Source organism: Streptomyces sp. A3M-1-3 (genome assembly GCF_024213665.1).
Taxonomy (GTDB): Bacteria; Actinomycetota; Actinomycetes; order Streptomycetales; family Streptomycetaceae; genus Streptomyces.
The window spans coordinates 1-54,206 of record NZ_JANAVP010000041.1 but is presented as its reverse complement, the minus strand read 5'-3'; the positions used below and the strand labels follow the sequence as shown (position 1 = coordinate 54,206).

The window sequence follows — 54,206 nt, the reverse complement described above, 5'->3', positions numbered from 1 at the left end:
CGAGCCGTGATCCGCTCCAGCTCCCGCATCCCCGCGTCCTCCCCGTACTCTCCCGGCGCACCGGCCCGGCCACGGATGTCTGCATGTCCTTGACCGAGGCGGGCCCGAAGGCGGCCAGATAGCGCAGTACGGTCTCGTCGGGCGCCGGGGCGGGCGCGGACGGGCGGCCGAGCCAGTGCTCCGCGGTGGTGAGCGTGACCTGCCCGCTTCGCCCCCACATGCCGCGCGGGGTGACCTGTACGAGGGGAAGCAGGCACCGGGCGGCGACGCCCAGGGACTGCGGGTCGGCGTCCGGCCATTCCTTCAGCAGCGCCTCGCGGATCTGCTGCATCGTGCGGGGCCGCTCCTCCACCATGCCGCGGCGTGGCCAGCCGGTCCAGGTCCACCCCGGCCAGGCCCTTGCGGAACATCTTCAGCTCGCGGTCCCGCGCGGCCTGCACCAGCGGGCGCAGGGTGAGGGCGTCCTCGGCGGTGTGGGTATGGATGGTGGAGCGGATGGAGACGATACGGACGACCGCGCGCGAGCTCATCAGGCCGGACAGCTCTTCGGGGTCGAAGCCCGCCAGCCGGGACCAGAGCTGGTAGTACGGCGGCTTGACGTTCTGCGCCTGGAGGCCGAGGAGGTGCGCGACGGCGTCCTCGGCCGTCATCGCGGCGCGGCCGAGCAGGAGCTGGCGCGCCAGGGTGGCGCGGTTCAGGGCGCGAGTACCGAGTACGGGATTCGTCTTCGAGGCCATGCTCCGCACGCTACTCGTCCTTGCGGACGACTTCTGTCCTCAATGGCGGACCCCGCCGCCCTGCCGCCCTGCCCCTGCCACTTGATCCGGATATCCTGCTCCGTGGCCCTACACAGCAGCCGCCCCATACGACGCACGTTCGACCCGGGAGGTGACCTGCGATGCCGGAGCGACGAGCCCGTCCCCCGCTGTCCCCGAAGAAGCACGCATGGCGCCGTCCGGCGGCACCTCCGGCCGGTCCCCCGGCCTCCGCCGCAGCGCCCGAGGCGCCGGCCGCGCCCGCCGAGGTCCAGGCGGCCGAACACCGCAGTGTCGTACAGGCCGCGCTCTACCGGGACGGCCGGCGCGTCTCCACGCCCGTCACGCTCGCCGAGACCTTCCGGCAGCTGCGCGAGCAGCGCGACGGTATGGCGTGGATCGGCCTGCACCGCCCGACCGAGGCCGAACTCTTCTCGCTGGCCGACGAGTTCGACCTGCATCCGCTCTCCATCGAAGACGCGCTCGAAGCCCACCAGCGCCCCAAGCTGGAGCGCTACGGCGACACCCTGTTCGTGGTGCTGCGCGCCGCGCGTTACCTCGACGCGGCGGAGGAGGTCGACTTCGGCGAGCTGCACGTCTTCGTCGGCCCCGACTTCCTGATCACGGTCCGGCACGGCGCCGCCCCGGACCTCTCCGGCGTCCGCCGCCGTATGGAGGAGGCGCCGGAGCTGCTGGCGCTGGGCCCGGAGGCGGTGCTGTACGCGATCCTGGACGCGGTCGTCGACGGCTACCTCCCGGTCGTGCAGGGCGTACAGGTCGACATCGACGAGATCGAGACCGAGGTCTTCCGCGGCGACCCGGAAGTGTCCCGCCGCATCTACGAACTCTCCCGCGAAATGGTCGAGTTCCAGCGCGCCACCCGCCCGCTGGTGGGGATGCTGCACGGCCTGATGGCCGGCTTCGCGAAGTACGGCACGGACGAGGAGCTGCAGCGCTACCTCCGCGACGTCGCCGACCATGTCACGCACACGAGCGAACGCGTCGACGGCTTCCGCCAGGCCCTGACCGAGATCCTGACGGTGAACGCGACGCTGGTGACGCAGCAGCAGAACGCGGAGATGCGGGCACTGGCGGAGGCGGGCTTCGAGCAGAACGAGGAGATCAAGAAGATCTCCTCGTGGGCGGCCATCCTCTTCGCCCCGACCCTGGTCGGCACGATCTACGGCATGAACTTCGACACGATGCCGGAGCTCACGTGGGCCTTCGGCTATCCCTTCGCGATCGTGCTGATGGCGGTCGTCTGCGTCAGCCTGTACGTCATCTTCAAGCGCCGCGACTGGCTCTGAGCAATCCTCGGCAGCGCCCGCACTCGCCGGTGACCGGCGAGTGCGGGCCCAAGAAACAAACCTGCCTACGGCTTCCACCAGGCGGCGGTGGCATCGCGCAGCGTGTTCGTGCCGCAGTGCACTTCGCCCTGACCGAGGTGGTACGTGTACCAGTCGTCGAGGTACGACACCTTCATGCCCGCACCGGTGTACGCGGCGGTCACCGCGGCGGTGAAGATGTCCGTGCCGCCGATGACCGGTCCCCACTGCCGCGGGGCCAGGTAGCGATTCCTGCCGAGCACGATCCCGTTCACCGCGCCCGGGACGTACGCGCTGGTCATGACGGTTTCCGGGGCCGCCGCGCCTCGGCCGTCGTCCCTGGCGAGTTCCTGCTGCCCGTACTCACGGACCACGTCCGGTACTTCGCCGGCGCCCATCCGCGTGAGCCGCGGCATGCGATCGCCCCGCTCGCCCTCTTCCGTACCCCGCGTGTACAGGGCGGGCACCCGCACGACCTCGGCCTCGGTCACGCCCGTCTCGCGCATGAGTACCGCCAGGTTCGCCTTGATCCGCTGCGCGGCCACGGTGTTGTCGGCCACCAGCCACTTGGAGGCGAGCGCCTGGTCGATGGTCTCCTTGGGGGCGGGCATGTCCCTGCTTCCCGGCACCGAGAACATCCGCGTCCCGCCGTGGCCGGCCTGTTGCGCCTCGCGCAGCAGCCGCAGTCCGGCTTCGGGATCGGCGAGGCCGATCTTCCAGCCCCGCGGGGTGTCCGCGGGAAGGAACTGGACGAACTCGTCCACGTGGCCCACATGCAGCCACGAGGTGTCCAGGAGCAGCGGGTCCTGGAAGCCCTGGGACTTCAGCAGCGTCCGCATCGCCTTCGCGGGCTTGGAGCCGTTGTCCTTGCGCTCGCCCATGATGATGCGCCCGGCCGGGAAGGACCGGCCGCCGTGCGTGTACGGAGGGATGGTCTCCAGGTTCCCCATCGAGTTGAGGGTCGACTCCTCCGAGTCGCGCACCCCCGCCACCTGGACCACACCCACGCCCTTGCCGCGCAGCTTCTCGAAGAGTTCCCGGCCGGCCTCGCGGTCCGGCTGCGCCGACCGCAGCATCACGCGCATCACCTGCCGCCCCCCGCCGGGACCGGCCATGCTCACGTAGCCGGGCTCGACGAAGTCCTGCGCCCAGATGTCGTCGTACTTGTCGAAGGTCAGCAGCGGCTTGGTTATCCCGGCCGACTTGACCCCTGCTGCGAGGCCCTTGACGAACTCCTGCTGCCGACGCGCGTAGTCGTCCCTCCCCGCCACCTTGGTGACCATCAACTGCTGTGCCTTCTGCAGGTGGTGGTGGGTGAGCAGCGGGGCGACCCGCAGGGTGACGTCGTCCGAGGTGATCTCTCCCCCTGAGGTCACGGTCAGGCGGATCACGGCGCGACCGCCCCAGACCGCGCTGTCGCGGATCACGTCGGTGCCCTCGACCCCGAACTCCACTCCGGAGCGGAGCTCGGCGGCGGACAGGCGGGTCTTGGCCGTCATCAAGGTCCAGCCGGAGGAGCGTTTGGCGAAGACGCGCGTCTTCTTGCCGGCGGCCACGACCTTCAGCGTCCCCGTCGCTGAGGCGGGCAGGTTCTTCATCGGTACGGAACGCACGCGGGCCAGGTCGGCCGCGTCGCCGGAGCCGTTCACCTTGGTGTCGGCGGCGTCGTTGCAGGCGGCCAGCTTGGCGTCGGGCAGCGGCCTGCCGTTCGCGCCCTTGACGGCGCACCGCTTGGTGTCGTCATCGATGTTGGGGAGGAAGACCGCTCCCCTCCCCGCCGACCAGCTGTCCTCACCGGCGGTGTCGGTCGCGCCGGTGACGTCCACCCCGCCGTCCCGGTTCACGTCCGCCCGGAGGTCCGCCCGGAGGTCCGCCCGGGGCGGATCCGCGGCGAACGCCGGTGCCACGGGGGCCAGTACGGCCCCCACCACGGTGAGCGCCACTGCCGTGTTTCTCGCATGCCTCGTACCCAAGATGCGTCCCTTCCCAAGGCTCGGTTGTCGAGTCCGAAGAGGCCTGGGACGGGGAATCAGTTGCCTGCGAGCGCCGGATTCATCCCGTGGGCGATGCGACGCACGCATCCCGTCATGCCCCGGACGGGGCGATTGCGGTTACTGTCGAGCTGACGACGATGATCGGCGTATCGAATAGAGTCCGTTCGGTAAACTGAACGATGCTGGCGAAGGTGAACGGTGTGAGCAACGACGGCGGCTCGATCCAGGAGATGCTGGCGACCAATCTCAAGCGGGCCAGGACCCTGCGCGGGCTGTCCATCTCCGAGCTGTCACGGCGCTCCAGGATCGGCAAGGCGACGCTGTCGCAGCTGGAGTCCGGGAGCGGGAACCCGACCATCGAGACGGTGTTCAGCCTGTCCCGCGCGTTGGAGATACCGGTCTCGGATCTGCTGGACACCCGGCCCCCCGGCGGCCTGACCGTGGTGCGGGCCGAAGACGTCGAGGTGCTCGCCGGTGAGGGGGTCGATCTGCGGCCGCTGCAGCGGATCGAGACGCGCGACACCATTCTCGAGGTCTACGACCAGCAGTTTCGAGCGGGTTGCCGGCAGGAGTCGCTCGGCCACGTCGGGACCGAGCACACCGTCGTGCAGTCCGGCAGACTGAGCGTCCAGGTGGACGGGCGCGAGGTGGAGTTGGGCCCGGGCGACTATGTGGGCTTCGACGCATCCCGTCCACACGGATACCTGGCGGTGGGGGGACCGGTGCGCTCCGTGTTGCTGCTGCACTACCGAGCGGACCGGGGCGTGCACCCCGGCACGCCCCACTCGGCGCCCAGTCCTGACCATTGACACACATCCCGGCACCGCCCTAGCTTCTCCTCGTTCGGTAAAGCGAACGAGAGGGTGCGATGAACAGAACGCACGTGGCAGTGCTGGGCGCCGGGATCATCGGTGCCGCCTGCGCTCGCGAACTGGCGTTGGCCGGCTTCGCCGTCACCATCGTCGACCGCGGCGGTCCCGCCGCGGCGACCACCTCGCACGGCGAGGGCAACGTACTCGTCTCCGACAAGGGCCCCGGCCCGGAGTTACGGCTGGCCCAGCTGTCCCGTCGGCTCTGGCCCGAGGTGCTCGCCGGTATCGCCGAGCGTTCGGCGCGCGGCGCCAAGGCGGTTCAGGCCGTCGAGTGGGAGCCCAAGGGCGGCATCGTCGTCGCGACCACCGAGACCGGAGCCCGGCGACTGGCACGCTTCGGCGCCGCCCAGCGCGAGGCGGGGGTGCTGGCCGAAGTCCTGGACACCGTCGCGCTCGACTTCGCCGAGCCCTTCGTCACCCGTGACCGCACGGCCGCCCTCCACTACCCCGAGGACGCCCAGGTGCAGCCGGCCGGAGCGGCCGTCGCCCTGCTCGCGGACGCGCTAGCGGCCGGCGCGGCACTGCGGACCGGATGCGAGGTACGGGGGGCGATCACCCGCGGCGGTCGGCTCACTGGTGTACGCACCTCGGCCGGCCTCCTCGAGGCCGACCTGTTCGTCAACGCCGCCGGCCCCTGGTCCGGCGAGCTGGCCGCCCGGCTCGGGGCACCCGTGGACGTCCGGCCCCGCCGCGGCGACGTACTCGTGACCACTCCCCTGCCGCCCATCGTCTTCCACAAGGTCTACGACGCCGACTACGTCGGCGCCGTCGGCAGCAGCGCCGAGGAGCTGCAGACCTCGGCTGTGGTGGAGTCCACCCGGGCCGGCAGCGTACTGCTGGGCTCATCACGCCGCCGGGCCGGCTTCGACGACCGGCTGCGCCCCGAGGTTCTGTCGGCGATCGCCGCCAAGGCGCTGCGGCTGTTCCCCGGCCTGGCAGGCGTCCCGGTGATGCGCGCGTACGGCGGATTCCGCCCCTACGTTCCCGACCATCTGCCGGTCATCGGCGCCGACCCCCGCCTCCCCGGCCTCTGGCACAGCACCGGCCACGAGGGGGCCGGTATCGGCCTTTCGCTGGGCACCGCACTGCTGTTGCGGGACCTGATGCTCAATCAGCCGACGGAGATGGACGTGAGCGCGTTCCGTGTGGACCGCCCGGCAGTGCTGGGCGGCGCCACCGCACACCCCGTCAGACACACCACGAGACACCCCCCGAGTGAGGACACGGCATGACCCCCAGGCTGGTGCGCGCCGAGTCCGACGCCTCCGGGCGGCGTGACCGGCCGCTGCGGATCGTCGTCGACGGCGAGCCCGTCGACGCAATCGCGGGTCAGAGCATCGCGGGAGCGATGCTCGCGGCCGACCGCGTGGCCTGGCGCCGGGGACCCTCCGGCGCCGCCCGCGGCGTGTTCTGCGGCATCGGCGTCTGTTTCGACTGTCTGGTGACGGTCAACGCCGTGCGGGACGTACGCGCCTGCCGCCGCCGGGCCCGGGACGGCGATGTGGTGACCACTCAGTCTCGAGTCCCGGACCGCGCGAAGTCGCCGCGAACGGAGGAGCGATGACGTCCCGTCGTCCCGCCGTCGCCGTCGCTGTCGTGGGCGCCGGCCCCGCGGGCCTGGCCGCGGCGGAGGCCGCGCTGAGCGCCGGAGCCACGGTGACGCTGATCGACACGTCGGAACAGCCAGGCGGCCAGTACCACCGCATGCTGCCCGACGCCTACGCCGCGGCCCGCCCGGAGCGGCTCCAGCACGGCCGGCGCGCCTTCGACCGGCGCCGCCGGCGTGTGCTGACGCACTCGCGCTGTACCTGGTGGCCCGAGACGGCGGTGTGGGCGCTGGAGAGCCCGGATCCCGCGGCGCCCGGTCCGCCACAGGTGCACGTGCTGCGCGGCCCCGCCGATGGCGCCGGCCGGCGCCGCCACGTGCTCGCCCCGGACGCACTGGTGCTCGCCACCGGCGCCCACGACCGGGTACTGCCGTTCCCCGGCTGGGACCTGCCCGGGGTGTTCACCGCAGGCGCCGCGCAGGCGCTGGCCAAGGGCGAGCGGGTGGTGGTCGGAGACCGCGTGGTGATCGCCGGTACCGGACCGTTTCTGCTCCCGGTGGCCGCATCACTGCTGGAGGCCGGCTCCCAGGTACTGGAGGTACTGGAGGCCAACGCGCTCACCACCGTAGCTCGGGGATGGTCGCGGCGGCTGTGGCAGCTCGCCGCGCAGGCGGGGAAGTCCGGCGAACTCCTCGCATACACAGCGACCCTGGTGCGCCATCAGGTGCCTTACCGGATTGGCCGGGCCGTCGTCGAAGCGCGCGGCGAGGGCCGGGTGGAGGAGGTCGTCACCGCGCGGCTGCGCCGCGACTGGTCGGTGGTGCCGGGCAGCGAGCGGACCACGGCGGTGGACGCATTGTGCGTCACGCACGGATTCAGCCCGCAGCTGGAGCTGCCGTTCGCCGCCGGGTGCGCACTGCGCGGCTCCGCGTACGACTCCCCGTACGCCGCCCGACCCGGCCCCCTGTACGGCGAGTTCGTGGACGTGGACGAGGAACAGCGCACCAGCGTCCCCGAGGTGTACGCCGCCGGGGAGATCACCGGGATCGCAGGCGCCCCGGCCGCGCGGGCGGAGGGTGCGATCGCCGGGTGGATCGCCGGCGGCGGTGACCCGGCCGCCCCCGCCCTGCGGCACCTGCGCCGCAGCCGGGACCAGGGCCGGGCCTTCGCCGAGCGGCTGGTCCGGGCACACCCGATCGGCGCGGCCTGGTCCGGGTGGCTGCGGCCGGAAACCGTCGTCTGCCGCTGCGAGGAGACCGACTACGCCGCGCTCTGCCGGGCGGCCGCCAACCAGGTCGGCGCGGGCCCGCGGGTCGCCAGGCTGGAGACACGGGCCGGACTCGGCCCGTGCCAGGCCCGGATCTGCGGCCCCACCGTCGCCGAACTCAGCGCGCGCCCGCGCGGCGTCGCCCCGCACGTCCCCATCGACGGGTCGGCGCCGGCATCCCCACACCGTCGGCCGATCGCCCAGCCCATCCGGCTCGGCGAACTGGCCGCCGCTGCCGAGCCGGCCTCCAAGCCCCGTAAACCCGAGGAGAGCAACCCATGAGTGACGCCCAGAGCGACGCCCGGAGCGACACTCAACGGGACCAGCGGCAGCGGCACGGTCTCGGCGGAGTGGTCGTGGCCACCGCCCTGCCGTACTACGAGAAGGCGTCCGCGCCGGCCGGACTCGCCGTGGACTACGACCGCTACGCCGAGCACTGCCAGTGGCTCGTGGACCAGGGCTGCCACGGCGTCGGCCCGAACGGGTCACTGGGCGAGTACGCGGCACTGACCGAAACCGAGCGCCGCACGGTGGCCCGTACCGCGATCGAAGCGGTGGGCGGCTCCGGCACGGTCGTCGTCGGAGTGCACGGCGCCGGCTCGCACCAGGCCAGGTACTGGGCCGAGGCCGCGGCCCAGGACGGTGCCGACGGGCTGCTGTGCCTGCCTCCGACGATGTACCGCGCGAACCGGGGCGAGGTCCTGGCGCACTACGAGGCCGTGGCGTCCGTCGGCCTGCCGGTGATGGTCTACAACAACCCCGTCGACACCAAGGTCGACCTGACCCCGGACCTGCTCGCCGAGATCGCGCAGATCGACAACGTCGTCGCGGTGAAGGAGTTCTCCGGCGACGTGCGACGGGTGCTGGAGATCAGGGAGCGGGCGCCCGGCCTGGAGGTGATCAGCGGCGCGGACGACGTCGTACTGGAGAGTCTGCTGATGGGCGCGACCGGCTGGTTCGCGGGCTTCCCGAATGTCTTCCCCGCGGAGTCGGCGCTGCTGTTCGAACTGGCCACCTCCGGCAAGCCGGCGGAAGCGCGAGCGCTGTACGAACCGCTGGTCGCGGCCTTCCGCTGGGACTCCCGCACCGAGTTCGTCCAGGCCATCAAGCTCGGCATGGAGCAGGTCGGCCGGTTCGGCGGCGCCTGCCGTCCGCCCCGCGGCCCGCTGACACCGGCCCAGCGTGAGCAGGTCGAGGCCGACATGTCCCGCGCCGTAGCAGCCCTCCAGCAGCGGACGCTCTGATGCACTCGATCCGGACCATCAGCGCTGTCGACTCCCACACCGAGGGCATGCCCACCCGGGTGGTCACCGGCGGTGTGGGGCCGGTCCCCGGCGACACCATGGCCGAGCGCCGCCGCTACGCTGTGGACCACCTCGACCCGCTGCGCCGGTACCTGGTCGACGAACCGCGCGGGCACGCGGCGATGAGCGGCGCGATCCTCCAGCCGCCGACCCGGCCGGACGCCGACTGGGGCGTGCTCTACATCGAGGTCAGCGGGTTCCTGCCGATGTGCGGACACGGCACCATCGGGGTGGCCACGGTGCTGGTGGAGACCGGGATGGTCGCGGTGACCGAGCCGGAGACCGTGGTGCGTCTCGACACTCCCGCCGGGCTGGTCGAGGCGCGGGTCACCGTTCGTGGCGGCTCGGCCGAGCGGGTCACTCTGCGCAATGTGGACGCGTTTGTCACCGAGCTGGATGCGGCGGTGGAGGTCCCGGGCTTCGGGACCGTCCGCTACGACATGGCGTACGGCGGGAACTTCTACGCCATCGTCGAACTGGAGCAGCTCGGGCTGCCGTTCGACCGGCAGCGCAAGGACGCGATTCTCGCCGCCGGCCTGGCGGTCATGCGGGCGGTGAACCAGCTGAAACGGCCGGTTCATCCGGCGGATCCGCTGATCGGCGGCTGCAAGCATGTGCAGTTCCTGGCGCCCGGCTCGAATGCCAAGCACTCCCGCAACGCCATGGCCATCCACCCCGGCTGGTTCGACCGCTCACCCTGCGGCACGGGGACCTCGGCGAGGATGGCGCAGCTGCACGCGCGCGGCGAACTGCCGCTGGACACCGAGTTCGTCAACGAGTCCTTCATCGGCACCAGGTTCACCGGACGCCTGGTCGGTACGACCGAGGTGGCCGGCCTGCCCGCCGTCGTGCCCGAGTTCGCCGGCCGGGCGTGGATCACGGGCACGGCGAACTATCTCCTCGACCCGAGCGATCCCTTCCCCCACGGCTTCGTGCTGTAGCGAAGTGGAGGCGACGACCGGTTGACGAACAGCGCCCCGTTGTCGTCGTCCTCGACCAGCAGCACCCGCACGGGCCCACAACAGCGACCCCGGCCGGGCGCCTTCGTTTCACTGGCACCCGGCCCGGATCACTGGAGTTGGCGGCGGACCAGGTCGTGGAACAGGCCGCCTGTGTACGCGAGCAGTTCCGCCGGTGGGCCCTGCTGGACGATGCGGCCGTCCGCCATGGCGATCACCCGGTCGGCGTCCATGATCGTGGAGAGCCGGTGGGCGATCACGACGCGGGTGGAGCGCAAGGTGCGGGTCGACTCGATGACCACGCGCTGCGCTTCGTTGTCCAGCGCGCTGGTCGCCTCGTCGAAGAAGAGGATGCGCGGCTTGCGGATCAGCGCCTGGGCGATCATCAGCCGCTGGCGCTGGCCGCCCGAGACGGTGCCGCCGCCGTCGGACAGCATGGTGTGCATGCCCATCGGCATGGCCTTGATGTCCTCGGCCAGGCCCGCCATCGCGGCGGCCTCCCACGCCTCCTCCAGCGTGAACGCCTCCGCGCCGCAGATGCAGTCGAGGATCGAGCCGGTGAAGGGCTGGGCGTTCTGCAGGACGACGCCGCACTGGCGCCGTACGGCAGCCTGGTCGAGGGCCGCCAGATCCTGGCCGTCGTACAGCACGCTGCCGGAAACGGGCTTGTCGAAGCCGATGAGCAGCCGCAGCAGCGTCGACTTGCCGCAGCCGCTGGCCCCGACAACCGCGACGAACTCCCCTTGCCGGATATGGACGTTGACGTCGTCGAGTACCAGGGGGCCGTCGTCCGTGTAGCGGTACGACAGGCCGCGGGCCTCGATGGCGCCGCTCAGCACGCCCGGTTGGGTGCTGGAGCCCCGTACCTCGGGAGTCTCCTCGAAGACCGGCTTGACCTGCTCGAACATCGGCAGCACAGCGGCGGCCGAGATCAGCGCACCGGTCAGCTGTGTGACCGAGGACAGCATCATCGTCACGGCGGTGCTGAAGGTGAGGAACTCACTGGCTGACATGCTGCCGCGGGCCGGTCCGGCCAGCAGCATGAACATCACGAGGGTGCACAGCGGCAGGTAGACCGCGTTGAGCACGGTGATGACGTTCTTGATCCGGCCGACGCGCTGCTGCAGCTCGCGGGTACGGGCGAACTCCCGCGCCCACGCGGCGTACGCGAAGCTCTCGGCCGCGGCGACGCGCAGCTTGGGCAGTCCGCGCAGGGTCTGGTACGCCTGGTTGTTGAGCTTGTTGCCGATCTTGATCAGCTGCCGCTGGTAGCGCAGCTGCCACAGCCCCAGGCCGAGGAAGACGCCGGCGATCACGAGCAGCATGGCGACCGCCGCCATCGCCAGCGGCACGCTGTAGACGAGCAGCAGTACGAGGTTCATCGTGCCGACGGTGCTCGCCTGTACGGACACCGAGCCGATGCCGGACAGCACGCGGCGGATGGAGCTGATGCTCATGGCCGCGCCGGCCAGTTCACCCGTGGAGCGGCCCGCGAAGAACTTCGTCGGCAGCCGCAGTAGCCGGTCCCACACCGCCGGCTGCAATGTGGCCTCGATGCGGCCCTCCATACGCAGGATGGAGACGTTCTGCAGCAGCATGAAGGCGGCCGAGACGACGCTGGTCGCGATGAGCGCCAGGGCGGTCTGCACGATGAGGCTGTTCTCCGCGTTGGGTACGTACTCGCCGAGCACCTTGCCGGTGGCGATGGGCACCAGCGCGCCGAGGCCGACCGCGACCAGCCCGCCCAGGACGATGCTGCGCAGCTCCGCGCGGGTGCCGCGCAGGCAGAATCGCACCAGCGCCGGCAGGCCCAGCCGCCCGTCGGGCAGCGGGCGGTAGAGCATGACGGCACGCTGGTCGAACGCGCCCTCGTTGGCCTTGCCGATGCGTTCGCGCGCGCCGGTGGCGGGGTCGGACGCCTCGTATCCGCCGCGCCGCCACAGCAGCGCCACCGGCGTCCCGTCCCTTTCGCGCCGGCCCACCAGGGGCCCGCTGTTCTCCTGCCACCAGCGCCCGCCGAGTCTGACGACGCGGGTACGGATCCGGGAGGCGAGCGCGATGCGTTCGACCGGGTCCGTCCGCCCGGAGGCGGCGCCCGCCTCGCGCGGTTCGGCCAGGGTGATACGGGCCTCGTCGGCGACCAGGCGGCACACGGCGAAGGTCGCGTCGTCGCTCGCGCGGCGGTGGGCATCCCCGCCGGAGCGGCCGATGGAGGCCAGCAGCGCCTGGTCCGCCTGGGTACGGGCGGCCTCGCCGGCCTCGATACCGGCCGCCGTACGGTCCTCGTGGGCGCGTTCGAGCTGGTCGATCCAGTCGTCCAGGGCGTACAGCAGCCGGTACTGCTGGTCGGTCATGCCCTGCCACATCGCCGCGTCGACGAGGAGGGTGCCGGCTCTGTCCTCCTCGTACCCCTCGTACGCGGCGCCGTACTGCACGCTGCCGGGGGCTATCTGCATCCACAGGATGTCGTCGTCGGCCCCGCCCTGCCCGGTGGTGGCGCGGCCGTCCAGCGGTGCCTGGTAGAGCACGCGCAGGCCGCGGCCGATGCCTCGCGCGAAGGCGTCCTCCAGGGGGCTCAGCGTCGCGCCGGCGGCGCCGTACTGGCCGTACTGCCCGTACTGGCCGTACTGGCCCTGGTCGGCGTACCACTGGCCGGCGTAGAACTGGCCGGTGTCCCACTGCCCGGTGTGCCACTGGTCGCCGGGCTCGGGGCGGTACAGCTCGCGCAGTTCGATGCGGCGCAGCGTGCAGCCCTGCAGGGGCCGGCCGACCAGGGTGTGCTCGGGGCCGTCGACCGGGCCCAGCAGCAGCGTGCCCGCCGTCAGCCGGCCGAGGAAGTGCCAGTGCCCCAACTGCGCGGCGTCGACGGCGAACAGGTCCAGCTCGCCGTCGACGACGAGCCACAGTACGAGCGGCCCCTCCAGGGACAGACTGCGCATGCCCGAGCAGTCGACCGCCGAGCCCAGCGCGCCCATGGCCGCGACGACCGGGTCGGGCGCCGCCCAGCCCGGCTGTCCGCCAGGGACGGTGGCGTGCTGCGAAGCATGGTGCGGGGCGTGGTGCGGGGATGTCACCTCAGTGCTCCCTGACCAGTTCGGCGTACGGGCCCTGGGCAGCGGCCAGGTACTCGTGCCGCCCGCGTTCCACGACCGTGCCCCGGTCGAGTACGACGATCTCGTCGCTGTCCCGCACCGTGCTCAGCCGGTGGGCGATGACCACGCAGGCGCAGCCGCGGCGCCGCAGGTTGTCGATGATCACCTGTTCGGTCACGGCGTCCAGGGCGCTGGTCACTTCGTCGAGGACCATGACGCTGGGGCGGCGCACCAGCGCGCGGGCGATCTCCAGGCGCTGGCGCTGGCCGCCCGAGAAGTTGCGGCCGTCCTGCTCGACGCGGCTGTGGATGCCGCCGGGGCGGCGGGCGACCACGTCGTACACGGCGGCGTCCTCGAGGGCGGCGGTGACGGCCTCGTCGGTGATGGAGGGGTCCCACAGCGCGACGTTGTCGCGGACGGTGCCCTCGAAGAGGAAGACATCCTGGTCGACGAAGGAGACGGAGGCCGCCAGCGCGCCGCGCGGGATGTCCTCCAGCCGCATCCCGTCGATGCGGATGGCGCCCTCCCAGGGCGCGTAGAGGCCGGAGATCAGCCTGGAGACGGTGGACTTGCCGCTGCCGGAGCCACCGACGAGCGCGACCTGCTGCCCGGGTCCGACCGACAGCGAGAAGTCCTTCAGCAGCGGGGCATCGAGTGGGCTGTAGCCGAAGGTGATGCTGTCCAGCTCCACATGGCCCTTGAGGCGGCGGGTGCTGGCGGCGGGTTCGGGCCGCGAGTAGAGCGGGTCGACGGGGAAGCTCTCGACATCCTTGAGGCGGGCTACATCGGCCGCGAAGTCCTGGATCCGTCCCGCGACGCCGTTGAGGCGGGTGATCGGCGCGGTGAAACTGACCACCAGGGCCTGGAAGGCGACGAGCAGACCGACGGAGAGATGCCCCTCCACCGCCCGCAGGCCGCCGATCATCAGGATCAGCGCGCTGTTGAGCGCGGCCAGCGTGGGCGCGACGATCGCCAGCCACGCGCTGGGCACGCCGAGCCGCTGCTGCACGTCGAGGGTGGTCGCGTGCTGTCCGGCCCAGCGGCGGAAGAAGGCGTTCTCGCCGCCGGTGGCCTTCATCGTCTCGATGAGCTGGAGACCGCTGTAGGAGGTGTTGGTCAGCCGGGCGCTGTCGGCGCGCAGTTTCTGGGTGCCGGTGGCCCTGACGTGGATGACGATCCGCATGGCCGCCACGTTGAGCAGCGCGATCATCACACCGACGACGGTGAGCTGCGGGTCGTACGTCCACAGCAGCACCGCGTAGAGCACGACGACCACGGCGTCCACGCCCGCCGCGGCCAGGTCCCGGGCGAGGGTCTCGGCGACCGCGTCGTTGGACTGCAGCCGCTGGACGAGGTCGGCCGGGTTGCGCTGGGAGAAGAAGGTGACCGGGAGTCTGAGCAGATGCCGCAGGAAGCGGGCGCTGCCCAGGGTGGAGGAGATGATGCGCCCGCGCAGCAGATTCGCCTGCTGGAGAGCGGTGAGGGTCGCGCTGAGCACCAGGGCGGCCGCCATCGACGCGAAGAGCACGCCCAGCAGGGACGTCTGGTTCCCGATGAGGAACATGTCGATGTACGTGCGGCTCAGCGCGGGCACCGACGCGCCGACGACCACCAGCAGGAGGCTGGAGATCACTGCGGCGAGCATCGTGCCCGAAGTGCCGTGCAGGCGGGCCGGCATGGCGCCCAGGACGCCCGGCTTGCGGCCACTGCGGCGGAAGCCCTCGTCGGGTTCGAAGGTGAGCACGACACCGGTGAAACCGGTGTCGAAGTCGTCCAGCGCGACGAACCGCCGCCCCTTGTCCGGGTCGTTGATGTACACGCCCCGGCGGCCGAAGCGGCGGCCCATGCCGTCGTAGACGACGTAGTGGTTGAACTCCCAGAAGAGGACGGCCGGGGCGGGCACCTCGGCGAGCGCGGCCAGGTCCATCTGCATGCCCTTGGCCTTCAGCCCGTAACTGCGGGCGGCCTTGAGGACGTTGCTGGCGCGGGAGCCGTCGCGGGAGACGCCGCAGGCGATGCGCAGCTCCTCCAGGGGGACGAAGCGTCGGTAGTGGCCGAGCACCATGGCCAGCGCGGCGGCGCCGCACTCCACCGCCTCCATCTGCAGCACGGTGGGGGTGCGTACGGTCCGGGGCGTCCTGCCCTTGGGGGCCCGCACGGGCCTGCCGCGCGAGGAGCGGCGCCCGGTGTTCCTGCCCGCCGGCTTCGGACTGCGCCGGCGCGCGCCGCCCCGGGGCTCGGGGCGGTGGCGTCGGCGACCGGCGGGCGGGAGTCCGGGGGCGGAAGGCTGTGACTGGGCCCGGGACTCGGCCGCGGCCGGGGCCTGGGCCGGGGTCTGGGCCTGGCCGTGGGCGGCTTCCTGGGGGGCGGTCACGGAAGCAGCCAGTCGACGGGGCGCTGCGCGGAGAGGCGGACGGCGCCGGTGACCGGCGTCGTGGAGTCGACGGCGTACGGGGGTCCGTCCGTGGAGGACCACACGTAACCGGACTTGGTGCCGGCGGAGCGCTCCAGCTGTACGAGCACCGCGACGGGGTTGCCCTGCTGGGAGAACTGTGCGGCGAGCTGCTTGTCGCCGAGGAAGCTGCTGATCTGCGCCCCCGTCCGGGGCGTGCGGCTGACCGCCTTGACGCGGCCGCGCAGTACGCCGTACTGCTGCTGGGGGACGGACTGGACGGTCAGGTCGACGGAGGCGCCCACGGCGATCGTCGAGCCGCTGCCGCCGGGTACGTACAGCATGGCCACCAGCGGGGCGTCCGGGTTCTTCACACGCTCCACGGTCGCCACGTCCGCGCCGGTCGTGACGACCGAACCGATCTTGGCGACCAGTGTCGTCACGCGGCCCCCGGCCACCGCGCGCACGGGCCGGTCGCCCTGGTCCGTACGGACCGTCAGCAGGGGCTCGCCCGAGGACAGCAGCCGGCCCTCCTCGGCGAGGACTGCGGTGACCTGGCCGGCGACCGGACTCTGCAGCAGGTAACTGCCTTCGGCGCGGGTAAGGATGCCGGGTGCGCTCAGCTTGGAGGAAACGGAGCCGGTAAATGCCCAGTAGCTCGCGACGGCCATGACGATGACCGTGACGGCCAGTACGAGCCGGCCCTGCGGGCGCGCGAAACGTACCGGCAGGTGGAGTTCTTCGGGCGATTGCAGCTTGGAAAGCGCCTTTTGACGGAACTGCACGGAACTATTCCTTCAACTGCATTCGGCGATGAACCGCAGGCCGTGGGCAACCATGAACCCCGGAAGGGGGGGAGCTCCGGGGTTCATGGCCAACCGTACGGGCGCGATCAGAGACCGGCGATACCGGTGACAGCGGAGGTGTTGGCGTAAACACCGGTGACACCCGAAGCCTGACCGACGGCCTGGCCCGCGATGCCCTGCAGGGCGTGGGTGGTCTGGAGGGAGTTCAGAGCGGTGGAGACGTCGCTCACCGCGGCGCCGGCCAGGCCACCGGAAAGGCTGACGATACCGCCGGAAACAGCGTCCAGCTCGGTGTCGGCGATCTCACGGGTCTCGAGGTCGTTACGCATTACGCGCAATCCCTTCATTTGTTGGAGTATTTCTCAATGACGTGGAGCGGTCCGCAGCAAAGCCGGTCCGGCCACTCCTGCGGCGGCCCGACGCCCGAAACTCGGTCCTCACAACTGCCGCAGTGCGCAGATGAAAGCACGCGAACAGGGCTTCCAGCCAATCCCGTTGACGTCCCCCGACGGACGGGACGGCACTTCAAACGACGGGCGTGCAGCTTCGTTCACCGAATGGTGACAACCTATTCGCAAGATCGAGTAACAGATACGCGCGGCCCACCACCCGCGCGGAACCAAATTGGATATACCCCCACCAAGCACGTGAGGCAAATCCGACATATCGAGGTCGGGTGAAAGCAACGTGCCCCAGTCGCACACACGATGTGCAGGTTTCCCGAAAGCGGCACTCGGTGACGGCCCCACCACACCGGGTACCGCCCGGGACCGCCTACCCGGCCGTGTACTCCGAGGCAGCGTCGAGGAGCCAGTCGGCCAGGTACCCGGCGAAGGACGAGCGCACCAGGACCCAGAATCCGGGCTTGTGTTCGTCCCGTGGGACCAGCACGACCTGCGCGCGGGCCAGCGTGGTCTGCGCGCACCGGCCCGCCCCGAAGGAGTGCGGGTGCAGGTCGAGGGAGCAGCCGTGGGCCAGCAGGTCACGGGCCGAAGGCCCGGCGACGAGCAGTGTGGTGCGCTGGGCCGAGACGTCGACGACAGCGGCCTCCTCACCCTCCATCGCCGCGCGCAGCCGCGCCTCGAGTTCGTGCTGTGTGCCGGCCGGGCCGACGATGAGCCACTCGTCGGGACCCAGCCACAGCGCGGCCAGCTCGCCGCCTCGCACGCAGGTGTTGGCCTCGATCGGCAGCGGGATCCCGAGTGCGAGCTCGACGGCGTCCGCCGCCGGGCCCTTGGCGTCCAGGCGTACGTTGAGCTGGGCGAGGAACGGAAGTTCCGCCAGGCGCACGGCTCCGCCCGAGGCGCGGGTGGCGGCGGCGAACCGGCCGACGGCGTGGGACAGTGGGCTCAGCGGGTGGCGGCGGGTTGCGGCTTCAGCCATCGCGGCGTGCCCCCTCGGGGTCGTAGGGAACAGGGTTTGCGACCGTCACAGGGACCAGCGTGTCTCCCACCGGCGCGTACAGGCGCTCGCCGATGCGGTCCCGGCCGCCACGGATCAGGGCGAGCGCGAAGGTCCGCCCGAGGGCGGCACTGCGGTAACTGGAGGTGACGTGTCCGAGCGTCGGCACCGGTGGCGCGGGATGCGGGAACCTCCCAGCGGTATCCGGCGGACTGTCGGTGGCGACGAGGTGGGTGCCTTCGGGCAGCAGGGTGGCGGGGTCTTCGGGAAGCAGGGCGACGAGGTGTTTGCGGTCGGGCCGACTGGTGTCGGCCCGGGCGTACGAGCGCTTGCCGATGAAGTCGGGCTTCTTCTTCGACACCACCCAGCTCATGCCGAGGTCCTGCGGTGTCACCGTGCCGTCGGTGTCCTGGCCGACGATCGGGTAGCCCTTCTCGGCCCGCAGGACGTGCATCGTCTCGGTGCCGTACGGCGTGATGCCGAGGTCGCGGCCTGCCTCGTACAGCGCGTCCCACAGCGCGGGGGCCTCCCAGGGCAGGACGTTGATCTCGTACGCCAGTTCACCGGAGAAGCTGATCCGGCAGACCCGCGCCGGGATCCCGGCGACGGCCGTGTCCCGCCAGGCCATGAACGGGAAGCTGTCCGCGTCCACGGCGAGCTGCGGGGCAAGGCCGCCCAGCACGTCGCGGGAGCGGGGCCCGACCAGGGCGACGGTGGCCCACTGCTCGGTGACCGAGGTGCAGTGCACGCGCAGGTCGGGCCATTCCGTCTGGAGCCACTCCTCCATCCAGTCGAGTACGGCGGCGGCGTTGCCCGTCGTGGTCGTGACGAGGAAGCGCCTCGCGGCGAGGCGGATGACGGTGCCGTCGTCGAAGACCATGCCGTCCGGGCGGCACATCACGCCGTAGCGGATCATGCCGACCTTCAGCGTGCTCATCATGTTGGTGTAGAGCCGGTCGAGGAAGACGCCGGCGTCCGGCCCCTGGACGTCGATCTTGCCGAGGGTGGAGGCGTCCATGAACGCGACACCCTCGCGGGCAGCGCGGCACTCGCGGAGCACCGCCGCCTCCATGGCCTCGCCGTCCTGCGGGTAGTACCACGGCCGTTTCCACTGGCCGACGTTCTCGAAGAGGGCGCCGTGGGCGATGTGCCACTCGTGGAGCGCGGTCACGCGCACCGGGTCGTGCAGCTCACCGCGGTCGCGGCCGGCGAGCGTGGCGAAGCCGACAGGTGCGTACGGGGCCCGGAAGGTCGTCGTGCCCAGGTCGCCGACGTCGACGCCGAGCAAGTGCGCAACGACGCCGCTCGCGAGCAGGCCCGAGGTCTTGCCCTGGTCGTTCGCCGTGCCCGCTGTGGTGTAGCGCTTGAGGTGCTCCACCGAACGCAGGCCCGCCCCGGTCGCGCGCGCCAGGTCATCGACGGTGACATCGCGTTGGAGGTCGACGAAGTGGGTGGGGTGGCCTTCGGCGGGCGGGCCGGGCACGACGAACAGGTGCATGGCGGGTGACCGGGGCTCTTCGACAGCCGCCGGGAGCGGGAGCGGACCGGCGACGGCGAATCCCTCGGCCTCGATCGACCGGGCTCCGGCCGCCGCGCCGTCGGCGAGGCAGCCGGGCAGGTCGAACACACCCTGGGCGGAGCCGGCGACTTCAACCGCCTGACGGCAGCTGTCCGGGACGAACGAGCCGAGCCCCTCGTCGTGGCGCAGCCGTCCTCCCGCCTGGCTGAACAGGTGCACGACGGGGTTCCAGCCGCCCGAGACCAGGAGCAGGTCGGCGGCGATCTCACGGTGCGCCAGGCCCTCGCCGAAGGGATCTGCGAGCACCGACGAGACCCGTGCCTCGCCGGTGGTGCCGGTCACGGCGTGCCCGACGAGCACCTCGATCCCGACCCGCTCGGCGCGGCGCGCCCACTCCCCCGGCTTGGGCCGGGTGTCGACGATCGCCGCGATGTTCAGGCCCGCCGCTGTGAGGTCGAGCGCGGTGGCGTAGGCGCTGTCGTTCGTGGTGAACACGACCGCGTGGCGGCCCGGGGCGACCCCGTAGCGGTTGACGTACGTACGGGCGGCGCCGGCCAGCATGACGCCGGGGCGGTCGTTGTCGGCGAAGGCGAGCGAGCGCTCGTGTGCGCCGGTTGCCAGGACGACCCTGCGTGCCCGGATCCGCCAGACTCGCTCGCGCGAGACATGGGCGGGGGCATCGGCGCCGAGGTGGTTGGTACGGCGCTCGACAGCCAGTAGATGGTTGTCGTCGTAGTAGCCGAAGACGGTGGTGCGCAGGAGCACCCGTACCTCGGGCGCCGCGTCGAGCTCGTGGCCGACGGCGGCGGCCCACTCGGTGGCCGGTGAACCGTCGAGCGTCTCACGTGTGCCGAGCAGGCTTCCGCCGAGCTCGGGTTGGTCGTCCGCGAGGATCACCCGCGCCCCGCTCCGGGCGGCCGCGGCCGCCGCGGCGAGTCCGGCCGGTCCGCCACCGACGACCAGCAGGTCGCAGTGGGCGTGCACGGCGTCGTAGCGGGCGGGGTCGGGGGCGGTGGCGAGGCGCCCCTGACCGGGCAGGCTGCTCGCGGCGAGCCCGTCGTACAGCTCGACGGTCGTCGCCGGAAGCATCGGCTCCGGGAACGGCGCCTCGATCTGGACGACGGCGTTCGGCTCCTCGATTCCGGCGGAGAAGATACCGCGCGGGCGGCCGAGTCTGACGCTGGTGCCGGTCTGGTGGACACCGCCCGCGAGCAGCGCGGCGGCGAGCGTGTCGCCCCGGTGGCCCGTGTACTCCACGCCGTCGAAGCTGAAACTCAGCGGCTCGTCACGCGAGATCCGTCCCCCGTGGGGCAGTCGGAACGCTTGCGAGGTCATGCGATCACCGGCCTTGGTTCGCCGGCCCGGTAGACGGCGAGGATCTCGTTGGTCGCCGTGTCCCGGACGGCGTTGAACCAGCGGCGGCAGCCGTCCGCGTGGTTCCATCTCTCGGGGAAGGGCCCCTTGGGGTTGTCGCGGAAGAAGAGGTAGCGCGCCCATTCCTCGTCGGTCAGGGCCGCGGGGTCCTCGGGGTACGGCACGTGCGCCTGGCCGCCGTAGTGGAACTCGGCCTCGTCGCGAGGACCGCACCAGGGGCATGGGATGAGCAGCATGGGCAAGAGCTCCTCAGTGGGCCACCGCGGCCGCGCCGTGCTCGTCGACGAGCGCGCCGGTGGTGAAGCGTTCGAGCGTGAAGGGGGCGTTGAGCGGGTGCGGCTGGTCGTGGGCGATGGTGTGCGCGAAGGTCCAGCCGACTCCCGGTGTGGCCTTGAAGCCGCCGGTGCCCCAGCCGCAGTTGAGGTACAGCTGGTCCACGGGGGTGAGTCCGACGATCGGGGAGGCGTCGGGGCTGACGTCGACGATTCCACCCCAGGTGCGCAGGACGTGGGCGCGGGCGAAGACCGGGAACAGCTCGAGTGCGGCTGCCATCTGGCGTTCGATGATGTGGAACGCGCCGCGCTGGGTGTAGGAGTTGTACGCGTCGATGCCGGCACCCATGACGAGTTCGCCCTTGTGTGCCTGGCTGACGTACACGTGCACCGCGTTCGACATGACGACGGTGGGATGCACCGGTTCGAGCAGCTCGGAGACCAGGGCCTGCAGCGGGTGGCTCTGGACCGGTACGTCGAATCCGGCCATCGCGGCGAGTACCGACGAGTGGCCGGCGGCGCACAGGGCCACCTTGCCCGTGGCGATCGGGCCCAGCGAGGTGCGGACCCCGGTGACCCGGCCGTCCTGTATGTCGATGCCGGTGACCTCGCAGTTCTGGATGAGGTCGATGCCGGCGGCGTCGGCGGCGCGGGCGAGGCCCCAGGCGACATGGTCGTGCTTGGCGATGCCCGCACGCGGCTGGTACGTCGCCCCCAGGACCGGGTAGCGCACCTCCTGCGAGATGTTGACGATCGGGCAGACCTCCTTGACCTGCTGGGGGTCGAGCCACTCGGCGTCCACGCCGCCCAGCCGGTTGGCCTCCACCCGGCGCACGCTGTCACGTACGTCCTGGAGGCTGTGGGCGAGGTTCAGCACGCCGCGCTGGGAGAAGAGGATCGGGTAGTTGAGATCGTCCTCCAGCCCCTCCCACAGCTTGAGCGCGTGCTCGTAGATCCCGGCGCTCTCCTCCCACAGGTAGTTGGACCGGATGATGGTGGTGTTGCGGGCCATGTTGCCGCCCGCGAGCCAGCCCTTCTCGAGCACGGCGACGTTGGTGATGCCGTGGTTCTTGGCCAGGTAGTGGGCCGTGGCGAGGCCGTGTCCGCCGCCGCCCACGATCACGACGTCGTAACTGCGCTTGGGCTCGGGCGTGCGCCACAGCCATTCGGGGTGCTCGGGGAGGTCGGCACCAGGGGTGCGGGGGCTCATCGCGCGTCTCCTGACAGGTGCGGGTAGAGCGGGTGCTTGGCGGCGAGGATGCGGATACGGGCGCGCAGTGCGGGGACGTCGGGGGCGGGTTGCAGGGCGAGCGCGATGACGTCGGCGACCTCGGCGAAGTCCTCGTCGCCGAAGCCCCGGGTGGCCGTCGCGGGTGTGCCGATGCGCAGGCCCGAGGTGACCATGGGCGGGCGGGGGTCGAACGGCACCGCGTTGCGGTTGACCGTGATGCCGATCCGGTGAAGCAGGTCCTCGGCCTGCTTGCCGTCCAGCTCCGACGACCGCAGATCGACCAGGACCAGGTGTACGTCGGTGCCTTCGGTGAGTACCTTCACTCCGGCCGCCGCCGCGTCGGGACGGGCGAGCCGCTCGGCCAGGATCCGCGCGCCGGCGAGCGTACGGACCTGGCGCTCGGCGAAGGCCTGCGATGCGGCCAGCTTGAAGGCCACGGCCTTTGCCGCGATGACATGTTCGAGCGGGCCGCCCTGCATGCCGGGGAACACCGCTGAGTTGATCTTCTTGGCGAGGCCGGCGTCATCGGTGAGGATGACGCCACCGCGCGGTCCGCCGAGCGTCTTGTGCGTCGTCGTGGTGGTCACATGGGCGTGTGGAACCGGGTTCGGGTGCAGCCCGGCCGCTACGAGTCCGGCGAAGTGCGCCATGTCGACCATCAGATGCGAACCGACCTCGTCCGCGATCCGGCGGAAGGCGGCGAAGTCCAGCTGCCGCGGGTACGCCGACCAGCCCGCAATGATCATCTTGGGCCGGTGCTCCTTGGCCAGCCGCTCCACCTCGTCCATGTCGACCAGACCGTCCGTCTCACTGACGTGGTAGGGAACGACGTTCATCATCCGGCCCGAGTAGTTGATACGCATGCCGTGCGTCAGGTGCCCGCCGTGCGCGAGGTCGAGGCCGAGGATCGTGTCGCCGGGTTCCAGCAGCGCGAAGAACACAGCGATGTTGGCCTGCGCCCCGGAGTGCGGCTGGACGTTGGCGAATCCCGCGCCGAACAGCGTCTTGACCCGCTCGATCGCCAGCCGTTCGGTCACATCGACGTGTTCGCATCCGCCGTAGTAACGGCGTCCCGGGTAGCCCTCGGCGTACTTGTTGGTGAGGACCGAGCCCTGGGCCTCCATCACCGCGGCCGGGGCGAAGTTCTCCGACGCGATCATCTCCAGCGTGGTCTGCTGGCGGGCGAGTTCCGCGCGGACCGCCGCGTGGACCTCCGGGTCCAGCTCCGCGAGCGGCGTGTCGAGCAGGGCTGCGGCTTGGGGCTGGTGGGCGTTCATACGGCCTGCCTCGAACGTGGGGTCATGGAGGAATCAGCGGAGGCGGCGGCACGCTCGGCCGCCTCGACGACATTGGCCAGCAGCATCGCCCGGGTCATGGGGCCCACTCCGCCGGGCATGGGCGCGAGCCATCCCGCGACGTCGGCGACGTCCGGATGCACATCGCCGAGCAGCCCTTCTTCGGTGCGGGTGATGCCGACGTCGAGCACGGCCGCCCCGGGCCGGACCATCTCCCGTGTGATGAGCCCGGGTGAGCCGGCCGCCGCGACGACGACGTCCGCTTCACGAACATGCCACGAGATGCCTTTCGTACCCGTGTGGCACAACGTGACCGTCGCGTTCTCCGACTTACGGGTGAGCAGCAGGCCGATCGGGCGGCCGACGGTGATGCCGCGGCCGATCACGCAGACCCGGGCCCCGGCGAGCGGGATGTCGTGGCGGCGCAGCAGTTCGACGATTCCGCGCGGGGTGCAGGGCAGCGGGGCGTCGACGCCGAGCACCAGCCGGCCGAGGTTGGCGGGGTGCAGGCCGTCGGCGTCCTTCGCCGGGTCCATCCGCTCCAGCACGGCCTTGGCGTCGAGCCCGCGCGGCAGGGGCAGTTGGACGATGTAGCCGGTGCACGCGGGGTCGGCGTTGAGTTCGTCGACGACGCGTTCCACCTGTTCCTGCGTGGCGTCGGCGGGGAGCTCGCGCCGGATCGAGGTGATCCCGGCCTCCGCGCAGTCGCGGTGCTTGCCTCCCACATAGGCGCGGCTGCCGGGGTCGTCGCCGACCAGCACGGTGCCGAGTCCCGGTGTGACGCCGCGCTCGGCCAACGCCGCCACGCGCACGGCGAGTTCGGCACGGACGGCAGCCGCGGTCCGCTTGCCGTCGAGGATCTTTGCGCTCACATTCATCCCTTCGTGGGCGGGGATTGCCCGGGGTCTAGCCACGCAGGCGCTGCATCGACGGATCGAACAGCGGCTCCTCGGCGACGACCGCCGGGACGCGCCGGTCGAAGTAACCGATGCCCAGCGAGCGGCCCGGGGTGGACAGCTCCGCGGGCAGCCAGGCGTAGGCGATGCCCTTGCCGATCGTGTAGCCGTAGGCCGCGCTGGTGACGTATCCGACGCAGGTCTCGCCGTCGTACACGGGCTCCTTGCCCATGACCACGGCGCGTGAGTCGTCGATGGTCAGGCATGTGAGGCGGCGGCGGACCTGCGTCCCGCGTCGCTCCAGTGCGGTGCGGCCGATGAAGTCGCCCTTGTCCATCTTCACGGCGAAGCCGACACCCGCCTCGTACGGGTCGTGTTCGTACGTCATGTCCGTGCCGAACGAGCGGTAGCCCTTCTCCAGGCGCAGGCTGTTGAACGCGCCCCGGCCGGCCGCGATGCCGCCGTGAGGCCGGGCCGCCTCCCAGAGCGTGTCCCACAGCTTCAGCCCCATGTCGGCGCCTGTGTACAGCTCCCAGCCGAGCTCGCCGACGTAACTCAGGCGCATCGCGGTGACGGGGACGGAACCGATGTGCGCGCGCTTGGCGCGAAAGTACTTCAGGCCGGCATTCGAGAAGTCCTGGTCGGCCAGCGGCTGGAGCACGTCGCGCGCCTTCGGCCCCCACAGGCCGATGCAGCAGGTGCCCGCCGTAACGTCGCGTACGACGACGGACCCTCCCCCGGCTGCCGCCGGGAGGTGCCTCCAGTCGGCCAGGTTCCGGTGGAACCAGTCGAGGTCCGGATTGCCGTTCGCGCCGACCTGGAAGTGGTCCCGGCCCAGCCGCGCGACCGTGACGTCGCTGCGGATCCCGCCGTCCTCGGCCAGCATCAGGGTGTAGGTCACCGAGCCGACGGACTTGTCGACGTTGGCCGTGGTCAGGTACTGGAGGAACGCGGCGGCTCCGCGGCCGGTGACCTCCAGGCGCTTGAGGGCCGTCATGTCGTACATCGCGACGGTCTCGCGAGTGACCTGGGCCTCGGCGCCGACGATCGGCGACCAATAGCGGGCGGCCCAGTCGTTGGGGACCGGGATGTCCCGCCCGGCCAGGAGGGGTTCGTTGGCGGCGTACCACTGGGGCCGTTCCCAGCCGGACGCCTCCAGGAAGAAGGCGCCCAGCTCCTGCTCGCGGGCGTGGAACGGGCTGGTGCGCAGCGGCCGCGGAGCTCCCGCCGGCTGGAGTGGGTGGAGGATGTCGTAGACCTCGACGAAGTTCTGGCAGTCGCGCGCCAGTACGTAGTCGGGGGCGAGCTGGTGCGGCTCGAAGCGGTTGACGTCGCACTCGTGCAGGTCGAAGGAGGAGCAGTAGCCGTCGACGAGCCATTCCGCCATGGCGCGGCCCACCCCGGCGGAGTGGGTGACCCATACCGCCTCGGCGACCCAGAAGCCCTTCACCTCGGGTGACTCCCCCATCAACGGCATACCGTCGGTGGTGAAGGAGAAGAGCCCGTTGATGCCCTCCTCGATCTTCGCTTCCCTCGTCGCGGGCAGGAGCGCCTGGGTCTCGGCCCATGCCTCGGCGAAGTCGTCCTCGGTGAACCGCAGGACTGAGGGCATCTGCCCCGCGGAGCCCACCGAGGCGATGTCGTCCGCCGAGACCGGCATGGGGCGGTGGCCGTAGTACCCGATGCCGAGCCGGTCGAAGCGGTCGCGGTAGTACAGGTCCGCGTCCTGGTGCCGCAGGATCGGGCGGACGGCCTCGTCCGTCTGCCCCGCCAGTGCCGGTACCGGGCCGGTCCACGCCAGCTGATGCGCCAGTGGAGTCAGCGGCAGGTTCATCCCGACCATGCGGGCGACCTTGGGGCCCCAGATGCCGGCGCAGCACACGACGATGTCCGCGGGAATCTCGCCCTGGTCCGTGACGACGGCGGCGACGCGCTCGTCCTCCGTACGGATGTCGAGGACCTCGTGGCGGGCGAGGAAGCGCACGCCCCGGGCCGTGGCCAGCCGGATCTGCGCCTCGACCGCGAGCACCGCCTTGGCCAGACCGTCGGTGGGGACCAGCAGACCGCCGAGCACGCGGCCCCGGTCCACCAGCGGGTGCAGCTCGACGCACTCGTCGGGGCCGAGCAGCCGGGCCTCGATGCCCCAGGCGGTGATCCAGCCGTGCCGGCGCCGGAGTTCGGTGAGGCGTTCCGGGGTCGTGGCGACCTCGAGCCCCCCGGTCTGCAGAAAGCACGGCTGCCCGTCGACGTCGAGGGAGCAGAACTTCTCCACGGTGTAGCGGGCCATCTCCGTCATGGTCTTCGAAGGGTTCGTCTGGAACACCAGGCCCGGCGCATGGGACGACGACCCGCCGGTGGCGGGCAGCGGCCCCTGGTCGACGACCGTCACATCGGTCCAGCCTGCGGAGGACAGTTCGTCTGCCAGCGCCGCTCCCACGACGCCCGCCCCGATGATGACCACACGTGGTCCCGCCATCGCCGCACCTCCATTTCAGAAGCAGTCTGGTTGCTGTCAGCGCAACATGCTTCAGGTTGCGCAACTCACATTGCCGGTCGTCGAGGGTGGTGTCAAGAGGTGCGTCCGGCCGTCGGGGAGCGGTCCGGGAGCGCGCGAAAACAACGGTGCCCGGCGGGCTGTTTGACAGCTTGCCGGGCACCGCTCCTGCTGGTAATCGCTGCGTCGCCGCTCCGGCTCAGCCCTTCCCGAGCCAGGCGTCGACCTTGTCGCGATGGTCCTCGACCCACTTCGCCGCAGCGTCTTCGGGCGACATCTTGTCCTGCGCGATGTACTTCGCCACGAGGTTCTGGTCCTCGTTCGTCCAGGTGAAGTTCTTCACGAGTGTGTAGGCGGGGCTGCCGGAGTCGGCGAACTTCTTGCTGACGATCTTGTCCAGGGGGTATTCCGGATAGTCACAGGCGATCTTCTCCGTGTCGGCGTCGCAGCCGTCCTTGTACGGCGGCAGGTTCACCTTGACGAGCTTGATCTCCGACAGGAGCCACTGCGGTTCGTAGAAGTACCCGATGACCGGTGTCTTGTTGGCCTCGGCCTGCCGGAAGGCCTGGATGAGCGCCGTCTCGCTGCCCCCGTACACCACCTTGTAATCGAGGTTGAGATTCTTCACCAGGGCGCCGTCGTTGGTGACGAACGACGGGTCGCCGTCCAGGAGCTGGCCCTTGCCGCCGGACTCGGACGTCTTGAACAGGGCCGCGTACTTGTTCAGGTTCTTCCAGTCGGTGATGTCCGGGTACTTCTTCGCCATCCACGGCGGCACGTACCAGCCGATGACGCCCTGGTTGCCCGTCTCGCCGGCCACGACGGCCGTCTTCTGCTGGTCGATGTACTTCTTCTTGAGGTCCGGGTGGCCCCAGTTCTCGACCACCGCGTCCACCTCGCCGGTGCCGAAGCCCTGCCAGGCGACCTCCTCCTTGAGGTCCTTCTTCGTCACCGAGCACCCGAGGTCCTTCTCGGCGACGTACGCGATGACGGCCGCGTTCGCCTCGTAGCCCACCCAGGGGTTGATGGCGAGGTTGAACGAACCGCATTTCCCGGCGCTTGCGTCCGCCGAGCCGGCGCCCGACTCACCGATCTTCGCGCCGCCGCAGCCGCTGAGTGCGAGCGCCAGCGCCGCCAGAGAAGCCACGCCGGCGCGCCTCCGCGCGGACGAATGCCTTGTAATGATCTTGCCTGTCACGTGTCCTGCCCTTCTGCCTCAGCGCCCACTGGGCGCCCTTGCGGCCCGGTGTGCCGCCGCTTGAGTGATCCGGTCGAACATCACGCCCAGCAGCACGATGGCCAGGCCGGCGGCCAGGCCCTTGCCGTACAGCTGGCCCTGCGAGAAGCCGGCGACGACGTCGTAGCCGAGGGCTCCCGCCCCGACCAGCCCGCCCACCACGACCATCGACAGCACGTAGATGAGGCCCTGATTGGTGGCAAGGCTGAGGGCGCTGCGCGACATCGGCAGTTGCACCTTGGCGATGATCTGCCAGGTGCTCGAGCCGGCCGCCGTCGCCGCCTCCACCGTGGTCGGCGGCACCGCGCGCACCCCGTCCGCGATGATCTTTATCGTCACCGGGGCCGCATAGACGATCGCGGCGACGATGGCCGTGAAGCGGCTCGCGCCGAACAGCGCCAGGAAAGGCACCAGGTACACGAAGGACGGCATCGTCTGCGCGGCGTCGAGAACGGGCCTGACCAGCCGGTCGGCCATGGCGCTGCGCCCCATCCACACTCCCACGGCCACACCGACAGCCATCACGATCACCGTGGCCACCATGGTCGAGGCCAGTGTCGTCATGCTGTCCTGCCACAAGCCGGTCGCGACGATCAGCGCCGTACACACCGCCGCCGTGACGCCGGCCCGCCACCCTCCCAGCACAGCCCCGAGCCCGACCACGACCGCGCCGACCAGCCACCACGGGGAGCCGGTCAGCAGCTCCTCGAAGGGGTTCAGCAGCAGCGTGGTGAGCAGATCGCGCACCCCGTTCGTCACGCCCGACAGGCTGCTCTGCGACCACTCGGTCGCCGAGTCCGCCGTACTGGCGATCGCGCTGCCCACACCGATGCCGTCGGGGAACTGGGCCGCCCACACATAGGTGTGGGACAGCCATACGCAGACGGCGGTGAGCGCGCCGCCCGCGAAGAGCAGCGGCCGACGCCATCGTGAGGAACGACCGCGTGCCCGCCGGGCGTTCTCCACCCTCACGCTCGCCGCGGTCGTCACCCGGTCGAGCACGATGGCCATGACGACGATGGCGAGACCGGCGTTGAACGCCACGCCCACGTCGAGCGTCTGGAGCGCCTTGACGACGGTCTTGCCGAGGCCGGGTGCGTCGATGAGCGCGGCAATCGTGACCATGGACAGTGCTGCCATGATCGTCTGGTTCACGCCCAGCACAATCGTGCGCTTCGACATCGGCAGCAGCACCTTGGTGAGCGTCTGCCGCCGGGTCGACCCCAGTGACTCGGCCGCCTCGACCGTGGTTCCGGGCACCGACCGGATGGCGTGCGCGGTGAGGCGTACCGCCGGAGGCGTCGCGAAGATCAGTGTGGCGATCGTCGCGGACGCCGGGCCGATGAGGAAGAACAGCGTCAGCGGCGCCAGATACACGAACGTCGGCATGGTCTGCATGAAATCGAGCACGGGAGTGGCCAGCCGGTTCACCCGGTCCGACAGCCCTGCCCACACCCCGAGCGGGATGCCGATGAGCAGGGCCACGAGGACCGCCGCCACGGTGAGCGCGAGGGTGTCCATGCTCTCTTCCCACAGCCCCTGAAGGCCGAAGAAGACGAAACCCGCGACGGCCGGCGCCGCCACCCGCACATTGCCGAACGCCCACGAGGCGTAGCCCACGACCGCGACGACGCCCAGCCAGCCGACCGCGGGCACCGGGCGGCCGAACGACGGCTGGGAGATCAGCGCCTGGATGAACGTGACCAGGTTGTCGATGACCAGCCGGATCTCGTTGAAGAAGTAGAGGAAGACCGGGTTGGTGTTACGGCTTGCGCCGATGGCGTCGTTGATCTCGTTGAACCGGCGGTGCAGCGGCGTCAGGTCGGCCGTACCGAGGGGAAGCGTGTGGGTGCCGCGCAGGATCAGCCACAGGGCGAGCCAGCCCGCGATGATCGCGGCCGCGACGACCCGGCGGCCGACTCGCGCGGGCGCCGGGCGCGCGGCCGCCTCTGCGAGGACGGCCATCACGCACCGTCCCGTGTACCGGCGACGACCGAGAGGATCTCCTCGTGGCCGACGACGCCCAGCAGCCGCCCGTCGTCAACGACCTTCACGGGCCTGTCCGCGGCGAGGACCGCACGCACCGCGTCGCGGACCACCACGTCCGGGCCGGACTCCGGCCCGTCCAGGGCGTCGTCCGGCTGCGCGGGCCGCATGATCCACCGCAGGGTCAGGACCTCCGAGCGCGGTACGTCCGCGACGAAGTCCCGTACGTAGTCGTCGGCGGGCGCGCCCACCAGCTCGTCGCCCGTGCCGCACTGCACCATGCGGCCGTCGCGCATGATGAGGATGCGGTCACCGAGCTTGAGCGCCTCGGACAGGTCGTGGGTGATGAACACCATGGTCTTGCCGACCTCGTGGTGCAGCCGGATGACCTCGTTCTGCATGTCCCGGCGGATCAGCGGGTCGAGCGCGGAGAACGGCTCGTCGAAGAAGAGGACGTCCGGATCGCCGGCGAGGGCACGCGCGAGGCCGACGCGCTGCTGCATTCCGCCGGACAGCTGGTCGGGGTAGGAGTGCTCGTATCCGGCGAGACCGACCAGTTCGACGACTTCTTGGGCCCGCCGGGTCCGCTCGGCCCTGCCCATGCCCCGGATCTCCAGTCCGTACGAGACGTTGTCCAGGGCCCGGCGGTGCGGCAGCAGCCCGAAGTGCTGGAAGACCATCGAGAACTTGTGGCGACGCAGCTCCCGCAGCCTCTTGTCGTCCGCGGCGCGGATGTCCTCGCCCTCGAAGACCAGCTCGCCGGAGGTCGGCTCGATCAGCCGGGTGAGACATCGCACCAGTGTCGACTTGCCCGAGCCGGACAGGCCCATGACGACGAAGACCTCACCGGGCGACACGTCGAAACTCACGTCCCGCACGGCCGCGGTGCAACCGGTCCGCTCCATCAGCTCGCGGCGCGAGAGATCGCACAGCTCCGTCGAACCCGGCACCTGCGCGGACTTCGGCCCGAAGACCTTCCACAGCCCGCGCACGGAGATGACCGGAGCCCGGTCTTCGGACATGCCCCGCCGCGGCGGGAGTTCTGTCTCTGTTGCGGTCACTCTCGACCTCTCTTCGGATGGCACGGCCGCGCTCGACGTAGGTGACTTCTCGCTCAGCCGCGGAACCAGTGCTGCGGCCGAGGTTGGATGTTCTGCCAGATGTGCTTGGGTTCGCGGTACTCCTCCAGGCCGGTCGGCCCCAGTTCCCGGCCGGTGCCCGAGTGCCCGAAGCCGCCCCACTCCGCCTGCGGCACGTAGGGGTGGTAGTCGTTGATCCATACGGTGCCGTGCCGCAGCCGCCGGGCGACCCGCTGGGCCTTGCCCGCGTCCTCGGTCCACACCGCTCCCGCGAGCCCGTAGTCCGTGTCGTTGGCGATCCGCACGGCGTCGTGCTCGTCGCTGAACCGCTCGACGGTCAGGACCGGGCCGAACGACTCCTCGTGCACGACGCGCATGTCCTGGCGGCACTCGTCGAGGACGGTGGGCAGGAAGTAGAAGCCGTCTGCGAGCGCTTGGTCGTCGGGCCGGCGCCCGCCGCAGCGCAGCACGGCGCCCTCGGCGAGACCCGCCGCCACGTACTCCTCGACCTTCGCGCGGTGCTGTGCGGAGATCAGCGGCCCGGTCTCGGCCTCGGGGTCGAACGGACCACCCAGCCGGATCAGTCCGGCGCGCCGCACCACCTCGTCCACGAAGGTGTCGTGCAACGAGTCCTCGACGATCAGGCGGGTGCCGGCCGAGCAGACCTGGCCGGAGTGGAGGAAGACGGCCGTGAGGGCGAAGTCAACGGCTGCCTCGACATCCGCGTCGGCGAAGACGACGTTGGGGTTCTTGCCGCCCAGTTCCAGGGCGACCTTCTTCACCGTGGCGGCGGCCGTGGCCATGAGGCGCCGGCCCGTGCCGAACCCGCCCGTGAACGAGACCATGTCGACACCGGGGTGCTCCGCGAGCGGCGCGCCGACCTCGGGTCCCGCTCCCAGGACGAGGTTCGCGGCGCCGGCCGGCAGCCCGGCCTCCTCCAGTGCGCGCATCAGCAGGACCGACGTCGACGGGGTGAGTTCGCTGGGCTTGAGGATCACCGTGTTGCCGACCAGCAGGGCGGGCGCGACCTTCCACGACGCCTGCAGCAGCGGGTAGTTCCACGGTGTGATGAGCCCGCAGACCCCGGCCGGTTCGTAGACCACCCGGCTGATGGCGTCGTCGCGTCCGGTGTCGATGACGCGGCCGGCGCTGGTGCCCGCGATCCCGCCGTAGTACCGGAAGCAGGCCACGATGTCGGCGATGTCGTACTCGCTCTCCACCAGGCGTTTGCCGGTGTCGAGCGATTCGGCGCGGGCGAACTCCTTGGCGTCGCGCTCGATGATGTGGGCCGTGCGCAGCAGCAGTGCGCCGCGCTCCCGCTCCGGGGTCCGCGGCCACGGTCCTTCGTCGAAGGCGCGGCGCGCGGCATCGATCGCGGCCTCGGTATCGTCTCGCGTCCCCTCGGACACGGCCCGGACAACAGTGCCGTCGGCGGGGCAGCGGACTTCCCGGTGGCCGCCTGCCACCGCTTCGCGCCACTTACCGTCGATATACAGGTCTGCCACGAGCGGAGCCCTTCAGACGGGGGACAGTCGTTGCGTATCACGCATCGAATTCCTCGAGAGGGAACACGATCGTCCACACCGATGGCGTACGTCAAGGGTTCGGACGGCCGGATTCGACTGTGCGCGGGAGTTGGTCGCCGGCACTTGACCCGACGCGACAGCGCGCTGGACGATGTTGCGTATCACTCACCCTGTTGTGCAATACGCATCAACGGAGGATGCACATGTCACCTCGACCGCAACCCGGCCGCGAGTTCGTCCTCACTCTCTCCTGCCCTGATCGCGCCGGGCTCGTCCACGCCGTGACCGGCTTCCTGGTCGAGCACTCCGGCAACATCCTGGAGAGCCAGCAGTTCGACGACCGGCTGCAGGACCGCTTCTTCATGAGGGTGCACTTCGATGTGTCCGCTCCGGACGCAGAGTTGGAAAACCTGCGCTACGGCTTCGGACCGGTGGCCGAGGCGTACCAGATCTCCTGGCAGCTGCACGACGCGTCGACTCCGACCCGCACGCTGATCATGGTGTCGAAGTTCGGCCACTGCCTGAACGACCTGCTCTTCCGCCGGCGTACCGGCGCGCTCAACATCGAGATCCCGGCGATCGTCTCCAACCACCGCGACTTCGAGCCGCTGGCGGAGAGCTACGGCATCCCGTTCCACCACATTCCGGTGACCCGGCAGACGAAGGCCGACGCCGAGGCGCGCCTGCTGCAACTGGTCGAGGAACTCGACATCGACCTCGTGGTCCTCGCCCGCTACATGCAGATCCTCTCCGACGACCTGTGCAAGCGGCTCGAAGGCCGTGCCATCAACATCCACCACTCCTTCCTGCCGAGCTTCAAGGGCGCACGGCCGTACGTCCAGGCGCACGAGCGCGGTGTGAAGCTGGTCGGGGCCACCGCGCACTACGTCACCCCGGACCTGGACGAGGGCCAGATCATCGAGCAGGACGTCGTGCGCGTGGACCATTCACGCGACCCCGACGAGCTGGTCACGGTCGGCCGCGACGTCGAAGCGCAGGTACTCGCACGCGCCGTCGAGTGGCACAGCGAGAGCCGGGTCATGGTGCACGGCAATCGGACCGTCGTCTTCCGCTGAGCGGTGCCGTACGGTTGCGCGACCTTCGGTCTCGCTCGTCCTCAATCGTCGGACGGGCTGGAAATTCCAGCCCGTCCGACGATTGAGGACAAACCGGCTGCCGGGCGGCCCCGGGCAACCTTTCCGGTCACCGCACTAGCCGCCGAGGCGTTCGAGCATCCTGCGGCGCCAGCTCTCGGTCTCGGCGATCTGGTTGAAGGTGAACAGATGCAGACCCGCCACGGACGCCGAAGGGGCGGTGAGCGCGACAGCGCTCCTGCTCAGCAGCCGGTCGGGTGAGTAGCCGCCCGGTGCCGCGAAGCGCAGGAACCAGAAGGGGTGCCGGGTCAGGAACCGCGCCGACTCCCCCACACCGATCTTCGTCGCCATGGACAGCAGCTTCGCCCGTTCGACGGGCCCGGCCACGCCCACATGGACGGGAAGCATGATGTGCCTGCGGCGCAGCCGCCGGACCCACCCGCCCAGCACCGCCGGGTCGAAGCACAGATTGCTGACGATGCAGGTCGCGTGGGCCTGCTTGTCCCACATCGCCTGGACAGTGACGTCGTCCTCGATGAGCGGATGGCTCTCGGGATAGCCGGTGATACCGACGTGCGCGAACGGGCTGCCCATCTCGCTCAGCCGTCGCAGTACGGGAAGTGCCGCGTCGTACGCTCCGGCCGGAGGATCCGCGTCGCCGGCCGGCACGAACACCTCGTCGATACCGGCCGCCAGGAGCCGGTCGACGACATCGCTCAGGTGTGCGTCGTCCACGAGCAGCCGGGCGGGCACGTGCGGCACGACGCGGTACCCGTGCGCCGCCAGGCGGGTCGCGAGGTCCAGGGTCGGGGCGAGGCCCTTGGCGGGCGACGCGGTGACCGTGACCGCGACATCCGGGGGGACCCACTCCAGGACCTTGGCCTCGGTGGCCTTCGCCGGCAGGACCTCGTAGCGGACTCTGCGCAGCAGTTCCGGCAAGCCCCCCGCGAGGGGGGCCGGCACGGCTGCTTCGGGGTACGTCGTACGCCGCATGACCGGGCCCCGCCCTATCGGGTGGGACCGGGGCGCTGCCCCTGCTCGGGGCGGCTGTGCCGGTAGAACTCCGCCTTCGACGGCGGCAGCGGGTCGTTGCCCAGGATGAGGTCGGCCGCCTTCTCCGCGACCATCATGACCGGCGCGTAGATGTTGCCGTTGGTGACGTACGGCATCACCGACGCGTCCACGACCCGCAGCCCCTCCAGCCCGTGCACCCGCATGGACGCCGGGTCGACCACCGACATCTCGCCGGTGCCCATCTTGCAGGTGCAGGAGGGATGCAGGGCGGTCTCGCCCTCCTTGGCCACCCAGTCGAGGATCTCCTCGTCACTCTGCACGTCCGGTCCCGGCGAAGTCTCCCCCGCGTTGAACGGGTCCATGGCGGACTGGCCGAGGATCTGGCGCGCTGTGCGGACCGCCTCGACCCACTCGCGGCGATCCTGCTCGGTGGACAGGTAGTTGAACCGCAGCGCCGGGCGCTCGCGCGGGTCCTTGCTCTTGATCTTCACCGAGCCGATGGCATCGGAGTACATCGGCCCGACATGCACCTGGTACCCGTGTCCGCCGGAGGGCGCGGAACCGTCATAGCGCACCGCGATCGGCAGGAAGTGGAACATCAGGTTGGGGTATTCGACGTCCTCGTTGCTGCGCGCGAACCCGCCGGCCTCGAAATGGTTGGTCGCCCCCGGGCCCTTGCGGAACAGCCACTGGAGCCCGATCCACGGGCGGTGCCGCCACTTCAGGTACGGCTGCATCGAGACGGGCTGCTTGCAGGCGTACTGGATGTACACCTCCAAGTGGTCCTGCAGGTTCTCCCCGACACCCGGCAGATCGTGCACGACGTCGATGTCCAGCGCCCGCAGCTCCTCGGCGTTGCCGACGCCCGACAGCTGCAGCAACTGCGGCGAGTTGATCGCACCGCCGCACAGGATGACCTCGCGGGCGCGCACCTGCTGCGCCGCGCCGCGGCCGCGCCGGTACTCGACACCGACGGCGCGCTTGCCCTCGAACAGGACGCGGGTGACCAGCGCCCGGGTCTTCACCGTCAGGTTCGGCCGCTTCCTCGCCGGGTGCAGATAGGCCCGCGCGGCGGACAGCCGCCGCCCGCGGTGGACATTGCGGTCGAAGGAGGCGAAGCCCTCCTGCCGGTAGCCGTTGACGTCGTCGGTCAGCGGGTACCCCGCCTGCTGCACCGCCTTCATGAAGGCGGGGAACAGCGGGCTGGACGCCGGGCCGCGTTCGAGCACGAGCGGTCCCGAGTGGCCGCGGAACTCGTCCTCGGGATCGGATGCGAGGCAGTTCTCCATCCGGTTGAAGTACGGCAGGCAGTGCGCGTAGTCCCAGGTCTGCATGCCGGGGTCGGCCGCCCAGCGCTCGTAGTCCATGGGGTTGCCACGCTGGAAGATCATGCCGTTGATACTGCTCGAGCCGCCCAGCACCTTGCCGCGGGCGTGGTAGATGCGCCGCCCGCCCATGTGGGGCTCCGGCTCGGATTCGTACTTCCAGTCGTAGAAGCGGCTGCCGATGGGGAACGCCAGCGCCGCGGGCATGTGGATGAAGACGTCCCACAGGTAGTCGGGCCGGCCGGCTTCCAGCACCAGCACACGGTTGGCCGGATCCGCGGAGAGCCGGTTCGCGAGTGCGCTGCCGGCCGAGCCGCCGCCGACGATGACGAAGTCGTACTGCTCTGGCTCCATTGCTGCCTCGTCTCTCCCCCAGCCTTCCGGCCGGGGGGCCCTCAGCCGTCGATACGCGGGCATGCTAATACTTGTACCGCCATACGCACCAGGTTGCGAGCAACGCAACCTTGAATACTTTCGCCACTTGACCCAAGCATCGTCGCCCCGTTGTTTACTGCACGTATAGTTTCGCTATGAGCAACTACAGCACGGCAGCGGAAACCACAGGCCCCGGGGCCGGAGGGGTGCAGTCCGTCGATCGCGCCGTCAGCGTCCTGGAGATCCTGGCCCAGCGCGGCGAGGCGGGCGTCAGTGAGGTGGCCGCTGAGATCGATGTCCACAAGTCCACCGCGTTCCGACTGCTCGGCGCCCTCGAGGCGCGCGGTCTGGTCGAGCAGGCCGGCGAGCGCGGCAAGTACCGCCTCGGCTTCGGCATCGTGCGCCTGGCCGGTGCGGTCACCGGTCGCCTCGACATCGCCCAGCAGAGCCGTCCGGTCTGCGAGCGGCTCGCCGAAGAGCTCGGTGAGACCGTGAATGTCGCCGTCCTGGAGTCCCACTACATGATCAACGTCTACCAGGTACGAGGCCCCGGCGCGGTCACGGCGCACAACTGGGTCGGCCAGCTGACACCGCTGCACGCCACCTCCAGCGGCAAGATCCTGCTGGCCCAGCTGCCTCCGAAGCGCCGGGCGGAACTCCTGGCGGAAGCGGGCCTGGAAAAACTGACGCCGCAGACCCTGACCTCGAAGGCCCGGCTGGCGAAGAGTCTCGACGAGGCCAAGGAGCGCGGGTACGCCATCACCCTGGAGGAGTTCGAGATCGGGCTGCATGCCATGGCGGCGCCGATCCGCTCCCGTGACGGCGAGGTCGTCGCCGCCGTCAGCGCTTCGGGGCCGGCATACCGGTTCACCGAAGAGCGCATGCACGAGCTCGCACCAGTGCTCATCCAGGGCGCGCAGCAGATCAGTCACCACCTCGGCTACCTGGGCTGAGCTGCCCCTGCCAGGGCTGGGTGCCGCGGGTCAGGGCTGCCGCGCGCCCAGGCGTGCGTGAACCCAGTCGTGGAACACGCCAATGTGGTGCTCGCTGGGCACGAGGACGCCGCCCTTGGCGTACAGGCGCGAGCTCATCGCCGGCTGGCAGCGCTCACAGGCGTCGAAGTCCTGCCTGTTGACGCGGTCGAACAGCTCGACGGAGCGGCTGACGTCCTTTCCGCTGTCCACCACGTCCTTGAGGTAGAGCCAGTCGCACTCGACGATCGTGCGGTCGGCTGCGACGGGGAACATCCGGTGGAAGATCACATGGTCCGGCACGAGGTTGATGAAGACCTGCGGCTTGACGGTGATCGCGTAGTAGCGGCGGTCCTGGTCCTCGGAGACGGTGGGGATACGGTCCAGGCCCTCGGAACCGTCGACGGTGAACCCCTTGACGTCCGCACCGAACTCGGCGCCGTGGCCGACGAAGTACTGGGCTGCGTATCCGTCGGCGAACTCCGGCAGTACCTCGGTGAGTTCGGGATGAATCGTGGCGCAGTGGTAGCACTCCATAAAGTTCTCGACGATCAGTTTCCAGTTCGCCTTGACGTCGTAGACGATCCGCTTGCCGACCTCCAGGTCGGCGATGTTGTACCGGTCGACAGCCGCCACCTCGCCCAGGCGCGCCACGACCTCGCCGATGACCTGCTCCTCGAAGGAGGGCGGGTCGTCCGCGAGGCAGATCCACACGTAGCCGAGCCACTCGCGTACGTGCACGTTCACCAGGCCGTACTCGGTACGGCCGACATCCGTCATCCTGGAGAGGTTCGGCGCGGCGATGAGCTTGCCCTGGAGGTCGTACGTCCACGCGTGGTACGGGCACTGGAACGCCCGCTTGACCTCCCCGGACTCCTCCGTGCACAGCTTCGCGCCCCGGTGCCGGCACACGTTGAAGAAGGCGCGGATCGCGTGGTCGCGCGACCGGGTCACCAGGATGCTCTCGCGGCCCACGTCCACCGTCCTGAAGGCCCCCGGCTTGTCCAGCTCGCGGGAGCGCGCCACGCAGAACCACATCGTCTCGAAGATGTGCTCCTGCTCCAGGCGGAAGATGTCCGCGTCCGTGTAGTAGTGGCCGGGGAGGGTGGCAATCAGGCTCTCCGGAAGGCCGGTCGTTGTCACAGTCACAGTGCACTCCTCGCTGGAGACGTCGTCATCGGGTGGTGAGCGCGCCGGTCAGAAGAGCAGCCCCGGGCGGGACGTGGTCGGGCCGCGCTGCTCACGGGGAGCCGTCCGTGCGGGCCACGGCGGCGGTGGCCAACTCCCGGCGCCGGCGGGTGAAGAGCCGCGCCTGGTTCATACCGAGCACGGCGACCGGACGGCCGGCGCGCCGGTAGACCGCGAGGAAGCTGCGGTCGGCCGTGGCGCCTTCCTCCACCGTGACACTGTCCGCCCCTGCGGCATGCCCGGCGAACTGGATCCGGATGCCGTACTGGTCCGACCAGAAGTAGGGCGGGCGGGGCGGCTCCGGCGCGGCCGTGCCACCGGAGAGCAGCGCGGTCACGGCAGTGGCCGGACGCTCCAGGGCGCCGGTCCAGTGCTCGACCCGGTTATGCGCCCCCGCTACGGGGTCGTACCAGGATGCGCAGTCACCGACCGCGACGACGCCCGGGAGGCTGGTGGCGCCGGCGGCATCGCACTGCACGCCGTTCCCCAGCGCAATGCCGGAGCCCTCCAGCCACTCGACGCAGGGCCGCGCGCCCACGCCGACGACGACGGTGTCGGCCGGGAGGCGGCGGCCGTCCTCGAGCACGACCGCGTCCACGCTCGCCTTGCCGGCGCGGGGAGATGTCCCCGGCTTTCCGCTGATGCCCCGCACGCCGACGCCGCACAGCAGCCGGACGCCGTGGTCCGCGTGGAGCGAGGAGACGATGCCGCCCATCTCCGCCCCGAGCGGCCCGGTGAGCGGCGTGGGCGCCGCTTCGACCACCGTCACATCGAGACCGAGACCGTACGCGGTCGAGGCGACCTCGGCGCCGATGAATCCGCCGCCGATGACGACCAGCCGGCCGCCACGCGCCAGGTCCGCGCGCAGGGCGCGGGCATCGTCGACGGTGCGCAGCACGTGTACGCCGGCCAGGCCGCCACTCCCCGGGAGGGACCGCGCGGCGGCTCCGGTGGCGATCACGACCCCCTCCGCTCTCACCGAGCGGCCGTTCGCGAGCCGGACCGAGCGGCCGCTCCGGTCGAGCCCGACGGCTCGGTCACCGAGCACCCACTCCGCATCGAGGTCCTCGCCGTCCGCTTCGAGCCCGAGTGCGGACTCGTCGATCGCGCCGGCGAGGAATTCCTTCGACAAGGGCGGCCTGTCGTAGGGGCGGTGGGGCTCGTCACCGATGAGCACGAGACGGCCGTCGTAGCCCTGCCTGCGCAGGGCGCGAGCGGCCGACAGCCCGGCGAGCGACGCGCCGACCACGGCCACACTCTTCATGCCCGGCCTCCGGTCAGGCGTGCCACGGCACAGGACGGCGGGAGGTTCGGCGCGGCCTCGGACGGCAGCACGTAGACCATGCCGTCCTCGATGAGGACCTGGTGGGTGCGCACAGGGAGCCTGGCCGGCGGTGAGTCGACGCTGCCGGTGCGCAGGTCGAACTTCGAAGCGTGCAGGGGGCACTCGACCTCGCACCCTTCCAGCCAGCCGTCGGAGAGCGAGGCGTCCTGGTGGGTGCACGTGTCGTCGATGGCGAAAACTTCGCCGTCCTCGGTGTGGAACACGGCGACAGGGGGGTCTACTTCGAGCCGGTAGGCCTCGCCTCGCGGCAGATCTGCGAGACGGCACACGGGAATCATCATGACACCTCGGTGCGTATAGCGAAACGGAGTGCGATTGACGCAACATCAGTCTGGAGGCGCCCCCAGGCCTTGTCAAGGCGTCGATCCGGACAGCGCAGGGGCACCCGGAGCGGTCGGCCACGGGGCACCGGAGCCATTGATTCCACTGGATGTCTTGTGCATGCCATGGCCGGTGATTACGTTCCGGTTTGCTTGTCCGACCGGGCAGCGCCCGGCTCCTCGGCCGTCCACAAGACGCGAGGATTCCCGGGGCAGAGGTTCGCTTGACAGGAGTTCATGTGACCGCATCGTGGCCGCCGGGGCTGCCGAGGGTTCGGGGTGTCGACGGTCACCAGCGGCACCACCGAGGACTGGTCGTACAACGCGACCGGCGGCGGACGGCTCGCAGGTTGCGGCGAGCGAGACGGTTGTCGCGGGCGGCGCGTACGCCTTCCCCGACCTCGGCACGGACCCCGAAGGCGTCGGCGACCGGCCGGAAACGCGGCGGGTGCAGGTGTCCGTCGACGACGAGTCGTTCGGCTCGCCGCGGTCGGCGAAGCTCGACGAGTCCACCGGGACCTGGCAGGCCGAGGTCGGCAGGCTCAGCGTGGGCGAGCATGTGCTGTACGCCCGCGCGGTACGGGACGGTACGCCCTCGGAGGTCGTACGGACCGCGTTCCGGGTCACCCCGGACGCGCGGGTCGAATGGCAGGTCGTGGACCGGAACTCCCCTGTGGACCCGGCGGCGTGGCGGCCGGCCACGGGCCTGGACGACTGGTCGTTCGGCCTCTCGACGTCGGCGTACGGGACCGGGCACAAGACGGTCGTCGCGCGCCTCGTGGAGCGCGGCACGGAAACGGCACGCGATGTGGTGTGGGTGCGGTTCCGTTGACGCCGTCGGGCTGATGCGGCTCATGCGGCCGGGCCGCGGCAGGTCTTTCCTGCCGCGGCCCGGCCGTGGCCGCACCTGGGTCGCCGTGGCCCGGCCCATGGCCGGGGCCGCTCAGCTGCCGCGGGCGATCCACTCCTGCAGATGCGGCGCTTCCGCGGCGATGCTGGTCGTCTCACCGTGACCGGTGTGTACGACCGTGTCGCCCGGAAGCGTCAGCAGCCGGCCGCCGATCGACGCGATGATCGTGTCGAAGTCGCTGAACGACCGCCCGGTCGCGCCGGGCCCTCCCGCGAAGAGCGTGTCGCCGCTGAAGAGAGCGCCCAGGTCTGGCGCGTACAGGCACACCGCCCCGGGAGCGTGCCCGGGAGTGTGCAGGACGCGCAGGCCGGTGCCCGCCGCCTCGATCAGGTCGCCCTCCGCCAGCGCGTGGTCCGGCCGCCGGTACGGGTGCACCATCTTCCAGAGCACCTGGTCGTCGGGGTGGAGCACGATGGGCGCACCCGTCCTGTCCGCGACGCCGTCGGCTGCGTTCACATGGTCGTTGTGCGCGTGGGTGCATACGACGGCGGCGAGACGGCGGTCGCCGACCGCGGCCAGAATCGCATCGGCGTCGTGTGCGGCGTCGACCAACAGGACCTCGTCGTCGTCACCGACCAGCCATACGTTGTTCTCCACATCCCACGTACCGCCGTCGAGGCTGAACGTCCCCCTGGTGACGAGGTGCTCGATGCGCAGCTCGCCGGCCATCACAGCACCACCACCGAGCGGAGCACATCGCCGCGGTGCATCTTCTCGAACGCCTTCTCCACGTCGCCCAGGCCGATCGTCTCGGAGACGAAGGCATCGAGGTCGAAGCGCCCCTGCAGGTAAAGGTCGACGAGCGCCGGGAAGTCCCGCGACGGCAGGCAGTCGCCGTACCAGCTGGACTTCAGCGAGCCGCCACGTCCGAAGACGTCCAGCAGCGGCAGCTCCAAGCTCATCTCGGGGGTGGGGACGCCGACCAGCACGACCGTTCCCGCCAGGTCGCGGGCGTAGAACGCCTGACGGTACGTTTCCGGGCGGCCCACGGCGTCGACAACCACGTCCGCGCCGAACCCTCCGGTCAGCTCACGCACCGCGTCGACGACATCCGCCTTGGTCCCGTCGACGGTGTGAGTGGCCCCCATACCCCTGGCCCGCTCCAGCTTCCGCTCGTCGACATCGACCGCGACGACGGTCGTCGCACCCGCGAGCCTCGCACCGGCCACCGCTGCCATTCCGACCCCGCCGCACCCGATGACCGCGACGGAGTCGCCGCGTCCGACGGCGCCCGTGTTCACCGCCGCGCCGAAGCCCGCCATGACACCGCAGCCGAGCAGGCCCGCAGCGGCGGCCGGAGCCGCGGGGTCGACTTTCGTACACTGCCCGGCGGCGACCAACGTCTTCTCCGCGAAGGCGCCGATGCCGAGCGCGGGGGCGAGCGCTGTGCCATCGAGCAGCGTCATGGGCTGCGTCGCGTTGTGCGTCGAGAAGCAGTACCACGGCTTGCCCTTGCGGCAGGCCCGGCACTGGCCGCAGACCGCACGCCAGTTAAGGATGACGAAGTCGTCGGGCGCGACCTCGGTGACACCCGCGCCGACGGCCTCCACGCGCCCCGCCGCCTCGTGTCCGAGGAGGAAGGGGAAGTCGTCGTTGATGCCGCCCTCGCGGTAGTGCAGATCCGTGTGGCAGACACCGCAAGCCTCGACCTTGACGAGCACCTCGCCCGGGCCGGGGTCGGGTACCACGATGGTCTCGAGGGAGACGGGGGCGCTCTTCCCCCGGGCGACGACAGCGCGGACCTGGTGAGTCATGGATGCTCCTCGTCCGGAACGAATGCCAGTTATGTTGCGCATTGCGGCACACATCTCGACTACCGCAACGAAAGCATCGACGAGGAGGGGAGCGGCGGTCAAGGCCCCGGTCAGGTCCTGTGGCGGCGAGGAACTCGGCATCCACTCCCCCACTCAATCACTAGCACATATGTTCGAATGAGGAGTAGGGTGGCCGTGTGACGGTCCACTTCCAGGCCTCCCTCCTCGACGCACAGGAGGAGATCGCCCTGCGGCCGCTGACCTCCGTCCGGCGCCGGGTGCTGAGCCATGGCGCCTGGCTGGATCTGCTGCCCGGCTGGGTGTCCGGGGCGGACGCGCTGTTCGAGTGGCTGGCCGCCCACGTGCCCTGGCACGCCGAACAGCGGACCATGTACGAGCAGGTCGTCGCCGTGCCGCGGCTACTGGCGTACTACGGGGAGGACGATCCGCTCCCCCACCCCGTCCTGGAACAGGCGCGCTCCGCGCTGAGCCGGTACTACGCCGCCGAGCTCGGCGAGCCGTTCCGTACCGCCGGGCTGTGCCACTACCGCGACGGCAGGGACAGCGTCGCCTGGCACGGCGACACCCACGGCCGCGGCGGCAAGGAGGACACCATGGTGGCCATCGTGTCGGTCGGCGAGCCGCGTGCGCTGGCCCTGCGGCCGCGCCAGGGCGGCGGCCCGGTCATCCGGCAGCCCGTGGGTCACGGCGACCTGCTGGTGATGGGCGGATCCTGTCAGCGCACCTGGGAACACGCCATCCTCAAGACCGGCAAGCCGGTCGGACCCCGCATCAGCATCCAGTTCCGCCCGCGCGGAGTCAGCTGACCCGGAGCACCGGCAGGCTGCTGAAGCCGTTTGCGATGAAGGACTCCACAGGGCGGGCGGCGAGGCCGTCCTCCGCCAGGCGGAGGCCGGGGAAGCGGGCGAACAGCGCCGGCAGGGCGACGGCCGCTTCGAGGCGCGCCAGCGGGGCGCCGATGCAGTGGTGGACGCCGTGGCCGAAGGCGAGGTGTTCCTTGTCGGGGCGGCAGCTGCCTGAGCACCTGGTAGCCGGTGGGCGCCCAGGCCCGTATCCCGCCGGGGAGTTCCGTCAGTGCGGCTGATCCGTGTACGCGCAGGCGGTCGGCCTCCGCGTAGAGGTCGCGTCCTGCGGGGTCGAGGATGACGGGCTGCTGCCCCATGCCTGGCTCCTGCCGACGAAGGAATCCGTAACCGGACGATCGTAGGCGGGAGAGTTCGAATTCCCTGTGGAACCAGGGCAGTTCAGGCCACGGACCCGATCCGCCCCACCGGAGCGTCCGGGCCGTCGTGGTGGATCGGGGTGTGTGCGCCGGCGAGGGAGACTCCGCTGCCGCCGCGGCGGTCCGCGACGATCTCGGCGGCGATCGACAGGGCCGTCTCCTCGGGCGTCCGCGCGCCGAGGTCGAGGCCGATCGGCGAGCGGAGCCTGGCGAGTTCGAGTTCGGTGACGCCGACCTCGCGGAGCCGCTTGTTGCGGTCCTCGTGCGTACGGCGGGAGCCCATCGCGCCGACGTAGGCGACGGGAAGCTTGAGGGCCAGTTCGAGGAGGGGGACGTCGAACTTGGCGTCGTGGGTGAGGACGCAGAGCACCGTACGGCTGTCGACTTCCGTCGACTCCAGGTATCGGTGCGGCCAGTCGACGACGATCTCGTCCGCCTCGGGGAAGCGGGTCTTCGTCGCGAAGACGGGCCGCGCGTCGCACACGGTCACGTGGTAGTTCAGGAACTTGCCGACGCGCACCAGCGCGGAGGCGAAGTCGATCGCACCGAAGACGATCATGCGCGGGGCGGGCACGCTCGACTCGACCAGCAGGGTCAGCGGCCGGCCGCAGAGCCTGCCGTCGGCGCCGATCTCCAGGGTCGCGGTCCGGCCGGCGTCCAGCATCGCGCGGGCCTCGTCGGCGACCGCGCGGTCCAGCTCGGGATGTCCGCCGAGCCCGCCCTCGTACGCGCCGTCGGTACGGACGAGAAGCGCGCGGCCCATCAGTTCGGCCGGCCCGTCGGTGACTCGCGCGACCGCCGCCGCCTCCCCTCCGGCGGCGGCGGCCAGCGCTGCCGCGAACACATCCCGCCAGGGCGAGTCCGCACGTACCGGGGTGACGAGGATGTCGATGACGCCGCCGCAGGTCAGGCCCACGGCGAAGGCGTCCTCGTCGCTGTATCCGAAGCGCTCCACGACGGTCCGCCGACCGTCCTGAAGGGCCTGCCGGCACAGTTCGTAGACCGCGCCCTCCACGCATCCGCCCGAGACCGAGCCGATCGCCGTGCCCTCACTGTCGACAGCGAGGGCCGCTCCCGGCTGCCGGGGCGCGCTGCCGCCGACTGCCACCACGGTGGCGACGGCGAAGTCACGCCCTTGCCCGACCCACCGGTTCAGCTCTTCGGCGATGTCCAGCATGTCGGCCTCCTCGGGGGATCGGTTTCAGTATCGGATGCGTGGAGGGCTACCGGCGTCAGCCGACGCCCAGCCAGTGTTCGATCGGGTTGATCGCGAAGAACACGACGAAGATCACCGTCAGGCCCCACATGAAGGCACTCACCTCGCGGGCCCGGCCCTGGGCGACCTTGATGGCCACGTACGAGATGACACCGGCGGCGACACCCGCGGTGATGCTGTAGGTGAACGGCATCAGCACCACGGTCAGGAACGTCGGGATGGCGACGGAGCGGTCGCTCCAGTCCACGTGCCTGGCGTTCTGCATCATCATCGCGCCGATGACGACCAGTGCCGCGGAGGCGACCTGCGCCGGCACGATCGCGGTGAGCGGGGTGAAGAAGAGGCAGAAGGCGAAGAAGAGGCCCGTGATGACCGACGAGAAGCCGGTGCGAGCGCCTTCACCGACACCGGTCGCGGACTCGACGAACACGGTCTGGCCGGAGCCTCCCGCGACGCCGCCGATCGCGCCGCCCGCGCCGTCGACGAACAGCGCCTTGGACAGGCCCGGCATGCGGCCCTTGTCGTCGGTGAGCTTGGCCTCGGTACCGACACCGATGATGGTGGCCATGGCGTCGAAGAAGCCGGCCAGTACCAGGGTGAAGACGATCATCCCGACGGTGAGCGCGCCGACGTCGCCCCAGCCGCCGAATGAGACCTCGCCGAAGAGCGAGAAGTCCGGTGCGGAGACGATGCTGCCGTTCAGCTCCGGCGGGGAGTTGTTCCACGCCTTGGCGTCGAGACCGACGACGTTGTGGATGATCACGGCCACGATCGTGCCGATGACGATACCGATCAGGATCGCGCCGGGGATGTTGCGCGCCTGAAGCATGAAGATCAGCAGCAGGGTGATGCTGAAGACGAGTACGGGCCAGCCCTGGAGCTCACCGCCCACGCCGAGGGTGAGGGGCGCGCCGAACTCGGGGCCGCGGCCGACGATGCCGCCCTTGAAGAGGCCGATGATGGCCACGAAGAGGCCGATGCCGATGGTGATGCCGTGCTTCAGCGGGAGCGGGATCGCGTTCATGATCAGCTCACGCAGACCGGTGACCACCAGGAGGCAGATCACCACGCCGTACATGATGCACATGGCCATGGCCTGCGGCCAGGTCATCGCGGGCGCGACCTGAGAGGCGAGCACGCCGGACACGGAGAGGCCGGCTGCGAGCGCGAGGGGCACTTTGCCCACAAAGCCCATCAGCAGGGTGGTGGCCGCCGCCGCGAGGGCCGTGGCGGTGATCAGGGCGGGCTGGCTCAGAACGTTGCCGTCAACGTCCTTGCCACCCAGGATGAGCGGGTTGAGCAGGAGGATGTACGCCATCGCCATGAAGGTGGTGACGCCGCCGCGCACTTCGCGCGAGACGGTGGATCCTCTGTCGGATATGTGAAAGTACCGGTCGAGCCAAGACCTGCCGGCCGGGGGACGAGAGCCGGAGCCCGCGTCCTCGGCGGTGGTCTTCGGCTCCACTGACGACTGGGTCATGGTGCCTACTCCCAAGGTTCAAAGGGGCACCCGCACAAAGATTGGAGACTGCGGGATTTGGGATGGTGCGCTGGCTGCACGACCCGGGGGACGGCCCGAGACGAACTGGGCTTGGAACTTGGTGAAGCTGTGGTGCTGTGTGGTGCTGTGGTGCTGTGTGGTGCTTGCTGAGGACCGCGAGCGGTGCGGTACTTCAGGCTCCGGGCGGGGCGCTGTGGAAGTGTGACGTTCCCTGGGCACCCCGCCCGGAGAGCTTGGGTCAGGTGCCGGTGAGGTGCTCGGGGCGCACCGGCGTCCTGTTGAGCTCCAGCCCGGTCGCGTTCCGGATCGCCGCGAGGACGGCCGGAGTGGACGACAGGGTCGGGGCCTCACCGATGCCACGGAGGCCGTACGGCGCGTGGTCATCGGCCAGCTCGAGTACGTCGACGGGGATGGTCGGCGTGTCGAGGATGGTGGGGATCAGGTAGTCCGTGAAGGAGGGGTTGCGCACCTTCGCGGTCTTCGGGTCGACGATGATCTCCTCCATGACCGCGACGCCCAGGCCCTGGGTGGTACCACCCTGGATCTGGCCGACGACGGACAGCGGGTTGAGCGCCTTGCCGACGTCCTGCGCACAGGACAGCTCGATGACCTTGACCAGGCCGAGCTCGGTGTCCACCTCCACGACCGCGCGGTGCGCGGCGAAGGAGTACTGGACGTGTCCGTTGCCCTGGCCGGTGTGCAGGTCGAACGCCTCGGTCGGACGGTGACGCCACTCCAGCTCGAGGTCCACCGCCTCGCCCTCCAGGACGTCCACCAGGTCGGCGAGGACCTCGCCGCCGTCGGTGACGACCTTGCCGCCTTCGAGCAGCAGCTCGGCGGTGGCCCAGGCGGGGTGGTACGAGCCGAACTTGCGCCGGCCGATCTCCAGGACCTTCTCGCGGACGTTCTCGCAGGTGTGCTTCACCGCGCCGCCCGTGACGTACGTCTGGCGGGAGGCGGAGGTGGAGCCGGCCGAGCCGACCTGGGTGTCGGCGGGCTGGATGGTCACCTGCTGGACGCCCAGTTCCGTGCGGGCGATCTGGGCGTGCACGGTGACACCGCCCTGGCCGACCTCCGCCATCGCGGTGTGCACGGTCGCGACCGGCTCGCCGCCCACGACCTCCATGCGCACGCGGGCGGTGGAGTAGTCGTCGAAGCCCTCGGAGAATCCGACGTTCTTGATGCCGACCGCGTAGCCGACGCCTCGTACGACACCCTCGCCGTGCGTGGTGTTGGAGAGGCCGCCGGGCAGGGCCCGTACGTCGACCGAGGAGCCGGTGGCGTCGCCGGACAGCCACTGCTGCTCGGGCGGCAGGGGCCTGGCCTTGATACGGCGCAGCAGCTCGGCGACCGGGGCCGGCGAGTCGACCGGCTGGCCGGTCGGCAGCAGCGTGCCCTGCTCCATGGCGTTGAGCTGGCGGAACTCGACCGGGTCGATGCCCAGCTTGGCCGCGAGCTTGTCCATCTGGGCCTCGTACGCGAAGCACGCCTGGACCGCGCCGAAGCCGCGCATGGCGCCGCAGGGCGGGTTGTTCGTGTAGAGCGCGATGGCCTCGATGTCGACGTCGTCGACGACGTACGGGCCGACGGAGAGGGAGGAGGCGTTGCCGACGACGGCCGGGGAGGCCGAGGCGTAGGCGCCGCCGTCCAGGACGATCTTGCACTTCATGTGCGTGAGCTTGCCGTCCTTGGTGGCGCCGTGCTCGTAGTAGAGCTTCGCCGGGTGACGGTGCACATGGCCGAAGAAGGACTCGAACCGGTTGTAGACGATCTTGACCGGCTTGCCGGTGCGCAGCGCCAGGAGGCAGGCGTGGATCTGCATCGACAGGTCCTCGCGGCCGCCGAAGGCACCGCCGACGCCGGAGAGCGTCATCCGGACCTTCTCCTCGGGCAGGCCGAGGACGGGGGCGATCTGGCGGAGGTCCGAGTGCAGCCACTGGGTGGCGACGTACAGCTCGACGCCGCCGTCCTCGGAGGGCACCGCGAGGCCGGACTCCGGGCCGAGGAAGGCCTGGTCCTGCATGCCGAAGGTGTACTCGCCCTTGACGATCACGTCGGCGCGCTTGGCGGCCTCGTCCGCGTTGCCCCGGATGATCGGCTGGCGGTGCACGATGTTCGGGTGCGGGACGTGACCGATGTGGTGGTCGTCGCGGCCCTCGTGGATCAGCAGCGCGTCGGGGGCGGTCGCGGAGGCCTCGTCGGTGATGACGGGGAGCTCGGCGTAATCGATCTTGATCTTGGCGGCGGCGCGGCGCGCGGTCTCCGGGTGGTCGGCGGCGACGATGGCCACCGGCTCACCGTGGTGCCGGACCTTGCCGTGGGCGAGAACGGGGGTGTCCTGGATCTCCAGGCCGTAGTTCTTCACCTCGGTGGGCAGGTCGTCGTACGTCAGTACGGCGTAGACGCCGGACATGGCGAGCGCTTCGGAGACGTCGATCGATCTGATCTCGGCATGCGCCACAGTGCTGCGGAGGGTGTGGCCCCACAGCATGTCCTCGTGCCACATGTCCGAGGAGTAGGCGAACTCGCCGGTCACCTTGAGGGTGCCGTCGGGGCGCAGCGTCGACTCGCCGATGCCGCCCTTGGTCTGCGAACCCTGGGTGATGTTGGTGGGAGTACCTGCCGGAGCGGTGTTCTGCGCCATCGTCAGACCGCCTCTTCCTGACGGGCGGCCGCGAGGCGGACCGCGTCGAGGATCTTCTCGTAACCGGTGCAGCGGCACAGGTTGCCGGAGAGCGCCTCACGGATGTCCTGGTCGGACGGGGAGGGGTTCTTCTCCAGCATCTCGTCGGCCGCGACGAGGAGACCGGGGGTGCAGAAACCGCACTGCACGGCGCCGGCGTCGATGAACGCCTGCTGGATCGGGGAGAGTTCGCCGCCCTCGCCGGTCTGCGAGTCGGACGGCCTGGCCTCCCACTGCTTGGCCTGGTCCAGCGTGGTGCCGCAGGCACCGGAGACTCCCCCACAGCGCTCCGCGCGTGGGAGGTGCCCCCATCCACCTTGCTCGGCGCGCTGCTGGGCGTAGTCCGCGAGGCCCTCGACGGTGATGACCTCGCGGCCCTCGACCTGGCCGGCGGCCACGAGGCAGGAGCACACCGGCACGCCGTCGAGGCGGACCGTACAGGAGCCGCACTCGCCCTGCTCGCAGGCGTTCTTCGAGCCGGGCAGGCCCATGCGCTCACGCAGCACGTAGAGAAGGGACTCGCCCTCCCAGACGTCGTCGGCCTCCTGCTTACGGCCGTTGACCGTGAAATTCACGCGCATAGTTATGCAGCTCCTTCAAGCGTGATGCCGGTGCCGCGGTACTGCTCCCAGGTCCAGCCGAGCGTGCGGCGAGCCATGATGCCGACAGCGTGCCGGCGGTACTTCGCGGTGCCACGAACGTCGTCGATCGGGTTGCAGGCGCCGGAGGCCAGTTCCGCGAACTGCTTGGCGATCGAGGGGGTGATGATCTTGCCGCTCTCCCAGAAGCCGCCCTCTTCGAGCGCGGCGTTCAGGAAGTCCTCGGCGGCGCGGGCCCGCACCGGGGTGGGGGCCGCGGAGCCGATGCCGGTCTTCACCGTGCGGGTCTCCGGGTGCAGGGCCAGGCCGAAGGCGCACACCGCGATGACCATCGCGTTGCGGGTGCCGACCTTGGAGTACTGCTGCGGGCCGTCGGCCTTCTTGATGTGCACGGTCTTGATGAGCTCGTCGGGCTCCAGCGCATTGCGCTTGACGCCGGTGTAGAACTCGTCGATCGGAAGGAAGCGGGTGCCGCGCACCGACTCCACCTCGACCTCGGCGCCCGCCGCGAGCAGCGCGGGGTGGGCGTCGCCGGCCGGGGAAGCCGTACCGAGGTTGCCGCCGACGCCGCCGCGGTTACGGATCTGCGGCGAGGCCACCGTGTGCGAGGCGAGCGCCAGGCCGGGCAGCTCGGCCCGCAGGTGCTCCATGATCTGCGTGTACGTGACGGAGGCGCCGAGCCGGACGTTCTCCTCGCCGACCTCCCACTCCCGCAGCAGACCGATGCGGTTGAGGTCCAGAAGGTACTCCGGACGGCGGTGGTCGAAGTTGATCTCGACCATCACATCGGTGCCACCCGCAATCGGCACAGCTGTGGGGTGCTCGGCCTTCGCGGCGAGCGCCTCCTCCCAGCTGGCGGGGCGAAGGAAGTCCATGTGCGGCTCTCTTCATTCGTAAAGTCGGGTCTTCGTAAGTCGCGGGTCGTTCACTTCAAGCCAGGAGGCCACAGGCCCTCGACTGGTCGTTCACGTGTTGTTAACGCGGTTGGCCCAAGTACACAAGCCCGGGCTCCCCCGGTGCAGTCACCGAAACCATGAAGGAGTTGGCTGGTCGCCTCCTTCGTCTTGTAGATTCGTATGAAACGCGAGGCTCAGTTACCTCACCGATTTCCAACGGCAACATCGAGACAGATCGGCGGCGAGACCATGCGGCTGCGCGCACTGCTGGAAACCGATGCGCTGGGCCTGCGGCTGCTGGGCGGCGAGGACGAGCTCGACCGCACGGTGCGTGGGGTGATGACCACCGACCTGCGGGATCCCAGCCGGTACCTGTCGGGGGGCGAGCTGGTCCTGACCGGACTGGCCTGGCGGCGTGACGCCGCCGATTCCGAGCCATTCGTACGAATCCTCGCCGGCGCCGGAGTCGCGGGGCTCGCGGCGGGCGAGGCCGAACTCGGTTCGATCCCGGACGACCTCGTCCAGGCGTGTGCCCGCAACCGGCTGCCGCTGTTCGCCGTCAATGAGGACGTCGCTTTCGCGACAATCACCGAGCACGTGGTGCGGCAGGTGTCCGGGGAGCGGGCCGGGGACCTCGCGGCCGTCGTGGACCGGCACCGCAGGCTGATGACGTCCGGTCCTGCGGGTGGCGGCCCGGAAGTGGTGCTCGATCTGCTCACCACCGACCTCGATCTGCGTGCGTGGGTGCTCTCCCCCACCGGCCGGCAGATCGCAGGCGCCGGCGAGCCGCTGTCTTCCAGCGTATGCGCGTCCCTGGCGGGGGAGCATCTGGCTGCCGTACGCACCGGCCGCCGGGGCCCGCACCGGTTCACCCTCCAGGGCAGCACGTACTCGCTCTTCCCCATCCGGGGCAACGGCCGCGGCGCGAGCCCCGCCTCCCGCGACGTACGCGAGAGCGTGCTCTCCGACTGGCTGCTGGCCGTCGAGGCGGACGCGGGCGACTGGCCCGCCGAGCGCCTCGACCTGCTCCAGGGCGTCACCCAGCTGATCGCCGTCGAGCGGGACCGGCGCGACGCAGCCCGTACGGTACGGCGCAGGCTCGCGCAGGAGGTCCTCGAGCTGGTCCAGACGGGCGCCGCGCCCGCCGAGATCGCCGCCCGGCTCCGGGTCGCGGCGCCGGTACTGCTCCCGGGCCTCGGCTCGGCGCCGCACTGGCAGGTCGTCGTGGCCCGGGTCGACTGGGAGGGCGCCGACATCGCCGGCGGCCCCGTCGCCCAGTCGCTGCTGGAGGAGATCCTCGTCGACCCGGCGGCCTCCGGCCCCGAACCGTCCGACCGGATCGCCGTCGCCCATGCGGGTGACGAGGCCATCGCGCTCGTACCGCTGCCCGCGCTCACCACCGACGAAGGCGCGCCGGACACGGCCCTGCACGCCGACGCCCTGCTGGAGGTGGTGCGGGCGCCCCTGTCCGGCGGCCTCGGCGACGACGGCCGGCTGACGCTGGGCGTCAGCGCCGCCGTGCACTCGGCGGAGGGATTGCGCGGCGCCCTGGAGGAGGCTCGGCACGCCCGCCGGGTCGCAGCGGCCCGGCCGGGCAGGGTCTGCGCGGCCGGCCACCACGAGCTCGCCTCCCACGTCCTCCTTCTGCCCTTCGTCCCAGACGACGTACGCCGGGCGTTCACGGCCCGGCTGCTCGACCCGCTGCGCGACTACGACCGCCGGCACCGCGCGGAACTCATCCCGACGCTCGAAGCGTTCCTGGACTGCGACGGTTCGTGGACGCGCTGCGCGACCCGGCTGCATCTGCACGTCAACACCCTGCGTTACCGGGTGGGCAGGATCGAGCAACTGACGGCGCGTGATCTGTCGCGCCTGGAGGACAAGCTGGACTTCTTCCTGGCGCTGCGGATGAGCTGACGGCCGGAGCTGATGACTGACGGCCGGAGCTGGGGGGCGAACTGACTGATTGTGAATTCGTTCACCCATCCCCTTGGCTGATCACCTCAATTCGTGCTGAGATTCGGGCCACAGCTCAATGGCGCGCTTTGGGGAGGGCAATGTGGCGGATACCGCCATGTCTGGGTCAGGAACTGTCTGGGGGGACGATCCAGTCCAGATCGCGGTATGGCGGCTGCGCTCACGCGGCTGTTGGACGGACGCGGCGGCCCTGCTCGAACCGGACGCGTCGCTCGCCGGGCCCGCGCTCCAGCGCGCTTCCCTCCTCGTCGAGCGCTGCCTGTTCACCGAACAGGGCTGGCCGGAGGCGGAGGACGCGCTGCGCACGGCCGAGGCGGTGGCGCGGGACGACGACGAGCGCGGCGCGGCCGCGTGCGAGCGCGGGCAGCTCGCGTACGCCTCCACGGTGCTGGGCATCCGCGACCGGGCGGACGAGGCGCGGGCCGCGCTCGGCCGCGCCGCCGCCCTGCTGGCCCCCGGCTCCCGGGCCAGGCCGCTGCTGGACTTCCGCCGCGGACTCGTCGCCGAACACCTCGCCGACTCCCCGCAGTCGGCCCGCGCGGCCTACCGCCGCGCCCACGCGGGCGCCACGGCCCACGACGACGTCCTGCTGCTGTCCCACACGTGGCGCCACCTGGCGGGCCTCGCGCTGCGCGACGGCGAACTGGCGGAGGCGCGCCACGGCTTCGCCGAATCCCTGCGCATCCGCGAGGAACTGGGCTTCCTGATCGGCACGGCCCCGGCCCTGGCGGCCCTGGCGGAGGCCGAACCGGAACCGGAGGCGGCCCGCCTGCGGGCGGAGGCCGCTCGGTTGTTCCGCCTGTTGGGCGGGGTACCGACCTGGCTGGCGGGGCAGTTGGCGCCTGCGGTGGTCACCCCCGGGTGAGGTCGATCTCGGCCCGTACGGTCTTGCCGACCGGTACGCGGTCGTGAACGCTCCAGCGGGAGGCGAGCGCGGCGACGAGGTGGAGGCCGCGGCCGGCCTCGGCGTCGGTCTCGCTGTCCGTGGCCATCGGGCGCCGCTCCCGCCGGGCGTCGGAGACCTCGATGCGCAAGGCGTCCGGCCGAAGCGTGAGCCCCAGCTCGAAGTCCCGGCCGGGTACACGGCCGTGGGTCAGTACCGGTAGGCCACTGGCGAGGTTTCCGCTGCGCGGACCCTTTTCCAGTGGCCCCCGGCCCGAACCCGCCGTGCA

At 70.7% G+C, this 54,206-nt stretch carries 40 protein-coding genes and 3 pseudogenes; 13 read left to right on the top strand and 30 right to left on the bottom strand.

Annotation, left to right across the window (positions count from 1 at the left end):
* Positions 1 to 737 (bottom strand): annotated as a pseudogene (locus NLX86_RS31500) (winged helix DNA-binding domain-containing protein); the annotation flags it as partial.
* 161 nt (positions 738 to 898) lie between these two features.
* Between NLX86_RS31500 and NLX86_RS31495 the strand changes: the two are divergent.
* Entirely contained in the window at positions 899 to 2,062 is a 1,164-nt protein-coding gene (locus NLX86_RS31495) for a magnesium and cobalt transport protein CorA (protein WP_254375231.1), read from the top strand.
* Between the two features lie 65 nt (positions 2,063 to 2,127).
* Here NLX86_RS31495 and NLX86_RS31490 read toward each other — a convergent pair whose 3' ends face one another.
* Positions 2,128 to 4,023, bottom strand: coding sequence for a protein-arginine deiminase domain-containing protein (locus NLX86_RS31490; RefSeq protein ID WP_254375230.1), 1,896 nt, complete (start codon positions 4,021 to 4,023; stop codon positions 2,128 to 2,130).
* A 251-nt stretch (positions 4,024 to 4,274) separates the two neighbouring features.
* Between NLX86_RS31490 and NLX86_RS31485 the strand changes: the two genes are divergently transcribed.
* The 6 genes from NLX86_RS31485 to NLX86_RS31460 are packed head-to-tail and all read left to right on the top strand — an operon-like array spanning position 4,275 to position 10,005.
* Positions 4,275 to 4,883 carry an XRE family transcriptional regulator gene (locus NLX86_RS31485; RefSeq protein ID WP_254375229.1) on the top strand — a complete coding sequence of 203 codons (609 nt, stop codon included), beginning with the start codon at positions 4,275 to 4,277 and terminating at the stop codon, positions 4,881 to 4,883.
* Between the two features lie 59 nt (positions 4,884 to 4,942).
* Positions 4,943 to 6,178 carry an FAD-binding oxidoreductase gene (locus tag NLX86_RS31480; protein WP_254375228.1) on the top strand — a complete coding sequence of 412 codons (1,236 nt, stop codon included), beginning with the start codon at positions 4,943 to 4,945 and terminating at the stop codon, positions 6,176 to 6,178.
* Positions 6,175 to 6,510, top strand: coding sequence for a (2Fe-2S)-binding protein (locus tag NLX86_RS31475; protein ID WP_254375227.1), 336 nt, complete (start codon positions 6,175 to 6,177; stop codon positions 6,508 to 6,510). The genes NLX86_RS31480 and NLX86_RS31475 overlap by 4 nt, the downstream gene beginning before the upstream one ends.
* Entirely contained in the window at positions 6,507 to 8,042 is a 1,536-nt protein-coding gene (locus NLX86_RS31470; protein WP_254375226.1) for an FAD/NAD(P)-binding oxidoreductase, read from the top strand. The genes NLX86_RS31475 and NLX86_RS31470 overlap by 4 nt, the downstream gene beginning before the upstream one ends.
* Positions 8,039 to 9,004 (top strand): dihydrodipicolinate synthase family protein, encoded by a 966-nt coding sequence (locus NLX86_RS31465; protein ID WP_254375225.1) that lies wholly within the window; start codon positions 8,039 to 8,041, stop codon positions 9,002 to 9,004. Before NLX86_RS31470 ends, NLX86_RS31465 begins: the two co-directional genes overlap by 4 nt.
* Positions 9,004 to 10,005: a proline racemase family protein gene (locus NLX86_RS31460; RefSeq protein WP_254375224.1), complete on the top strand. Its 1,002-nt coding sequence runs from the start codon at positions 9,004 to 9,006 to the stop codon at positions 10,003 to 10,005. Before NLX86_RS31465 ends, NLX86_RS31460 begins: the two co-directional genes overlap by 1 nt.
* A gap of 128 nt (positions 10,006 to 10,133) precedes the next feature.
* Here NLX86_RS31460 and NLX86_RS31455 read toward each other — a convergent pair whose 3' ends face one another.
* The 14 genes and pseudogenes from NLX86_RS31455 to NLX86_RS31390 form a co-directional block, all read right to left on the bottom strand.
* Positions 10,134 to 12,998, bottom strand: coding sequence for an NHLP bacteriocin export ABC transporter permease/ATPase subunit (locus NLX86_RS31455; protein WP_254375234.1), 2,865 nt, complete (start codon positions 12,996 to 12,998; stop codon positions 10,134 to 10,136).
* Between the two features lie 100 nt (positions 12,999 to 13,098).
* The gene (locus NLX86_RS31450) at positions 13,099 to 15,489 is read right to left on the bottom strand and encodes an NHLP family bacteriocin export ABC transporter peptidase/permease/ATPase subunit (protein ID WP_374214002.1); all 2,391 of its coding nucleotides are present in this window, start codon (positions 15,487 to 15,489) and stop codon (positions 13,099 to 13,101) included.
* Positions 15,486 to 16,292: an HlyD family efflux transporter periplasmic adaptor subunit gene (locus NLX86_RS31445; protein WP_254375223.1), complete on the bottom strand. Its 807-nt coding sequence runs from the start codon at positions 16,290 to 16,292 to the stop codon at positions 15,486 to 15,488. The genes NLX86_RS31450 and NLX86_RS31445 overlap by 4 nt, the downstream gene beginning before the upstream one ends.
* Before the next feature lie 107 nt (positions 16,293 to 16,399).
* Positions 16,400 to 16,642, bottom strand: coding sequence for a hypothetical protein (locus NLX86_RS31440; protein WP_254375222.1), 243 nt, complete (start codon positions 16,640 to 16,642; stop codon positions 16,400 to 16,402).
* Between the two features lie 445 nt (positions 16,643 to 17,087).
* Positions 17,088 to 17,696: a sarcosine oxidase subunit gamma gene (locus NLX86_RS31435; protein WP_254375221.1), complete on the bottom strand. Its 609-nt coding sequence runs from the start codon at positions 17,694 to 17,696 to the stop codon at positions 17,088 to 17,090.
* A pseudogene (locus NLX86_RS31430) lies at positions 17,689 to 20,843 on the bottom strand (sarcosine oxidase subunit delta family protein). Before NLX86_RS31430 ends, NLX86_RS31435 begins: the two are co-directional and overlap by 8 nt.
* 13 nt (positions 20,844 to 20,856) lie before the next feature.
* The gene (locus NLX86_RS31425) at positions 20,857 to 22,089 is read right to left on the bottom strand and encodes a sarcosine oxidase subunit beta family protein (protein WP_254375220.1); all 1,233 of its coding nucleotides are present in this window, start codon (positions 22,087 to 22,089) and stop codon (positions 20,857 to 20,859) included.
* Positions 22,086 to 23,387: a serine hydroxymethyltransferase gene (gene glyA, locus NLX86_RS31420; RefSeq protein WP_254375219.1), complete on the bottom strand. Its 1,302-nt coding sequence runs from the start codon at positions 23,385 to 23,387 to the stop codon at positions 22,086 to 22,088. Before glyA ends, NLX86_RS31425 begins: the two co-directional genes overlap by 4 nt.
* A complete protein-coding gene (locus NLX86_RS31415; protein ID WP_254375218.1) occupies positions 23,384 to 24,277 on the bottom strand; it encodes a bifunctional methylenetetrahydrofolate dehydrogenase/methenyltetrahydrofolate cyclohydrolase in 894 nt (297 codons plus the stop codon). The genes glyA and NLX86_RS31415 overlap by 4 nt, the downstream gene beginning before the upstream one ends.
* Positions 24,278 to 24,311: 34 nt before the next feature.
* The gene (locus NLX86_RS31410) at positions 24,312 to 26,777 is read right to left on the bottom strand and encodes an FAD-dependent oxidoreductase (RefSeq protein ID WP_254375217.1); all 2,466 of its coding nucleotides are present in this window, start codon (positions 26,775 to 26,777) and stop codon (positions 24,312 to 24,314) included.
* Between the two features lie 217 nt (positions 26,778 to 26,994).
* Entirely contained in the window at positions 26,995 to 27,942 is a 948-nt protein-coding gene (locus NLX86_RS31405; RefSeq protein ID WP_254375216.1) for an ABC transporter substrate-binding protein, read from the bottom strand.
* Between the two features lie 69 nt (positions 27,943 to 28,011).
* On the bottom strand, positions 28,012 to 29,997 hold the full coding sequence (locus NLX86_RS31400; protein WP_254375215.1) for a proline/glycine betaine ABC transporter permease: 1,986 nt from the start codon (positions 29,995 to 29,997) through the stop codon (positions 28,012 to 28,014).
* On the bottom strand, positions 29,997 to 31,079 hold the full coding sequence (locus NLX86_RS31395) for a glycine betaine/L-proline ABC transporter ATP-binding protein (RefSeq protein ID WP_254375214.1): 1,083 nt from the start codon (positions 31,077 to 31,079) through the stop codon (positions 29,997 to 29,999). Before NLX86_RS31395 ends, NLX86_RS31400 begins: the two co-directional genes overlap by 1 nt.
* 53 nt (positions 31,080 to 31,132) lie before the next feature.
* Positions 31,133 to 32,602 carry an aldehyde dehydrogenase family protein gene (locus tag NLX86_RS31390; RefSeq protein WP_254375213.1) on the bottom strand — a complete coding sequence of 490 codons (1,470 nt, stop codon included), beginning with the start codon at positions 32,600 to 32,602 and terminating at the stop codon, positions 31,133 to 31,135.
* A gap of 224 nt (positions 32,603 to 32,826) precedes the next feature.
* On the opposite strand from NLX86_RS31390, the gene purU reads away from it, so the two are divergent.
* Positions 32,827 to 33,699, top strand: a complete 873-nt coding sequence (gene purU / locus NLX86_RS31385) for a formyltetrahydrofolate deformylase (protein ID WP_254375212.1) — start codon at positions 32,827 to 32,829, stop codon at positions 33,697 to 33,699.
* Between the two features lie 135 nt (positions 33,700 to 33,834).
* Here purU and NLX86_RS31380 read toward each other — a convergent pair whose 3' ends face one another.
* Both NLX86_RS31380 and betA read right to left on the bottom strand, forming a co-directional pair.
* Positions 33,835 to 34,710, bottom strand: coding sequence for a 5,10-methylenetetrahydrofolate reductase (locus NLX86_RS31380; protein ID WP_254375211.1), 876 nt, complete (start codon positions 34,708 to 34,710; stop codon positions 33,835 to 33,837).
* 14 nt (positions 34,711 to 34,724) lie between these two features.
* A complete protein-coding gene (betA, locus tag NLX86_RS31375; RefSeq protein WP_254375210.1) occupies positions 34,725 to 36,410 on the bottom strand; it encodes a choline dehydrogenase in 1,686 nt (561 codons plus the stop codon).
* 176 nt (positions 36,411 to 36,586) lie between these two features.
* Between betA and NLX86_RS31370 the strand changes: the two genes are divergently transcribed.
* Positions 36,587 to 37,384 (top strand): IclR family transcriptional regulator, encoded by a 798-nt coding sequence (locus NLX86_RS31370; protein ID WP_254375209.1) that lies wholly within the window; start codon positions 36,587 to 36,589, stop codon positions 37,382 to 37,384.
* 30 nt (positions 37,385 to 37,414) lie between these two features.
* Here the strand turns inward: NLX86_RS31370 and NLX86_RS31365 are convergent, their stop codons facing one another.
* From NLX86_RS31365 to NLX86_RS31355, 3 genes are all read right to left on the bottom strand, one after another.
* Positions 37,415 to 38,545 (bottom strand): aromatic ring-hydroxylating dioxygenase subunit alpha, encoded by a 1,131-nt coding sequence (locus tag NLX86_RS31365; RefSeq protein ID WP_254375232.1) that lies wholly within the window; start codon positions 38,543 to 38,545, stop codon positions 37,415 to 37,417.
* Between the two features lie 97 nt (positions 38,546 to 38,642).
* A complete protein-coding gene (locus tag NLX86_RS31360) occupies positions 38,643 to 39,854 on the bottom strand; it encodes an NAD(P)/FAD-dependent oxidoreductase (RefSeq protein WP_254375208.1) in 1,212 nt (403 codons plus the stop codon).
* Positions 39,851 to 40,216, bottom strand: a complete 366-nt coding sequence (locus tag NLX86_RS31355; RefSeq protein ID WP_254375207.1) for a bifunctional 3-phenylpropionate/cinnamic acid dioxygenase ferredoxin subunit — start codon at positions 40,214 to 40,216, stop codon at positions 39,851 to 39,853. The genes NLX86_RS31360 and NLX86_RS31355 overlap by 4 nt, the downstream gene beginning before the upstream one ends.
* Before the next feature lie 289 nt (positions 40,217 to 40,505).
* On the opposite strand from NLX86_RS31355, the gene NLX86_RS31350 reads away from it, so the two are divergent.
* The gene (locus NLX86_RS31350) at positions 40,506 to 41,087 is read left to right on the top strand and encodes a hypothetical protein (protein WP_254375206.1); all 582 of its coding nucleotides are present in this window, start codon (positions 40,506 to 40,508) and stop codon (positions 41,085 to 41,087) included.
* A gap of 111 nt (positions 41,088 to 41,198) precedes the next feature.
* On the opposite strand, the gene NLX86_RS31345 is transcribed toward NLX86_RS31350, so the two are convergent.
* Positions 41,199 to 41,834, bottom strand: a complete 636-nt coding sequence (locus NLX86_RS31345; RefSeq protein WP_254375205.1) for an MBL fold metallo-hydrolase — start codon at positions 41,832 to 41,834, stop codon at positions 41,199 to 41,201.
* Entirely contained in the window at positions 41,834 to 42,919 is a 1,086-nt protein-coding gene (locus tag NLX86_RS31340) for an S-(hydroxymethyl)mycothiol dehydrogenase (RefSeq protein ID WP_254375204.1), read from the bottom strand. Before NLX86_RS31340 ends, NLX86_RS31345 begins: the two co-directional genes overlap by 1 nt.
* 197 nt (positions 42,920 to 43,116) lie before the next feature.
* On the opposite strand from NLX86_RS31340, the gene NLX86_RS31335 reads away from it, so the two are divergent.
* Positions 43,117 to 43,746, top strand: a complete 630-nt coding sequence (locus NLX86_RS31335) for an alpha-ketoglutarate-dependent dioxygenase AlkB (protein WP_254375203.1) — start codon at positions 43,117 to 43,119, stop codon at positions 43,744 to 43,746.
* On the opposite strand, the pseudogene NLX86_RS31330 reads toward NLX86_RS31335, so the two are convergent.
* The 6 genes and pseudogenes from NLX86_RS31330 to NLX86_RS31305 form a co-directional block, all read right to left on the bottom strand.
* A pseudogene (locus NLX86_RS31330) lies at positions 43,739 to 43,948 on the bottom strand (cytochrome P450); the annotation flags it as partial. The gene NLX86_RS31335 and the pseudogene NLX86_RS31330 sit on opposite strands and share 8 nt — an antisense overlap.
* Positions 43,949 to 44,184: 236 nt before the next feature.
* A complete protein-coding gene (locus NLX86_RS31325; protein WP_254375202.1) occupies positions 44,185 to 45,339 on the bottom strand; it encodes an XdhC/CoxI family protein in 1,155 nt (384 codons plus the stop codon).
* A gap of 55 nt (positions 45,340 to 45,394) precedes the next feature.
* A complete protein-coding gene (locus tag NLX86_RS31320) occupies positions 45,395 to 46,858 on the bottom strand; it encodes an NCS2 family permease (RefSeq protein ID WP_254375201.1) in 1,464 nt (487 codons plus the stop codon).
* A gap of 259 nt (positions 46,859 to 47,117) precedes the next feature.
* A complete protein-coding gene (locus NLX86_RS31315; protein WP_254375200.1) occupies positions 47,118 to 49,523 on the bottom strand; it encodes a xanthine dehydrogenase family protein molybdopterin-binding subunit in 2,406 nt (801 codons plus the stop codon).
* Between the two features lie 2 nt (positions 49,524 to 49,525).
* Positions 49,526 to 50,143 (bottom strand): (2Fe-2S)-binding protein, encoded by a 618-nt coding sequence (locus NLX86_RS31310; protein WP_254375199.1) that lies wholly within the window; start codon positions 50,141 to 50,143, stop codon positions 49,526 to 49,528.
* Positions 50,144 to 50,145: 2 nt separating this feature from the next.
* Positions 50,146 to 51,036: a xanthine dehydrogenase family protein subunit M gene (locus tag NLX86_RS31305; protein ID WP_254375198.1), complete on the bottom strand. Its 891-nt coding sequence runs from the start codon at positions 51,034 to 51,036 to the stop codon at positions 50,146 to 50,148.
* A gap of 270 nt (positions 51,037 to 51,306) precedes the next feature.
* Between NLX86_RS31305 and NLX86_RS31300 the strand changes: the two genes are divergently transcribed.
* Both NLX86_RS31300 and NLX86_RS31295 read left to right on the top strand, forming a co-directional pair.
* Positions 51,307 to 52,974 (top strand): PucR family transcriptional regulator, encoded by a 1,668-nt coding sequence (locus NLX86_RS31300; RefSeq protein WP_254375197.1) that lies wholly within the window; start codon positions 51,307 to 51,309, stop codon positions 52,972 to 52,974.
* A 157-nt stretch (positions 52,975 to 53,131) separates the two neighbouring features.
* On the top strand, positions 53,132 to 53,899 hold the full coding sequence (locus NLX86_RS31295) for a hypothetical protein (RefSeq protein ID WP_254375196.1): 768 nt from the start codon (positions 53,132 to 53,134) through the stop codon (positions 53,897 to 53,899).
* Here the strand turns inward: NLX86_RS31295 and NLX86_RS31290 are convergent.
* On the bottom strand, positions 53,886 to 54,206 hold a 321-nt coding region (locus tag NLX86_RS31290; protein WP_254375195.1), incomplete at its 5' end, for an ATP-binding protein. The two genes, NLX86_RS31295 and NLX86_RS31290, sit on opposite strands and share 14 nt — an antisense overlap.

Coding starts and splice junctions, on each gene's coding strand:
- NLX86_RS31360 (WP_254375208.1), bottom strand. CDS start 39,854: ATGAAGAGTGTGGCCGTGGTCGGCGCGTCGCTCGCCGGGCTGTCGGCC.
- NLX86_RS31425 (WP_254375220.1), bottom strand. CDS start 22,089: ATGAGCCCCCGCACCCCTGGTGCCGACCTCCCCGAGCACCCCGAATGG.
- NLX86_RS31480 (WP_254375228.1), top strand. CDS start 4,943: ATGAACAGAACGCACGTGGCAGTGCTGGGCGCCGGGATCATCGGTGCC.
- NLX86_RS31315 (WP_254375200.1), bottom strand. CDS start 49,523: ATGGCGCAGAACACCGCTCCGGCAGGTACTCCCACCAACATCACCCAG.
- NLX86_RS31325 (WP_254375202.1), bottom strand. CDS start 45,339: ATGCTGGACATCGCCGAAGAGCTGAACCGGTGGGTCGGGCAAGGGCGT.
- NLX86_RS31295 (WP_254375196.1), top strand. CDS start 53,132: ATGTCTGGGTCAGGAACTGTCTGGGGGGACGATCCAGTCCAGATCGCG.
- NLX86_RS31470 (WP_254375226.1), top strand. CDS start 6,507: ATGACGTCCCGTCGTCCCGCCGTCGCCGTCGCTGTCGTGGGCGCCGGC.
- NLX86_RS31380 (WP_254375211.1), bottom strand. CDS start 34,710: ATGCGGCGTACGACGTACCCCGAAGCAGCCGTGCCGGCCCCCCTCGCG.
- NLX86_RS31475 (WP_254375227.1), top strand. CDS start 6,175: ATGACCCCCAGGCTGGTGCGCGCCGAGTCCGACGCCTCCGGGCGGCGT.
- betA (WP_254375210.1), bottom strand. CDS start 36,410: ATGGAGCCAGAGCAGTACGACTTCGTCATCGTCGGCGGCGGCTCGGCC.
- NLX86_RS31300 (WP_254375197.1), top strand. CDS start 51,307: ATGCGGCTGCGCGCACTGCTGGAAACCGATGCGCTGGGCCTGCGGCTG.
- NLX86_RS31460 (WP_254375224.1), top strand. CDS start 9,004: ATGCACTCGATCCGGACCATCAGCGCTGTCGACTCCCACACCGAGGGC.
- NLX86_RS31340 (WP_254375204.1), bottom strand. CDS start 42,919: ATGACTCACCAGGTCCGCGCTGTCGTCGCCCGGGGGAAGAGCGCCCCC.
- glyA (WP_254375219.1), bottom strand. CDS start 23,387: ATGAACGCCCACCAGCCCCAAGCCGCAGCCCTGCTCGACACGCCGCTC.
- NLX86_RS31355 (WP_254375207.1), bottom strand. CDS start 40,216: ATGATGATTCCCGTGTGCCGTCTCGCAGATCTGCCGCGAGGCGAGGCC.
- NLX86_RS31400 (WP_254375215.1), bottom strand. CDS start 29,997: ATGGCCGTCCTCGCAGAGGCGGCCGCGCGCCCGGCGCCCGCGCGAGTC.
- NLX86_RS31320 (WP_254375201.1), bottom strand. CDS start 46,858: ATGACCCAGTCGTCAGTGGAGCCGAAGACCACCGCCGAGGACGCGGGC.
- NLX86_RS31310 (WP_254375199.1), bottom strand. CDS start 50,143: ATGCGCGTGAATTTCACGGTCAACGGCCGTAAGCAGGAGGCCGACGAC.
- NLX86_RS31440 (WP_254375222.1), bottom strand. CDS start 16,642: ATGCGTAACGACCTCGAGACCCGTGAGATCGCCGACACCGAGCTGGAC.
- purU (WP_254375212.1), top strand. CDS start 32,827: ATGTCACCTCGACCGCAACCCGGCCGCGAGTTCGTCCTCACTCTCTCC.
- NLX86_RS31455 (WP_254375234.1), bottom strand. CDS start 12,998: ATGGGCGCGCTGGGCTCGGCGGTCGACTGCTCGGGCATGCGCAGTCTG.
- NLX86_RS31435 (WP_254375221.1), bottom strand. CDS start 17,696: ATGGCTGAAGCCGCAACCCGCCGCCACCCGCTGAGCCCACTGTCCCAC.
- NLX86_RS31410 (WP_254375217.1), bottom strand. CDS start 26,777: ATGGCGGGACCACGTGTGGTCATCATCGGGGCGGGCGTCGTGGGAGCG.
- NLX86_RS31495 (WP_254375231.1), top strand. CDS start 899: ATGCCGGAGCGACGAGCCCGTCCCCCGCTGTCCCCGAAGAAGCACGCA.
- NLX86_RS31305 (WP_254375198.1), bottom strand. CDS start 51,036: ATGGACTTCCTTCGCCCCGCCAGCTGGGAGGAGGCGCTCGCCGCGAAG.
- NLX86_RS31370 (WP_254375209.1), top strand. CDS start 36,587: ATGAGCAACTACAGCACGGCAGCGGAAACCACAGGCCCCGGGGCCGGA.
- NLX86_RS31465 (WP_254375225.1), top strand. CDS start 8,039: ATGAGTGACGCCCAGAGCGACGCCCGGAGCGACACTCAACGGGACCAG.
- NLX86_RS31345 (WP_254375205.1), bottom strand. CDS start 41,834: ATGGCCGGCGAGCTGCGCATCGAGCACCTCGTCACCAGGGGGACGTTC.